Source organism: Paenimyroides ummariense, from assembly GCF_900115115.1.
Classification (GTDB): Bacteria; Bacteroidota; Bacteroidia; order Flavobacteriales; family Flavobacteriaceae; genus Flavobacterium; species Flavobacterium ummariense.
Map to the genome: position 1 here is coordinate 1 of NZ_FOVI01000023.1, position 44,878 is coordinate 44,878.

At 35.5% G+C, this 44,878-nt stretch carries 48 protein-coding genes; 18 read left to right on the forward strand and 30 right to left on the reverse strand.

Annotated features, from left to right (window positions below; translation table 11 throughout):
• Nucleotides 1–804, forward strand: an 804-nt coding sequence (locus tag BM253_RS13560; RefSeq protein ID WP_317040966.1) for a LexA family transcriptional regulator, incomplete at its 5' end; no start/stop codon positions are given.
• 56 nt (nucleotides 805–860) lie between these two features.
• Here the strand turns inward: BM253_RS13560 and BM253_RS13565 are convergent.
• The 5 genes from BM253_RS13565 to BM253_RS13585 all read right to left on the reverse strand — a co-directional run bounded on the left by BM253_RS13565 (nucleotide 861) and on the right by BM253_RS13585 (nucleotide 3,841).
• Nucleotides 861–1,208, reverse strand: a complete 348-nt coding sequence (locus BM253_RS13565; protein WP_091525380.1) for an SdpI family protein — start codon at nucleotides 1,206–1,208, stop codon at nucleotides 861–863.
• 76 nt (nucleotides 1,209–1,284) lie between these two features.
• Nucleotides 1,285–1,746 carry a hypothetical protein gene (locus tag BM253_RS13570; protein WP_091525382.1) on the reverse strand — a complete coding sequence of 154 codons (462 nt, stop codon included), beginning with the start codon at nucleotides 1,744–1,746 and terminating at the stop codon, nucleotides 1,285–1,287.
• A complete protein-coding gene (locus tag BM253_RS13575) occupies nucleotides 1,743–2,981 on the reverse strand; it encodes an alpha/beta hydrolase (RefSeq protein WP_177205791.1) in 1,239 nt (412 codons plus the stop codon). The genes BM253_RS13570 and BM253_RS13575 overlap by 4 nt, the downstream gene beginning before the upstream one ends.
• A 5-nt stretch (nucleotides 2,982–2,986) precedes the next feature.
• Complete coding sequence (locus tag BM253_RS13580; protein ID WP_091525386.1) at nucleotides 2,987–3,565, reverse strand: YIP1 family protein; 579 nt, start codon at nucleotides 3,563–3,565, stop codon at nucleotides 2,987–2,989.
• 3 nt (nucleotides 3,566–3,568) lie between these two features.
• Complete coding sequence (locus BM253_RS13585) at nucleotides 3,569–3,841, reverse strand: DUF2089 family protein (protein ID WP_091521699.1); 273 nt, start codon at nucleotides 3,839–3,841, stop codon at nucleotides 3,569–3,571.
• A 233-nt stretch (nucleotides 3,842–4,074) separates the two neighbouring features.
• Between BM253_RS13585 and BM253_RS13590 the strand changes: the two genes are divergently transcribed.
• Complete coding sequence (locus BM253_RS13590; RefSeq protein ID WP_450088499.1) at nucleotides 4,075–4,449, forward strand: transposase; 375 nt, start codon at nucleotides 4,075–4,077, stop codon at nucleotides 4,447–4,449.
• A gap of 106 nt (nucleotides 4,450–4,555) precedes the next feature.
• Here the strand turns inward: BM253_RS13590 and arsB are convergent, their stop codons facing one another.
• The 11 genes from arsB to BM253_RS13645 form a co-directional block, all read right to left on the reverse strand.
• Nucleotides 4,556–5,587: an ACR3 family arsenite efflux transporter gene (gene arsB / locus BM253_RS13595; protein WP_091525388.1), complete on the reverse strand. Its 1,032-nt coding sequence runs from the start codon at nucleotides 5,585–5,587 to the stop codon at nucleotides 4,556–4,558.
• Between the two features lie 3 nt (nucleotides 5,588–5,590).
• Nucleotides 5,591–6,205, reverse strand: coding sequence for an arsenate-mycothiol transferase ArsC (locus BM253_RS13600; protein WP_091525390.1), 615 nt, complete (start codon nucleotides 6,203–6,205; stop codon nucleotides 5,591–5,593).
• 18 nt (nucleotides 6,206–6,223) lie between these two features.
• Nucleotides 6,224–6,697, reverse strand: a complete 474-nt coding sequence (locus tag BM253_RS13605; RefSeq protein ID WP_091525392.1) for a DUF6428 family protein — start codon at nucleotides 6,695–6,697, stop codon at nucleotides 6,224–6,226.
• Nucleotides 6,698–6,785: 88 nt separating this feature from the next.
• Entirely contained in the window at nucleotides 6,786–7,115 is a 330-nt protein-coding gene (locus BM253_RS13610) for an ArsR/SmtB family transcription factor (protein ID WP_091525394.1), read from the reverse strand.
• A 359-nt stretch (nucleotides 7,116–7,474) separates the two neighbouring features.
• Nucleotides 7,475–8,281, reverse strand: a complete 807-nt coding sequence (locus BM253_RS13615) for a PRTRC system ThiF family protein (protein ID WP_091525396.1) — start codon at nucleotides 8,279–8,281, stop codon at nucleotides 7,475–7,477.
• Nucleotides 8,281–9,006, reverse strand: coding sequence for a PRTRC system protein B (locus BM253_RS13620; RefSeq protein WP_177205792.1), 726 nt, complete (start codon nucleotides 9,004–9,006; stop codon nucleotides 8,281–8,283). The genes BM253_RS13615 and BM253_RS13620 overlap by 1 nt, the downstream gene beginning before the upstream one ends.
• A gap of 11 nt (nucleotides 9,007–9,017) precedes the next feature.
• Nucleotides 9,018–10,172, reverse strand: coding sequence for a hypothetical protein (locus BM253_RS13625; RefSeq protein ID WP_091525398.1), 1,155 nt, complete (start codon nucleotides 10,170–10,172; stop codon nucleotides 9,018–9,020).
• 17 nt (nucleotides 10,173–10,189) lie between these two features.
• Complete coding sequence (locus BM253_RS13630; protein WP_091525401.1) at nucleotides 10,190–10,408, reverse strand: PRTRC system protein C; 219 nt, start codon at nucleotides 10,406–10,408, stop codon at nucleotides 10,190–10,192.
• Between the two features lie 17 nt (nucleotides 10,409–10,425).
• The gene (locus BM253_RS13635; RefSeq protein ID WP_091525403.1) at nucleotides 10,426–11,037 is read right to left on the reverse strand and encodes a PRTRC system protein E; all 612 of its coding nucleotides are present in this window, start codon (nucleotides 11,035–11,037) and stop codon (nucleotides 10,426–10,428) included.
• Between the two features lie 12 nt (nucleotides 11,038–11,049).
• A complete protein-coding gene (locus BM253_RS13640; RefSeq protein ID WP_091525405.1) occupies nucleotides 11,050–11,256 on the reverse strand; it encodes a hypothetical protein in 207 nt (68 codons plus the stop codon).
• Nucleotides 11,240–11,629, reverse strand: a complete 390-nt coding sequence (locus BM253_RS13645) for a single-stranded DNA-binding protein (RefSeq protein WP_091525407.1) — start codon at nucleotides 11,627–11,629, stop codon at nucleotides 11,240–11,242. Before BM253_RS13645 ends, BM253_RS13640 begins: the two co-directional genes overlap by 17 nt.
• Nucleotides 11,630–12,225: 596 nt before the next feature.
• Between BM253_RS13645 and BM253_RS13650 the strand changes: the two genes are divergently transcribed.
• Nucleotides 12,226–12,762, forward strand: a complete 537-nt coding sequence (locus BM253_RS13650; RefSeq protein ID WP_177205793.1) for a GNAT family N-acetyltransferase — start codon at nucleotides 12,226–12,228, stop codon at nucleotides 12,760–12,762.
• A gap of 122 nt (nucleotides 12,763–12,884) precedes the next feature.
• Here BM253_RS13650 and BM253_RS13655 read toward each other — a convergent pair whose 3' ends face one another.
• A complete protein-coding gene (locus BM253_RS13655; RefSeq protein ID WP_091525409.1) occupies nucleotides 12,885–13,517 on the reverse strand; it encodes a hypothetical protein in 633 nt (210 codons plus the stop codon).
• A gap of 365 nt (nucleotides 13,518–13,882) precedes the next feature.
• On the opposite strand from BM253_RS13655, the gene BM253_RS13660 reads away from it, so the two are divergent.
• The 8 genes from BM253_RS13660 (at nucleotide 13,883) to BM253_RS13695 (ending at nucleotide 22,285) form a co-directional block, all read left to right on the forward strand.
• Nucleotides 13,883–14,155, forward strand: a complete 273-nt coding sequence (locus tag BM253_RS13660; protein WP_091525411.1) for a helix-turn-helix domain-containing protein — start codon at nucleotides 13,883–13,885, stop codon at nucleotides 14,153–14,155.
• A 1,058-nt stretch (nucleotides 14,156–15,213) separates the two neighbouring features.
• Complete coding sequence (locus tag BM253_RS13670) at nucleotides 15,214–16,620, forward strand: site-specific integrase (RefSeq protein ID WP_091525415.1); 1,407 nt, start codon at nucleotides 15,214–15,216, stop codon at nucleotides 16,618–16,620.
• Between the two features lie 492 nt (nucleotides 16,621–17,112).
• Nucleotides 17,113–17,340 (forward strand): DUF2243 domain-containing protein, encoded by a 228-nt coding sequence (locus tag BM253_RS17710; RefSeq protein WP_397334432.1) that lies wholly within the window; start codon nucleotides 17,113–17,115, stop codon nucleotides 17,338–17,340.
• Nucleotides 17,341–17,433: 93 nt separating this feature from the next.
• Entirely contained in the window at nucleotides 17,434–17,610 is a 177-nt protein-coding gene (locus tag BM253_RS17370) for a hypothetical protein (RefSeq protein ID WP_177205794.1), read from the forward strand.
• A gap of 42 nt (nucleotides 17,611–17,652) precedes the next feature.
• The gene (locus tag BM253_RS13680; RefSeq protein WP_091525419.1) at nucleotides 17,653–18,711 is read left to right on the forward strand and encodes an ATP-grasp domain-containing protein; all 1,059 of its coding nucleotides are present in this window, start codon (nucleotides 17,653–17,655) and stop codon (nucleotides 18,709–18,711) included.
• Nucleotides 18,712–19,092: 381 nt separating this feature from the next.
• The gene (locus tag BM253_RS13685; RefSeq protein WP_091525421.1) at nucleotides 19,093–20,334 is read left to right on the forward strand and encodes an MFS transporter; all 1,242 of its coding nucleotides are present in this window, start codon (nucleotides 19,093–19,095) and stop codon (nucleotides 20,332–20,334) included.
• Nucleotides 20,335–20,404: 70 nt separating this feature from the next.
• A complete protein-coding gene (locus tag BM253_RS13690) occupies nucleotides 20,405–21,532 on the forward strand; it encodes a sensor histidine kinase (RefSeq protein WP_091525423.1) in 1,128 nt (375 codons plus the stop codon).
• 3 nt (nucleotides 21,533–21,535) lie between these two features.
• Nucleotides 21,536–22,285, forward strand: a complete 750-nt coding sequence (locus tag BM253_RS13695) for a LytR/AlgR family response regulator transcription factor (protein ID WP_091525425.1) — start codon at nucleotides 21,536–21,538, stop codon at nucleotides 22,283–22,285.
• A 121-nt stretch (nucleotides 22,286–22,406) separates the two neighbouring features.
• On the opposite strand, the gene BM253_RS13700 is transcribed toward BM253_RS13695, so the two are convergent.
• The gene (locus BM253_RS13700) at nucleotides 22,407–22,982 is read right to left on the reverse strand and encodes a porin family protein (protein WP_177205795.1); all 576 of its coding nucleotides are present in this window, start codon (nucleotides 22,980–22,982) and stop codon (nucleotides 22,407–22,409) included.
• A gap of 437 nt (nucleotides 22,983–23,419) precedes the next feature.
• Here BM253_RS13700 and BM253_RS13705 point away from each other — a divergent pair, with 437 nt between their 5' ends.
• The 4 genes from BM253_RS13705 (at nucleotide 23,420) to BM253_RS13720 (ending at nucleotide 30,048) form a co-directional block, all read left to right on the forward strand.
• The gene (locus BM253_RS13705; RefSeq protein ID WP_091525428.1) at nucleotides 23,420–24,559 is read left to right on the forward strand and encodes an efflux RND transporter periplasmic adaptor subunit; all 1,140 of its coding nucleotides are present in this window, start codon (nucleotides 23,420–23,422) and stop codon (nucleotides 24,557–24,559) included.
• 22 nt (nucleotides 24,560–24,581) lie between these two features.
• Complete coding sequence (locus tag BM253_RS13710) at nucleotides 24,582–27,740, forward strand: efflux RND transporter permease subunit (protein ID WP_091525430.1); 3,159 nt, start codon at nucleotides 24,582–24,584, stop codon at nucleotides 27,738–27,740.
• Complete coding sequence (locus BM253_RS13715; RefSeq protein WP_091525433.1) at nucleotides 27,730–29,148, forward strand: efflux transporter outer membrane subunit; 1,419 nt, start codon at nucleotides 27,730–27,732, stop codon at nucleotides 29,146–29,148. Before BM253_RS13710 ends, BM253_RS13715 begins: the two co-directional genes overlap by 11 nt.
• A gap of 288 nt (nucleotides 29,149–29,436) precedes the next feature.
• A complete protein-coding gene (locus tag BM253_RS13720) occupies nucleotides 29,437–30,048 on the forward strand; it encodes a GNAT family N-acetyltransferase (protein ID WP_143095665.1) in 612 nt (203 codons plus the stop codon).
• 75 nt (nucleotides 30,049–30,123) lie between these two features.
• Here BM253_RS13720 and BM253_RS13725 read toward each other — a convergent pair whose 3' ends face one another.
• Together BM253_RS13725 and BM253_RS13730 are read right to left on the reverse strand one after the other, a co-directional pair.
• Complete coding sequence (locus BM253_RS13725; protein ID WP_091525437.1) at nucleotides 30,124–30,711, reverse strand: HD domain-containing protein; 588 nt, start codon at nucleotides 30,709–30,711, stop codon at nucleotides 30,124–30,126.
• Nucleotides 30,712–31,034: 323 nt separating this feature from the next.
• Nucleotides 31,035–31,691 (reverse strand): hypothetical protein, encoded by a 657-nt coding sequence (locus tag BM253_RS13730; protein ID WP_143095666.1) that lies wholly within the window; start codon nucleotides 31,689–31,691, stop codon nucleotides 31,035–31,037.
• A gap of 489 nt (nucleotides 31,692–32,180) precedes the next feature.
• On the opposite strand from BM253_RS13730, the gene BM253_RS13735 reads away from it, so the two are divergent.
• Together BM253_RS13735 and BM253_RS13740 are read left to right on the forward strand one after the other, a co-directional pair.
• The gene (locus BM253_RS13735) at nucleotides 32,181–32,747 is read left to right on the forward strand and encodes a porin family protein (protein WP_091525441.1); all 567 of its coding nucleotides are present in this window, start codon (nucleotides 32,181–32,183) and stop codon (nucleotides 32,745–32,747) included.
• An 85-nt stretch (nucleotides 32,748–32,832) separates the two neighbouring features.
• Complete coding sequence (locus BM253_RS13740) at nucleotides 32,833–33,609, forward strand: hypothetical protein (protein WP_091525443.1); 777 nt, start codon at nucleotides 32,833–32,835, stop codon at nucleotides 33,607–33,609.
• A gap of 305 nt (nucleotides 33,610–33,914) precedes the next feature.
• Here BM253_RS13740 and BM253_RS13745 read toward each other — a convergent pair whose 3' ends face one another.
• From BM253_RS13745 to BM253_RS17715, 5 genes are all read right to left on the reverse strand, one after another.
• Entirely contained in the window at nucleotides 33,915–34,112 is a 198-nt protein-coding gene (locus BM253_RS13745; protein WP_091525445.1) for a hypothetical protein, read from the reverse strand.
• 305 nt (nucleotides 34,113–34,417) lie between these two features.
• On the reverse strand, nucleotides 34,418–36,508 hold the full coding sequence (locus BM253_RS13750; RefSeq protein ID WP_091525447.1) for a type IA DNA topoisomerase: 2,091 nt from the start codon (nucleotides 36,506–36,508) through the stop codon (nucleotides 34,418–34,420).
• 3 nt (nucleotides 36,509–36,511) lie between these two features.
• Nucleotides 36,512–37,954, reverse strand: a complete 1,443-nt coding sequence (locus tag BM253_RS13755) for a DUF3945 domain-containing protein (RefSeq protein WP_091525449.1) — start codon at nucleotides 37,952–37,954, stop codon at nucleotides 36,512–36,514.
• A gap of 73 nt (nucleotides 37,955–38,027) precedes the next feature.
• Nucleotides 38,028–38,342: a helix-turn-helix domain-containing protein gene (locus BM253_RS13760; protein ID WP_091525451.1), complete on the reverse strand. Its 315-nt coding sequence runs from the start codon at nucleotides 38,340–38,342 to the stop codon at nucleotides 38,028–38,030.
• Between the two features lie 235 nt (nucleotides 38,343–38,577).
• Nucleotides 38,578–38,694, reverse strand: a complete 117-nt coding sequence (locus tag BM253_RS17715) for an RteC domain-containing protein (protein WP_397334436.1) — start codon at nucleotides 38,692–38,694, stop codon at nucleotides 38,578–38,580.
• A 118-nt stretch (nucleotides 38,695–38,812) separates the two neighbouring features.
• On the opposite strand from BM253_RS17715, the gene BM253_RS13770 reads away from it, so the two are divergent.
• Nucleotides 38,813–39,250, forward strand: coding sequence for a hypothetical protein (locus BM253_RS13770; RefSeq protein ID WP_091525455.1), 438 nt, complete (start codon nucleotides 38,813–38,815; stop codon nucleotides 39,248–39,250).
• Between the two features lie 133 nt (nucleotides 39,251–39,383).
• Here the strand turns inward: BM253_RS13770 and BM253_RS13775 are convergent, their stop codons facing one another.
• The 5 genes from BM253_RS13775 to BM253_RS13795 all read right to left on the reverse strand — a co-directional run bounded on the left by BM253_RS13775 (nucleotide 39,384) and on the right by BM253_RS13795 (nucleotide 44,810).
• On the reverse strand, nucleotides 39,384–40,082 hold the full coding sequence (locus tag BM253_RS13775) for a TetR/AcrR family transcriptional regulator (protein WP_091525458.1): 699 nt from the start codon (nucleotides 40,080–40,082) through the stop codon (nucleotides 39,384–39,386).
• A 2-nt stretch (nucleotides 40,083–40,084) separates the two neighbouring features.
• On the reverse strand, nucleotides 40,085–41,365 hold the full coding sequence (locus tag BM253_RS13780) for an aminotransferase class I/II-fold pyridoxal phosphate-dependent enzyme (RefSeq protein WP_091525459.1): 1,281 nt from the start codon (nucleotides 41,363–41,365) through the stop codon (nucleotides 40,085–40,087).
• 324 nt (nucleotides 41,366–41,689) lie between these two features.
• The gene (locus BM253_RS13785) at nucleotides 41,690–42,301 is read right to left on the reverse strand and encodes an outer membrane beta-barrel protein (protein WP_143095667.1); all 612 of its coding nucleotides are present in this window, start codon (nucleotides 42,299–42,301) and stop codon (nucleotides 41,690–41,692) included.
• 5 nt (nucleotides 42,302–42,306) lie between these two features.
• A complete protein-coding gene (locus tag BM253_RS13790; protein ID WP_091525464.1) occupies nucleotides 42,307–42,939 on the reverse strand; it encodes a hypothetical protein in 633 nt (210 codons plus the stop codon).
• A 1,016-nt stretch (nucleotides 42,940–43,955) separates the two neighbouring features.
• Nucleotides 43,956–44,810 (reverse strand): RteC domain-containing protein, encoded by an 855-nt coding sequence (locus BM253_RS13795; RefSeq protein WP_091525466.1) that lies wholly within the window; start codon nucleotides 44,808–44,810, stop codon nucleotides 43,956–43,958.
• Nucleotides 44,811–44,878: the final 68 nt, after the last annotated feature.

Below are 44,878 nucleotides of genomic sequence, written 5' to 3' on the forward strand. Positions count from 1 at the left end.
ATTGTATCAATGTCTATTTTATCAGAAAACATAAGGTATCTGCGTGCCCAACTTGGGGTCTCTCAAAAAAAGGTTGCAGATGATTTAATTATTACACGCGTAAGGTATGCGAAATACGAAGACGCAACATCGGAACCACCCGTGGAGCTGCTTATAAGAATGTCCAGATACTTCCACATAAGCATCGACCTGATGGTTTCTGCCGACCTGCGTAAAATTCCGCTGAAGGAAATTATGGAACTGCCTGACAACCGTATACTGCTGCCTGTTAAGGTGGATCATAATGGAGAAAATACTATTGAGATCATTCCTCATAAAGCATCAATGGGATACTTGAGCGGTTATGCAGATCCCGAATATATTGAAAACCTACAAACCATTTCCCTACCATTTCTTGGAGCGGGTACCTATCGTGCTTTTCCCGTTGAAGGAGATTCGATGCCACCGTACAAGGATGGAGCATTTATTATTGGAAAATATCTTGAAAAAGCAACCGAACTGAAAAAAGGAAAAAGCTATCTGTTTGTTACCCGAAGCGAAGGTATTACCTATAAAAGATTGGTAAAAGCAGAAGAAGAAACCATTACCGTAGCCGCAGACAATACTTTTTACGATCCTTACAGCATACCGCTTGCAGATATTTTTGAGATATGGGAATATGCCTGCAGCATTTCGACAGAAGAGTTCACAAAAGATGATTTTAACATGGATCAGCAACAGATTATAGAGCTGCTTAAGGAACTGAAAACACAGGTAAAGGAATTGAAGAAAAAACCTGTAAGTATTTTCTATGAATCAAATTAATCAGTTTAAAATCAGAAACAATTATACTAAGTCTTTTCAAGGAGTTGCTACATTTTTTACTTTATTTTTCTTAAAGCCTTTTCAACAACCACTATCATTAAAATACTGCCAACAATCATACAAAACATACCAATTGCTAAATCTATGCTGTCGTTTGTTTTAAACAATCCTTTTGAGGGAGCAATCAATGTAAAAATCAAACCAGTAAGCATCATTATTTTGGCACTGTATGTTTGGGCAAAATTCCATTTTTGCTGACTTTGCATTGATGTCTGTGTTCGGTATCCATACAAACCATTAATTTTTTTCGGTGGAAATATATACATGACTGAACCGGCAAGTATAAAAACAATACCCACACAAAGCAGCATTTGGTTGCAGTATTCTAAAATAGTATTTATCATAAGTTATGAGATGTTAGGTTAGTTTAAATACTTGCAAAAAAGTAAAGAATAAAAGCAATTATAAAACCTGCGTACATTATTTGGTATTTAATAGTTCCACTACTTTTTCTAATTCCTGTGGTTTTTGCGTACCAATAACCAATTGTTTTCCGTTTTTAAGTTTTATGTGTAAACCTTTGTTGCCGCGTACATTGTAAACTGTTCCGTAGCTTGTCCACAGCCGAATTCCCCAACCGCCAACAAAACCGTAGTTGATTACTTTCATTGTTTCGATATTTGATAAACTAATGGTTTTCCAAACAAATGGAAAGTGTGTCAGTCTAATGTTTTCTTTGGTAACAACTGTCTTCATTCGTAAAACTGCAAAAAGTATAATTACCAAAAATATTATAATCAACGCCCATAAATTATTAGATGATACCGCACCATTAGTATATTCTTTATACATAATAATTATGGGTGTTGCCGCACTTGCTACAAGTAATAACCAAAGCCACCATTGGTTAAAGCGTTGATTTTCTGTGAATAGTGGTTTCATAGATTGTTTTGTTTTAAGAAACTTACGATTGTTGGCACTAAATCTTTATGTATTGGTAATTCTGGTTTATTGTACGATTCCATATTTTGCTGGTCATTTTCTACTTCTTTAAAAACATGATTCATTTTATCAATAATTACCATTGAAGATTTCGGATTAGCTTTATGTAATAACTCCGCTTCTTTTTGACCTACTTGCAGATCTTTTGTACCATTAATAATTAAAATTGGAATGTTTAATTTTGCAATTTCAATTTGCGGATTTCTACTGATCCAGTCAATTAAAAAAGGTTGGTTCTGCTCTCCGAATAATGATTGAAGCATTGGATTAATATCCTTCACTATTTTTCCCTCTTTTAATTGAGTTAAAATATTATTTATATCATTACCTAACATTGGAGCCTGCTTGTTTAATTGTTCTTTAAGTATAACATCAATTGAATTTCCAGCGCCTGCAAGTGATATAAAAGCAGAAACTTCCTTTTTAGATGCACTCATACCGACTAAAGAACCTTCGCTATGTCCGGCAACAATAATGTTTTTATAACCCAAAGTATTCTTTAAATATTGAACAATGTTTTGCACATCATCAATTCCATGTTGAAAATCAAATGACGGTATTTCTTCTTGGTTTTTAATAGAATAAACAACACGTTTGTCATATGTAAAAACATTGTAATTTTTTTCTGCTAAACCTTCAGCTAAATATTTAAAAGAATTACTTCCTGCTGTTCCTAAGGTATTTCCGTTTCGATCTGTTGGTCCTGATCCTGCAATTAATAAAATAACAGTTTCATTATTGGTAGTTTTATAAAGATCACCATCAAGTTTTTCTGAAACTTTTAATTCTTTTACTTTAAAATTTTGTGCTTCTGAAGAATTACTTTTTTTAGCTTCTGCTTTTGTTAGGTTTAAAGTGAACGAATAATCCCCTTGCTTAAATGTTCCTTTAATATTTTGATCATCAATAAGTTTGCCTTCATATATCATCATTGTTTGATCTTGCTTTAAATAAAGCATATTGTTTTCAAAGCGAACTTCGTTTACTTCTATTCCAAAAGCACCTTGAGAAGGAGCGTCAGAAGTTGCTTTGTATTGACCGTTTTCTTTTGTTACATGTAAGACAAAAGGTAGTTTTTGATTAGGAATTTCAATGTTTCCGTTCCAAGTTCCTTCTATTTGAGCAAATGAAGTAAAGCTGAATAATAATGTAATAAGTAAGATAAAGTTTTTCATAAAAGTTAAATTGAGTTGATTAAACCAGAAGTTAAAATATCTGTAATAATAAGAAGAACGAAAAATAGCGTATAGTGCCATATTTTCTTTGAGTTTGTTGCTGTCTTAAAACCGATAAATAGTAAATAAATATAGTATATGAAAAATACAAGACCAGTAAGTCCTACAAAAATGAATAATATAGGTGGTGATTGTGTATAAATACTCCCGTCTTTTAAAGCGTTAAGCATTTTTGAAGTTTCTTCGGTTAGAAAATTATTGAAATTTTGGAAAAATGTAATATAAATGGGGATTAATGCGATGAGAACGGTATTTAAAATATCGATAAATCTAGTTTTTTTATTAATTATTTTTCCTAAAATCAAAAAGACAATCGTTAATGAAACAACAATTATTACATGCGATATAATGACTTGTTTTAAATTAGGTGTTTCTGATATATTTAACCTTAAGATCTGTTGCTGTAATTGAAAATAATAAGCTAAGAAAATACCTACGATAAAAGTAGAGATTCCCACAAGGAACAATTTCTTATCTTCAACAAGGGCAAAAGGATTTTTTAGGAGTTGTAGTAATTTCTTCATAAGTTAAATATTAAGGTCTTTAATGTGCTGAATCATATCGTCTAACTGGTTACGAACCGTTGGGTAGCTTATTCCCAACTGTGCTGCCATTTCTTTTAAACTGCCGCTTGTTAAAAAAAACTGCAAAATAAATTCCTGTTCTTTAGGTGACAGTTGAAGGAATATTGGCAACGGATAATTTCCTTGAACCACAGTTTGACAACTTTCGCAGGTTAATTGCGTTACACTTAATAAGGTCTCGCAACTAGGGCATTGAGTTGGTAATTTTGCTTTCATTTGAATAAAATTAAAATGTAGTTTAATTTTGTTTATTCAAAAGTAAATAAAATTTAATTAATAAGCAATAAAAATTCATCAGTATTACTTTTATGAATTTCATTAAACCTTTTGGATGCTTTTATTAAAAGTGAAATATATTACAACGTCTGCAGAAAATAAAAAATTATTACAATTATCAAAGGAGATAAAATTCTACTAAAAAAGTTGAAAATAGCATATTCAATCCGAGAATTGGAAATCTGACCGCTGTAACCATTATCGCAGAAACCAATGGATTTGAGTTAATAAAGAATAAAAGACAATTGGTGAGTTATGCAGGATTAGATGTAAGGGAAAAGACATCTGGAACCTCAGTGAAATCCAAACCCCAAATATCAAAGCGAGGTAATCGGAATTTAAGAAAGGTAATGCACTTTCCGACACTAGCTGCAATAAGGACTGATGAGAGGTTCAGAGATATTTTCTTAAGATTAGTTTCAAGGCATGGTATTAAAATGAAGGCTATAGTTGCTATTCAAAGAAAATTATTAGAATTAACTTTTATCTTTTGGAAAAACAATTCTTATTATAACGCAGAACATGAGTATTATATTATTTCGTCCTAGGACATATTAAGGAATGAAAAAAGGGAAACTTTACGTGGCTCCACTAATAATCTATTTAGGAGGTTTAGCTTTTAGCTATAAACCCGGAACTTCTTTTGCCTTTTATTTAGTTATAATATTTCTTTTTAAGCCACAAACTTATCTTTACTAATAATATCAGAACGGGAACTTCTACCAATGGTCCTACTACTCCCACAAATGCTTGTGGTGAATGGATTCCGAATACAGCTATTGCTACCGCAATAGCTAGTTCAAAATTGTTTCCTGTGGCGGTAAATGCAATTGCCGCATTTTTATCGTAAGGAACTTTCAACCATGTATTGATAAAGAAGCTTACAAAAAACATCAGCACAAAATAGACCACTAACGGTATAGCGACCTTAATGACATCCATTGGCAACTGTACTATTTTATCGCCTTTTAAACTGAACATTAATACGATTGTAAATAATAAAGCATATAATGTAATGGGCGATATTCTGGGTACAAATTTTCTATTATACCACTCTATACCTTTTGATTTTACCAATGCGTAACGACTTAAAAAACCTGTCAAAAACGGAATTCCTAAGTATATCGATACGCTTTCTGTTACGTCTTTCATAGATACACTTACGTTGAAATTGGCTAAACCTAATTTTGATGGTAATACATTGATGAACAGCCAAACCAAAAAACTGTAACTCAATATCTGAAAGATACTATTTAAAGCAACCAACATAGCTGTATATTCTCTGTTGGCTTTTGCCAAATCACTCCATACAATAACCATGGCGATGCACCTTGCTAAGCCTATCATTATTAAGCCTGTCATATAATCGGGGTCGTTGCGTAAAAACAAAACAGCTAATCCGAACATTAATACTGTGCCGATTACCCAATTCAACAATAAGGATATACCGATTACTTTTTTGTCCTTAAAGGCTTTAGGTAGCAATGAATAATCCACTTTTGCCAATGGTGGGTACATCATTAATATTAATCCTATTGCTAAGGGAATATTGGTAGTACCTACTGACAAGCTGTTTGTAACATTGGAAATTGTGGGAAAGAAATAACCCAATCCTACACCTAATGCCATGGCAAGGAATATCCATAAGGTCAGATAGCGGTCAAGGAATTTTAGTTTTGGTTGCATAGGTTATCGGCTGATTTTTGAAAAGACGTAAAACATTTCGCTTGCTATCTGTAAACTCCTTTCTGAATATATCCTTGTCTGTTCGGAAGTGTTATCTGAAATTTTAGGATCTTCAAATGTAATGGGAATCCTTTTTTCAGCACCAGCGATAAAGGGACATCCTCCGTCAGCTTGCGAGCAAGTCATTATAGCCGCAAAAGCAGATACTGGATTAAAAGGATTGTCATACTTTTTAGAAAATCCAATTATAGGTTGGGAATTATCACTATATTTTATAGCATAAACAGGATTAGTGCCATCATTTATTTTGAAAATATTAAATCCCTGATCGGATAATGTTTCTGCTACTTTTGGAAATAATGCGGTTTCTTCAGTACCTCCTGAATAGCAATTTACGTTCTCAATACCGAAATGAGAGGCTGCTACTTGTGCCCAAACCTGTGATAAATGACTCCTGCGCGAATTATGGGTACAAATGAAATTTATATTTATTTGCTGCTTGCTATTTATTTTTAATTGAATAAAATCAATCAACGGCTGTAAAGTACTTTTACGCTCATCGTTATTGATTTTCTCCCATTCTAATTGTTGAATTGTCTCTAACAATGGTGGATACATGGATATTAGATTTAGGGTTTAGCAGCATCCTGAATTGGGAGTGCATGAATTTGATTGATTTACTGTTAATTCGGAAAGACTTTTGTTTTGTTTTTCAGAAGGAATTCCGCAAGCATCCTCAGCCAAGCAAGCAGTCGCTTTGTTTTTCAGTACAAATGTATTTCCATTGAAATCCAAATCGTACTTACCAATAGTATCGCTTTGATATTCCACTTCTATCTCCGCATCTTCAATTCCTAATTTATCTTCTGAAAGTTTAATTATACTTAATAGCTTTCCTGGTTTCAATCTATGCTCATAATCATTGGCATTCCACAATTGAAAATTGACTGCTTTTTCCTTGCGTATTACACCGCCACAATCAATAAATTTTTTGATGATTTGTCCGACTTCGGTAACATGAAAGTGTTCAGGAACAAATGTTCCATTTTCTAATTGAAATTCAACATTTTCTAATGCTGGTAAAATTTCTTTAATTTCAGATAACTTCATAATTCTAATAATTAAAATGATAAAATAGATAATTAGATAAATAAACGTTATATAGCAATATAACGATGTTAAAATATAAAAAAATGCTTTAACAGCACTGCTTTACGTTTACATCCTGATTAAAAAAGCCATTAAATTCCTCTTGAAATTGTTTCCATACCTTTTCGTCAATACAATAACAAACTGATTTTCCTTCAATTGAACCTTGAATAATCCCTATGGTTTTTAATTCTTTTAAATGTTGTGAAATAGTTGCTTGCGCTAAACCTAACTCCTCAACCAAATCATTACAAATACATGCTTTTTGGTTGATAATATATTGCAGGATTGCTATTCTGGCTGGATGCCCTAAAACTTTAAGAAGCGATGCAAGTTTATTTTGCTCGTCTTTATATATTTCTGTTTTTGTAAGTCCCATTTCTAAATTTATTTACATCGCAATATTACGGTATTAAATTTAAATACAAGAAATTTTCATTTATTATTTTTGAAAACTCATTATTAACTTTAAAAATCAACAAAAAAAATATAAAAAAACTTGGATCATAACACAGAATCTTTTCTTTGGTCGCTGTGTCGTAAGAAAAGAAGTCTGCTAAAACAATAAAAGGGATAACGAATATCCCGTGCAAAAATATTGCAACCTGTTTGGTAAAATGTAAGAAGTGGAATTTGTGTAGCGGTACATTTTGGCAAAGGGATTGCACCGATTTTAAATGCGAAAAGGCGGTTCCGACCAACGGAAGGATGCGTCTTTTCGCCGCCCGATTTTGGCTGTCAGGCGACTTTCAGGGGTTGGGTTTGAAAGTTCTTCAGATTAAGGAAAAAGCCCCTGTTTTCGGTCATTCCATAGCGGAACATAGACCATAATAAGGAACAACCCATTTGAGCCAATGTTGCATTGATATACAAATCCTGTTTTTCCAATGCTTCGGCTAAACTGCAACTTGGCGTATCATCCAATTGTTCGGACTGTTTCAGTAGTTCGCCAAATTCATCTGTAACCATTGGCAGGCTTGCCACTGTTTCGTATTTTTCGGATTGGGGTTGTTTGATTTCTCCGATAGTAGATAGTATAACTTGTCCTGTCTGTTGGCTGTTCCCAAAATCCAACCAATACTTGGGTTCGTCACGGTTCATTCTGCGTTTGCTCATCGCTTTGAGCATTTCTGCAATATCAAATCTTGCCTGTACATTATCCACACAAGTAATGTAAATCGTTGCTTTTGAATTTTCGGGCAATCCACCCAACACATTGCGTTCAAACTTTTGGGTTTCGGCTTTCCAATTCGTACCCATGAACCGATTGACACGGTTTATCAACGCTAACGATTTGTACAGTTCTGTTTCACTTGGTGCAAACCGCTGTCTGCCCAGATTGGCTTCTGTGATAATGTCATCGTCCCATAAACGTACCTGCAATCCTGCGTGTCCCAATTCTGTTAAACTGTGGCTCATTTCCATTAAGGCGGTCAGCACCTTCGAGCCTGTGCCACCTGCACCAATCAGACTAATTTCAATCGGGTTGGTAGGGCTTATCAAATAGTTGTCTGTAAAATGAACGACTGTTTTTACTGTTTCCATTACAATAGATTTTTTAGGGTTTTCTTGTTCGGTTTCAATACTTCTTTTGGAAAGTATTTTTCCGTGTTTACAAGGTCTTTCCATAGGTTTACGCAATTGCCTTTTATCGGGTTATGATTGCCTAACAAATGGCTGAAATAGGAATTGAAAAAATAATACTCCCAAGCCTGTATAAATTCTTCTACCGAAGCCGATTTTTTAATATCAACGCTTACCGTTCCCATACAGACTTTACCGTCTTCATAGATGTTGAAATAAGGTGTATGATACAACTCTGTTTTTTCTGTTGGTCTTCTGTCGCTTGCAAGGGCAAACACCCTCAAACCGTTTTTACTCGCTTTCCAAAGCATTGGCGGTACTTGTGCTGTTCCGTTTGGAATTTGCAGACTATCCACAAAATACATCTGCCGTTGCTGTGCTTTGGTGTACCAAATTACCGCTCCCTTATCTGCATTGGGATTGATGTGCAGGATGTTGGTCGGCAAAATTCCGTTTGATTTCAGAAAAGCTTTGTTCTTTTCCTGTTCGGTATTGAGTGCCTTTGCCAATACGTTGGCTTCCTTTACTGTCAAAGGGTGGGCGTTTATCGGATTACCGTTTTTATCCATATCAAAATGCTCTACATATACATCGGTGTTGCTTCCTTTGGTTTCATAGAATACCAAAGCGGATTTTGGGTGGTATAATGTGCCAAAGTCCTGTGTTATATCGTTAATTGTTTCCATAATTTCCAACTTTAAAAGGTGTGTAAAATGTCGCTTAAACTGTGCAATAGTTCAAACAATCGGTTTTCATAGCAAAGGTTGTTGGCGGTTATATCCCTGCCGTCAAATTGTTTTAGGATAATGGGTTCTTCCATTTGTCCGCACTCCTGCATTTCGGTGTTGACGGATTCTATAAGGGTTTCATTCAGCCAACCTTTGTGGTCTGCATAGAATGAAATATACTTTTCCATACCAATTATGTTTTCCATATCTTCCTCCGATGCTTCTCCGTTAGGTTTGGCATTGCGGAACACATTCTCATTCGGATAGGTTTGATAAAGGGAAAAGGCTCCTTTTGCTACGGTCAAACATTCGGTATCAAAATCATCTTTGGCATTAAAGCTGTTGATACGCTGTTCAAATACGGTCAGATTGGTACGGTTATTAATCCGCTGTTCCATATAATCCCCAATGTATTCAGCTTGTTTGATTTCGGCAAGATAAACGGCTGTTTGCTCGGTTTGGTCATCCATTTCCACCCAATCGTTCATCATTTCATACATCCAATACAGATAACTTGCTTCCTGCCTGTAATACGGAATGTCGGCTATGTGATAGAGATAGGTACAAACTGATAACAATAAATGAGCATTTCTTTTCCGCTTACGATTGTGCAACATTCGGTACATTGAAGCAATGGGAATATAAAAAAGTGTTGAGCCTGTATTGTAGCGTTCCTCACTTACGAAATAGGTTTTCTTACTGTCCTGTACCAAACGTATTTCTTGCCAATCCAAAACCTTTAACTTTAGTTTTTCTTCCATATCTGACATTGCCAATGCCATATTATAAGGATAAGGAAATTGTTTGCCCTGCATCGGTTCAATTTGGTAATGCTCTGCTAATTTGGAAAGGGACTGAACAAAATCCCTTTCCGTTTTATCTGATTTCCTGCAAGCCTTTAAGGTTTTTGTTTCTTTCAGTTTAGGCAGAAACGTACACTTTAGAAAACCATTGGCAACATTTCTGTCGGTACTGATTTGCGTTTGTCTTTGCGTACTTCGTTTGCATCCTTTGGCTTTTGCATCCAATTGGCGAACTCGTTTAATTGGCGGTGCAACTGTCGTTGTCGTTGCTGTTCGGGTATTTTGATAGTTCCCGATAGGATATGTTTGTGCATAATTCATTGCTTTAAATATTTGGTTTAACCTTTCGTTCCCATTACGCTCTCAAATTTGTACTCTAGCGCATCATCTTTGATTTGCGGTGCAGATGCTTTCGCAGTTGTGAGTATCGGATACATATTGGCGTAAAAATTCATTACGGCTTCCACGCTCCAACGTGGTTCGGGGTCGGTAAGTCTTACTTCCTGTCCTTTATCTTTGAGTATAAACACCCGTTCTAATTGCGTTGCTAATAACATAATGTTCGTTTTAATCGTTAATACTCTGTTTCTTCTTCGTCCGTTTCATCTATGGGATAATCGGCTGTAACTTCTTCCGTTTTTGGCGGTTCGGGTGTGGTTTCTTCCATTGCTCCGAAAAGGTTTGGTGTATCGAATTTTGCAGACAATGCCGTTTTGCGTTTGCGTATCTCATCTGCTTTTTCGGGAAACTCGGTTATATCGGGAACTTTCATCCACGCTTCACGGAATTTTCCCTCTTTTTCGAGTTCGTCAGCCTTTGCCATTCCGTCTTTAAATTTCTTGTCTTTGGCTTCTTTTTCCTTTTTGGATTTCTCGGTCTTTTCTTTCTCCATTGCCGATTGCTGTTTGACAATTTCCATTTGTTTTAGGAATTTTTCCATATCCACCATTACACCCGAAACGGTCTGTATAGGCGTGGTTATCTGCTCAAAAAATCCTTCGTCAAAATCCTGTGGCGTGGCGTTAAAAGTCAATGGGGGAATTAGATTTTTGGCACTATCTCCGCATTGCTCGTTATTGAGTAGTACCGATACTATAAGGTTGTTTTCTGCTCCTTTGGAAATGTTCAGTTGTAATACACCTGTAAAGTCCAAAGCTTGTATCTGATTGAAAAAATTGGTATTCATCGTTCTGAAATTTTAATTGTGATCTGTTCGTTTTTTGATTGCTGTAAGTTTCTCGTGTATGTCTGTCCAATAGGCTTTTTGTCTTTTGTCGAACTCTGAAAAACTCTTGTCCTCGTGGTGGTATCCCGTATTGCGTTTGGCTATCTTGATAGCTTCTTTTAGATTGGTTATTTCAATTTCGCAACCGTTCAAATCCGTTACTTTAAAAAGGCAGGTCATCTTCTTTTACTTGCAGGTTTATATTCTTGTTTTCATCTATAGCAGATGGTTGGCTATTCATATTTCTACTACTACCGTGAAGCTTAATGTTAGATGTATGGAAATTTAAGCCTGCTTTCGGTTCTCCATCCTTCCCTATCCATGCTCTTGTACTTACCCTACCTAAAAGTTCCACCAAAGTTCCTTTTGTAAGTAAGCTTACAACTTTTGTTGATATCCAATAAGAACAGTCAAAATAGATTGTCTGCTCAACTCGTTCCCCTTGTTTGTTTTTAAAATTTTCGTTTGTAGCAATTGAAAAATTCACTACCTGTCTTTCGTTCGACAATGTGCGGACTTCCGCATCCCTTGTCACTCTTCCAATAATGTTCATAATAGAATTATTTAAATGATTAAAACTCTTTACTTCCACTTTCTCTTCTTTTTTCTGAGAAATATTTCCAAAAGAAAAACGGAAAAAAGAAAGCAGATAAACAAAGTGGTCTATGGAGAAAACAAAAAGGAAACGGAATAATTGGAGGGTACCTTTTAGGGAGGAAGCCGTTTATGCCGTAGTCTTTTGGTTGGGAAGATGCCACGGGAAGACCACTATAAATTAGCTGCCTTTTTACCGGTTGACTATGGAAGATTAAGCTTGAGCTCTTATAGAAAATGTCATGGATTCAGAGTCCGTGAATAAAAGTTTAAAAAAGAAGTTTGGAAGTATTGAAAAACTCTTTTTTAATGTTTTATCAAATTAAAACCTAAAGCTCTTTTACAGAATGATCTTGAGAGTGATGGTAAATGTGCTGTGGTTTTTAAAACATATCAAGTCAAATTTATTTTATTGGTAAATAGCTAAAAATTAGAATATCAATATCATGGAATAAGAATTACAATGAAAAACGGTAGTATATCTCGCACTTATAATTTCATAATATCGATTAAATATAAAATCTACTCAAAGTATATTTTTTAATTTTACAGATTATGAATATAAAGATAAGAAAAGAAGAAAAGGAAGATTTCAAAACAGTTTTTGAACTTATTCGATTGGCTTTTGAAAATGTAGAATTGAGTGATCATAAAGAGCAGTTTTTAGTGGAAAGACTGCGCAGATCTGATGCATTTATTCCCGAGTTGTCACTTGTTGCTGAAGCAGATAATCGAATTATCGGATACATACTGCTTACTAAAATTAACATTGAAGACGCCGATAAAAATACTTATCCCTCACTTGCATTAGCTCCCGTTGCTGTATTGCCGGACTATCAAGGAAAAGGCATTGGTGGAAAACTTATAAAAACTGCCCACGACATAGCAAAAAAATTGGGATTTGGTTCAGTAGTGTTGTTAGGACACGAAGATTACTACCCGAAGTTTGGATATAAACTAACCAAGGAGTTTGGGATAAAGCTACCCTTTGATGTTCCAGAAAATAACTGTATGGCAATAGAACTATCGCAAAATGCGTTGCAAAATGTAAAAGGTGTTGTTAGATATCCGAAAGCGTTTGAAGTTGAATAAATCACTGATACTTTTTACTTCTTTTCTTTAAATATCAAAAGAATCTACAAATCATTCTCTGTTTGTTCTTTTTATTACATGCGTTTATCCCGAAAACGGTTAAACAAACTGCTATATTAACTTCAATTAATCCCCTCTTTAGCCTCCTTTAATATATTTTCGGCTCTCATCTTTATGGCTTTAGGCAATAACCTAAAATTATCATCCATCTCTTCACGGTATTTATCCTCAGGCTGAAATGGAAGCCATGCTGTAATTTTAGATTTCGAAAAAGTTTTACTATTATTTTTTGTGTAAACAATAACCTTCAGTGGTTTTACATCTAATCCATCAGATTCTTCAAAATATGTAAGATAAAACTCAGGAAATCCGTTATTATCGGCATCTGCTATTTCACAATAGTTAATAAGATATCGGGGTTGGGATAATCCTTTTGCGAAATCCTTAAATGTCATTACTAGTACTATTCCTCCATGATCTTCAAGATAAATTCCTGAATGCAGATCTTTTGGGATATCGTCTAAAAGCGCTGTGTTTTTTGCTTTACTTTCGTTTAAATACCATATATAACTTCCATGTTTGGGTACAAACGTCTTTACAATCATTACAGGATTACCTTCTAAAGGATTTCCCAGATCTTCAATAATATCTACAAATTTTCTATCGTTAGAAAAGTACACACCTGTTTCTATCTGAGCATTTACAGACAAACTAACTATACTTGCAGTAAGCACTAGTATATTTTTTAAATTCATTTTAAGTGATTTAAATGAGTTTAGAGTTTATATTTTGTATTAAACAATTATTGATGATTCAATCAATTTTTCTCTTAATATCTTTTAGCAATAATCTCAAAAATTTCTAATATTATTTCGCAATGCAATATAGCCTTTTAATCTTTTATGGAATTTAATTCTTTAAAATAGGATCCCTATCAAGTAAACAGATCATTAAAAAAGCTATCTGGTAATTTTCGTGCTTAATAGAATTCTATTTTCTTCAAGAATACATCTGTTATTTAGATTACATGAGACATAAAAAGTAAAAAACAGCACGCTACTTCCACTTGCCTACTTTCACCACCCCACTGCTATAAATTGCATTGTAAAATAGATCTACAATGGAAAACCAGATAACAAAAGAAGATTTAAGACAGTTTCGTTTACTCTTGCTGAACGATATAGAGAATCTGATTGCGAATAAAAAGAAAGGATATACAACCAAGATAACGGAAGACCCAGAATGGATACGCAGTAAATCAATCCGCCAAATTTTGAATATATCTCCGGCAACTTTACAAAACCTGAGAATCAGTGGAAAAATAGAATATAGGAAAGTTTTGGGTTCCTACTATTATAAAAAGGAGGATTTGCTTAAGCTTTTTAATAAGTAAGGACATGATCGTAAAAAATTACAATCATATTTTTGAAACTATGGAGAAAGATATTAGGATTAATGTTTGGCATCTCGCATTAATTCTTGCGATATTGCGTCTAGCAGATTTACAAAATAATTTTAGTACCATTCGGGTAAGCAGATCTGTGCTTATGAAATTGTCGCACATTCGGACATTCCCTACTTATCACAAATATTTTAAAGAACTACAGGAATTCGGATACATTACCTACTCCCCTTCCTACCACCCAGGATTCAAAAGCACTATTACACTAAACATTGTAAAATAAACAATCTACTTAATTTAAGTGGGAGAATAAATAAATCTTGTTCTTCATCCACATATATTAATTGCTTTTGAAATAAAAAAGCAATTTAAAGATAATAACAGTAAAAAAAACTTCAATTTCAACTATCTGATTATTAAATAAAAGAAAAAAAACTTAACTTTTTTTCAAAAAAAACGTTCTAAAAGCTTGGTTGGTTTTAAAAAGCCTCCTATATTTGCACCGTTGAAAATAACAAAAGCATAAGCTCTAAAGGTTCAACAAAAAGTAATTAATTAAGAATTAAAATACAATATCTTAATTATAAGTTCTAAAATATTTTGCAGACATTAAATAGAAATTTTCAAATCTATTCCGTATGCAAAAATATAAATGATATTTCGGATTTTAAAGTATAAATTATTTTGTGGCAAGTTCGTGGCAATCTTAATTTAAAAACTTCAAAACCCTTACAATATATAATACTAAAGGAGTGAGTTCAAATACCTCTTTCTCCGCCAAATATAATCAGTATTATTATTGATTTGTGCTAAAAGGCCTATAAAACCTGCAATCGTTTAAGATGTGCAGGTTTTTTTATGACCATGAGAATCACCAAAATTTATAAAAACGCCCAAAATTCTGTGGCAAAATCGTGGCAATTTTTACTGTAAAAAAATATTGCCACAAAACACCACTTAAACAACTGATTTTCAACATGTAAATAATTTTAACGACTTGAATTTAAAGTATTGTAATTCGATATTTATCAATATTTAAATTTTCATATATGTTAGAAGCAAGCTACGGGTTAAATTTTTTCCTAAAAACTCATCATAAAGGATCCGATTTAAGGTATATATACTTAAGGATTACCGTTGACGGAATAAAAAAAGAAGCATCTACCAAAAGGAAATGGGACGCAGCCCGTTGGAATCAGAAAATCGAAAAAGCTACCGGAACAAAAGAAGATGCTAAGTCTTTAAATTTCTTTTTAGAGTCAATTAAAAGAAAGATTGAAAATTATAAAATTCAGCTCATCAATAGAAATACTCCCATAACTTCTCAAAACCTTATAGATTTTGTTTTAGGGAATACTGAAGGAAATACTAAAGTATTGGAGGAGTTTCAAAAGCACAATGACGAGATCTTCGCCTTAGTTTCTAAAGGAGAATACAGTAAGGGTACTCACGAACGATATGTAACAGCCAGATCCCATGTTGAACAGTTTATAAAACTCAAGTATAAAGTAGACGATTTAGAGTTCAGACAACTAAACCATGAGTTCATTCAAGATTATGACTTTTTTTTACGTACAGTCAGAAATTGTCAGAACAACAGTACCGTAAAGTATATAGCAAATTTCAAAAAGATTATTTTCAGAGCGATTTCAAAAGAGATTATAGCATCTGACCCTTTTAAATCATTTAAAAACAAAAAAACTGCAGTTAGGAAAACACCTTTAAGTTCCCAAGAATTGTATACATTAGAGAACAAAGTGTTCGATTCTGAAAGATTGAATGAAGTCCGTGATATATTTATTTTTCAATGTTATACAGGATTAGCATACATAGACGTTAAGCAATTGAATAAGGAAGAAATCAGAACAGGAATAGATGGCAAACAGTGGATAATTTCCAACAGACAGAAAACAGGTTCATCCACTACTATTCCCCTACTTGCAAAAGCAATCGAAATTCTTGAAAAATATAAAGAACATTCTTTTTGTAAAAAAAACAATGTATTGCTTCCCGTCAAATCCAACCAAAAGATGAACGAATACTTAAAGGAGATTGCAACATTATGTGGTATTGATGACCTACTTACTACACACAAAGCAAGGCGAACTTTTGGTAGTACTGTTACTTTAAACAATGGAGTACCTATGCACGTTGTAAAAGAAATGCTGGGACACCAATCAATAAGACAAACAGAGGAATACGCATTGACGGAACAAGCTACTATTGGAAAAGAAATGAGTATACTTGAAACAAAGATATCTACCAGATTAAAGAAAGAATCTTCAAATGCTTTAGACTTATTAAAAAATATAGAAAGTGAAATATATACTTTATCAAAGAATATGGAGGTCCAAGAAGAAATTTTAGCCAACTGGGGAATTACAACAATAAGTTACAACGATATGGAACCAGGCGAAGCTTTGGAATTGTTTTTAAAAGAGCTTACCGGAATTTAATATTTAATGAACAAATTAAAATTATGAAAACCTTACTTTTTACCACTTCAGATTGCATTTCGTGTAATACAGAGCTATAGAACACATTATACAATAATGAACTTCTGCCAAACCTGGTTAAAATGATATCCGGATTTTTAATTCTAGCGTTATCGTCGCGATGGTGAGTTATTTTTCGTTGAAGAAATATCGTAAAAACCGACGAACAGTAATGCAAAAATATGTACCGAACCCGGTACCACTTTCGATTACAGCGCTAATCTTAGGGATAGGTATCGGTGGATTTATCGATAGTGTACTTATGCAACAGCTTTTGTAGTGGCATAGCATGTTTACCAACAAACTACCGGCTGACAAGGTGATTGGAAAATCGGTAAATATGTTCTAGGGCGGTATTTTCCATCTGCTTACACTAACTTCAGTTATAATTGGCATAATGTCACTAATTCGCTTAATGAGAATGCATAACGTAAGCTCTTCTCCAAAGCTTGTTTGGGGCAGATTTTTTGCAGGATGGTTTTTTTTAACTTTGTGGAAGGACTGCTTCATCACCATATTCTTGAATTTCATAATGTACATGAACTTTCACAACAGCAAGTTTTATGGAACTACGGTTTTTTGTTGAGCGGTCCGTTGTTTATGGTAATAGGATTTTACATTATTTATCATAGAAATTATTATCCGAAAAGACTGGAGCAATTAGGTATTAGTTGTGCGTAGATACATTTCACTACACAAATTAAAAAAAGATGGGTTTTTTGACCGGGGAACAATAATTAACTGTTTAAAGCTTTAAAGTTTAAAGCAACGACAATGGCAAAACCAAGTATTGCAGCGCCGAAAACAACAAATTCACTGTTTATTTTTACGAATCTGCAAACTGTAAAAAATATTTACAATGGTTATCGAAATTGTTTTCCAGTCGGTGATCGTTTATTTTTACCACAAAAAAGCCATGCTTTAAAGTATAACAAAACTTTACACTTATAAAATTTACGTATATTTAAGTACGTATTGCAAAGAATTATTAAAATGAAATTTAGCGAAAAGGTAGCAATATTATATCAGGCGGGAGCAGCTCCAGAGCGAAACGGAATAATCAAACCCATGAAAACAGGTGGATATGCCGATAGCGGTGCAGATATTGCCTACTCACTTACTAACCAAGAAATAAAAGTTGTAACCCCGACAAATCAACCTTCGGCAGACAATGATTTTGAGTGGGTTTTTCGCGATACTGCAGAGGGAATTCAAAACGCGCTGAACGGGGGTGCAACCGTTCTGTGGCTCAATACAGTACTATATGAAGGGCATCCGATTGAGGAATTTATTTCTAAAGGTATTGCAGTTGTGGGACAGAATCCCAAGTTCGTAGAAATATATGACGATAAAGTGGCGGCAAACGAATTTCTTAAAAGGTACCACCTGCCCGTTCCAAAATCCACTATCATAACAAAAGGACGTATCGAGATGGATGACTTTAACCTAAATTTTCCTGCCGTCATAAAGCCGATCCGTGGTAGAGGAAGTCAGGGTGTTTCCTTTGTCAGTTCTAAAGAAGACCTCAAGAGTGCAGCACGGAAAAAGTTTGAAGCAAATGACTTTGGAGATGCGGTCTATGCAGAGGAATTTTTGACCGGTGAAGAATTGACAGTAACCGTTATGCCGCCGGGGCAATATATACTAAATAATATATGTACTACGAAAAACTTATATTGGACGTTACCTCCCGTTGTAAGGTTTAATCATGAAAATGGAATTGCACCTTATAGCGGAACCGTCGCTGTAATGAAGAATAGTAAAGTGATTTCTGATAAGCGATTATCAGACGAAAACATATTGAAGTTATGTTCAAATTGTGAAGTTGCAGCGGAAATGGTAGGTGCAAGAGCACCTATCAGGATTGATTGCCGTGCAGATAAAGAAGGTAATTATTTCCTATTTGACCTGAATATGAAGCCTAATATGACGGGAGGAAATCGTCCGCATCGGAAAGAGCAGGATAGCTTGACAGCTTTGGCAGCGAGGAGAATCGGTTGGAACTTTGATGAGTTAATATTTAATATTTTATTACAGAACTGGATAAACTAACAAAGCTACTACTCTTCAGTTTCTTAATTTGATTCTTTTTATTTATTTACAGATATCGTTCATTTTATCTGTTTTTAAACAAAGTGTTGCCAATACTTGCAATTTTCTGTTTGTAGGAATTAACATTAAAAGTTCTTAAATCAAGTACATTATAAACTTTTTGAAAAATCAGCCATTGTCTAAATAAAACCAAAGTGAAATTCCCAGAAAAGAATTGAAATCTTCAATCGCAAATGAACAAAAAATTTCAGTCAGTTTAAATACCGTTTCAGTATTCATTTTCTGCAGTTGGGGTATGTACGATAGTAAATGACCTTCTTTTATTTCTTCTTTTGTAAAATGTTAGTATCCTTAAAAAAAGAATGCTAGAATATATTACTGATGGAAAGAAATTGGATACATAATTTTACGCTAATTTGGAGCGGGCAGTTAATCTCTTTAATAAGCAGCTCCGCTGTTAATTTTGCAGTGATAATCTGGCTGAGCCTAGAAACCAGATCCGCAGAAGTTCTTGCCTACGCGGCGATTGCCGGACTACTTCCGCAGGCTGTACTCGGTTTTATTGCAGGTGTATATGTTGACCGTTGGAACAAGAAAAAAACGATGATCATCTCGGATCTGGTTGTTTCAGCATTTACGCTGTTGCTGGCTGGTGCCCTATTCCTTGGCGATCCTAATCTGATTCTGATTTACTGCGCACTGGGATTGCGCTCTGCAGGCTCTGCTTTCCATATGCCGGCTATGCAGGCAACAATACCTGTTTTGGCACCTAGGGATAAATTGGTACGTATTGCAGGTATAAACCAACTTCTTCAGTCAATTACCGTGATTGCCAGCCCTGCATTGGGAGCATTGCTTATTGGAAGTTTTAAAATTGAATATGTACTTCTTTTTGATGTCGCCGGCGCCGTGATTGCAATTACAGCTTTACTTTTTGTTAAGATCCCTCAAAGGGATCGGGTACTACAAGAAAATGATGATAAATCAGGAGCTATTAAATCATTCGTAAGTGATTTTCGTATTGGAATTACTGCTGTTAAAAAGATCAAAGGGCTATCGTCATTATTCGCAGTATCTTTAGGTGCCGCATTCTTCATGATTCCTATCGGACCTTTACTGCCCCTTATGACATTGGAACATTTTGCTGGCGGAAAGTATGAAATTAGTCTGGTTGAGATTGTTTGGGGGGTTGGGATGTTACTGGGCAGCCTTATGGTTACTGTTTTTAAGCCAAGAAAAAATAAAATAGTAGGTATCAACCTTTGTAATCTCAGTGCGGGAATTTTACTGTTTGGGGCAGGATTACTATCCGGATCCTACTTTGCCGTATTCGTAATTTTCATGGGTATATGCGGAATAACATACTCAATTGAAAGTTCTTTATTTAACACACTACTTCAAGAACATGTAGATGAGCATGCTTTGGGAAGGGTGTACTCTATATATTACAGTATCATAGTGTTGCCATCCGTATTAGGACTGCTCTTGACTGGAAATCTTTCAGGTTGGTTAGGTATCAACGAAATATTTATGGCCTTAGGTCTGTTGGTGGTACTAATTGGAGGTGTATCTTTCTTTATACCTGCTCTTATGAATTTAGAAAATCAAGAAATAAAACACTGATTCACTACTGAATTATAGAAAATCTAATAATATATCCTTAATTTTAGCAAATAACGTGAATGTTGCGGAAATGAAAGGAAACCAAGACTTACTTAAAGTATTCAAACAAATGCAAAAAAGCGGAGAAACATTTTTATCCACCAGACAGCAGCGAATAATCATCGTTACTGTAGCTTTAGTATTACTGTACCTAGTTTCCTACATGATGAACCCGTATGCAGAATATTGGAAAACATACTTTCAGAGATCGGTACCGGATATCTTTTTGGAGTGGTTGTCGTCTTTTGTTTTCTGTTTCTGCGTTTCCGAATTTAGTCTTTTTTTAGGTCATAAGCTAAACAAAAGAATCAAATGGACAGAAAAACCTATCAAACGTTTTTTTGTGGAAAGCAGTCTGAATTTTGTTGCAGTGCTATTTTTCCTGGTTATGGCCAGCATCGTGCATATTTTTCCCGACAGCAGTGATGAAATGGGTATTACGAACACACAGATAACGATAGAAGAAAAAGTAGATATAATGCAATGGATATTGGTAAGTTTCCTGATAGCTTTTGCGATAATTGCACTGAATACCGGTAATTATCTGCTAGAAAGCTGGAAGAATGCTGCCATTGACGCTGCAGAATTGAGGCAAAGTGCAACTGAGGCCGAACTGCATGCTCTTAGACTTCAGATAGATCCACATTTTGTTTTCAACAACCTGAGCGTACTTTCCGAGCTCATACTTAAAGATCAAAATACAGGTCATTTGTACGCGGAAAATTTTGCGAAGATTTACAGATATCTCCTGGTGCATGCCAGCAGGGACTTCATTTCACTGGATGAGGAGATAAAGTTTCTGAGATCATATATTTACCTGCTAGAGCAGAGAATTGGAGAAGGCGTTATATTTTACGTAAATATATATCCTTCACATGGTGCCTTAAAACTTCCTCCCCTGACATTGCAGATGCTGGTGGAAAACGCATTAAAACATAATAAAACCATCAAAAGCAATCCGCTAAAAATATCTGTCAGATCTAGTGCTAATCAAGAAATAATTGTTGAGAATAATTTAAACCCCGTAGGGACACAAGTACCTTCATCCGGTATAGGGCTTAAAAATATTATTTCACGATACAGGCTTCTGCAGGATCGATTACCTACAGTTGATGCGCAGGACGGGATATTTAAAGTTGTTGTACCTTTAGTAAATTAGAGTATGGAAATATTAATAATTGAAGACGAAAAACCAAACGCTGACAGGCTTACAAGGCTTATATTAGGAATTCTTCCGCAGGCCAATATTGTTGCTGTGTTAGATTCTGTAGCTGATAGCGTATCGTACTTAAAAGACAAACCGGTGTTAGATGTAATTATGATGGATATCCACCTGTCCGACGGAATAAGTTTTGAAATTTTTGAAAATGTTAAGGTAGACATTCCGATTATTTTTACAACAGCATATGACAGTTATGCGATAAATGCATTTAAACAGAACAGCATTGATTATCTGCTAAAACCGATCGAAGCTGAAGAATTGGAGGTTTCCTTCAGTAAATTGCAGTACGTAAGTGAAGTTACAAGTGCCCAATCGATTGAAAAATTGCTTAATGATTATCGCCCAAAGCAATACAGGAGCCGATTCCTTATACCTTTCCGTGACGGATTTAAAACCCTGCTTGTCAGCGATATCATCTTGTTTTATTCCGTATCAAGGGTAACGTACGCAAGACTTGGAAGCGGTATTGAGCATATTGTTCCAAAAACCTTGGACGAATTAGAGCAGGAACTTGATCCCAAAATATACTTCAGGGCTAACAGGCAGTTTATCATACATATCGACTGGATAGATAAGGTCCACAATTACTTTAATTCAAAGCTCAAGGTAGTCATTAAAAAGTTTCCAGAGACAGAAATTTTAATCAGCAGGGAAAAAGCACCTATTTTTAAAAACTGGCTTGGGTATTAAGTAACTATTTTTTAAGGTAACCACAAAAAATTTTCATTACGCAATAAGATGAAGATTTCTTTTGTAACAATTTAAAAAATCCCTGCTCAACTAGAACAGGGATTTTAATACAAGTATATCTTTATCTGCCAAGCGGCACAGCATAGCCTACCGTTGTAATTATTCCGCGGGTTTTGATTTCCGCGCCTTCGAATTCGGAAATATTCATTAATCCGTGGTAGTAGCGCACGTCCACTATAAATTTACCCATGCCGACAGGAATAGCGAGCCCGCCTCCAAACTGCATTCCAAAATCTATTTTCTTCAAACTTCCGAATTCAGCTACAGGATATTTTTGGTTACCCAGCTTCAGTGCAATTGATGGTCCCGCATTGATGTATGCCAGACCCAGATTAAATTTCAAAAGAACAGGAAGTTCCAGGTAATTGATGTTGAATTCTTCCGTAGTTATCCCGTCTACTATGTAGTATGCCATTCCTTTATTTGTAAAATTTATTTCAGGTTGTACTGAAAAGCGACTGGTTCCAACTGCTATATTGAGCGCAACTCCACCCTGAAATCCCCCTTTAAATTTTTCTCCATCATAACCTTTTATATTTATTTTGCTCAAACTGTTACCCGCTTTAGGAATGATCTGGAGACTTTGAGCATTTAGAGTGAATGCTCCGAAGAACATTGCTACCGTAAGGGTTGTCATAATTTTTCGCATCTGTATTTTAATTATGAATTATTTAATCTTCAAATGTAGCCCCTTCGTGGTCACAAAAGTTTCACAATTAACCCCAAACGTGAATACTAACAACCAAAACACCTTATATACCAACTGAAAAGTAATTCTAACTCTTTCTCAACTATTTTAAACAAAATCCATAGCACCATCCGATAATTGCGTACACACTTTAAGTTATTTGTGGTAAGCTCATTTAAACTACATATTAAGAAAACGCTTGTACAAGGCACCCTAAACAAATTATATTACAACAACGCACAAAAAAATTAAAACTACAAGCTTCCTTTCAGTTACTAAAATTGACTCTTCAGCTATACGTTTGTACGCTTCGGTAATTCTTTGGAAATAATTATCTGTAATCCTTTCTTTCTTTGCATTAAAATCAGACATAAAAATGTAAACTAATGAATACCAGATTTAATTATTATGCTTTACTGCTTTTTACCGCAGTATTCTTTTCATCTTGTGGAACAGGAAATGGAGAAGGAAAAACAGATGGTGCACCCCAAACAGCACCCGTGGAAACAGACTTTATTCAACTGCGCTCTACAAGCGGTGAGAGTGAATTAAGTTATCCCGGATCGATAGAAGGCTCTGTCAATGTTGAAATAAAACCGCAAGTAACAGGTTATCTTCAAGAAGTTTTAGTTCAAGAGGGCGACTATGTACGAAAAGGTCAGCCATTGTTTAAAATTCGCCCAGAAGTTTTTAACGCACAAGTGGGTAGCACCCGCGCTTCTTTAAAGGCAGCGCTTGCTAATCAGGCTTCCGCAAAAATTGAAGTTGACAAGATAAAACCTCTGGTAGCCGGAAAAGTAGTGACTGAAATGCAGTTGAAAACTGCCGAGTCGGCATATCAGGCTGCTACTGCACAGGTAGAGGAAGCAAGGGCTGCATTACTGTCATCAGAACTTAATGCTGATTTTACAATTATTAAGGCACCTGTAAGCGGTTACATTGGCCGTATTCCAAGTCGTGTAGGAAATTTAGTTTCACCTTCCGATGCAACTCCACTAACAATGTTATCTGAGATTGATCAGGTCTTCGTCTATTTTTCGATGAGTGAGGCAGATTTCTTAAGTTACAGCAAAACGGTCAATAATAAAGAAGGCAGGACAGCGGCGTCACTTAAATTAGCTGACGGAACAACTTATGAGCATAAAGGCTACATAGAGTTTGCCAGCGGTAACATTGACCGGGCTACCGGCAGCATGGTTATGAAGGCGGTATTTGAGAATCCAAAAAAATTACTGCGTTCCGGGGGTACCGCAAAAGTAGTAATTAACAACACGGTCGACGGAGTGGTAAAAATACCGAAAGTTGCAGTAAAGGACATACAGGATCTATATTTTGTATACAAGTTGGGAGACAGTACGAATGTAGAAATGGTTCCGATCGAAATTGCCGGTGGGACCCATAACGTATACTTCGTAAAATCGGGCGTGAAGCAAGGTGATAAAATTGCAGTTAACCGTTTGGATATGCTTCAGATGGGCGTTCCCATCTCGCCGAAAGTAGTTTCTGCGGATTCTCTTCTAAATTAATTAAAATCTAAAGCTTTGTATTATGCTTAAAAAAATAATAGACAGGCCTGTAACGGCCACTGTAATATCACTTATCATCGTCATATTGGGTGTAATGGGTCTTATGAACCTTCCGGTTACAAGATTTCCAGATATCGCCCCTCCAACTGTTATGGTTTCCGGATCTTACCCCGGGGGTAACAGCGAGTCCGTAATACGTTCTGTTGTTACACCGTTGGAGGAGCAGATAAATGGTGTTGAAAATATGCAGTACATAAAATCAACAGCCAGTAACGACGGATCCTTTTCCGTATCTGTAATATTCAAGCAAGGTACGGATCCTGACCAGGCAGCCGTTAACGTACAAAACCGTGTGCAGCAGGCAACCCCAGTGTTGCCAGAAGAAGTTATACGGATGGGATTAACCACGTCAAAGCAGCAAAACAGCATGATTATGATCTTCAACCTGTATGCTGAAAAGGGGCAGTATGATGAGAAGTTCCTTCAGAATTATGCAAATATAAACCTTATACCTTCTATAAAGCGTGTCCCTGGAGTTGGTCAGGCGATGGTTTTCGGTGCGAAAGACTACTCTATGCGCGTCTGGCTTGATCCTAAAAAGATGGCTACTTACGGACTGGAACCGGCAGATGTAAATAACGCCATCGCAGATCAAAGTTTGGAATCAGCACCGGGAAAGCTCGGAGAAGAATCTAAAGCATCACTTGAATACATTATACGTTATAAGGGTAAAAAAAATCAGCCGGAGGATTTTGAAAATATCGTCATCAAAGGTGAAGGTGCAAACATTATTCGTCTGAAAGATGTTGCGCGCGTCGAGTTAGGTTCGATCAGCTACAGCGGTGACAACTTATCTAGTGGAAGAAAGGCCGTAACGATTGCGATCATGCAGACTTCGGGTTCAAATGCCAATGATATAGAGATCGGTGTTAACGAACAGATTGAATCCTTGTCAAAGTCATTTCCTTCAGGAATCAAATATTACAAGCTTATGAGTACGAAAGATAGGCTTGATGAAGCTACTGGTCAGGTGAAAAGCACGTTGATCGAAGCATTTATCCTTGTTTTTATAGTTGTATTCATATTTCTTCAAGACCTTAGATCTACGATTATCCCAGCTATTGCAGTTCCGGTAGCAATTGTGGGGACATTCTTCTTTCTTATGATCCTGGGATTCACCATAAACATCCTCACACTATTCGCACTCGTACTGGCCATAGGTATCGTCGTGGATGATGCGATTGTCGTCGTGGAAGCTGTCCACAGTAAGATGGAAGGCACCGATCTGACTGCGAAGGAAGCTACCCATAGCGCCATGGGTGAGATTACCGGTGCGGTAATATCAATTACCCTTGTAATGTCTGCAGTATTTATACCGATAGGCTTCATGACAGGCTCTGCAGGAATGTTTTATAAGCAGTTCGCCTATACCCTGGCAATAGCTATCCTTATTTCTGCAGTAAATGCTTTGACACTGACGCCGGCGCTCTGTGCCCTTTTCCTTAAAAACACACATGGGTCTCATGCGGATGGAACTGAAAAGAAATCATTTACAAAACGTTTCGCTACCGCTTTTAACGCAGGTTTCAACAATTTTACAAACAGATATATCAGAGGGGTTAAGCTTTTAATTAAGAAAAAATGGCTGGCTGCGATGTTCATTCTTACAACATTTTTAGCGGCGGGGTGGATGCTTTTCAGCACTCCGAAAAGCTTTATACCGATGGAAGATGACGGTTTCTTTATGTACTCTCTGACAATGCCGCCCGGAACCGGACTTACACCAACAACGGAGGCTGCAGCGAAGATTAACAAGGCTCTTAGTGAAATAGAAGCTATAGAGGAAAATACATCGATAACAGGATTCAATATGCTTAGCAACAGTGCGAGTTCTGCATACGGAACCGGTTTCGTCAAATTAAAACCGAGAGACCAGCGCGGTGATGTTAAAGATATTAATGAAATAACAAAACTTGTTGATGCTAAACTTTCAGAGATCAAAGAAGGTATGGTCTTTACATTCCGAATGCCACCGGTTGAAGGTTACGGAGTTAGTAATGGTGCTGAAATAGTGCTGCAGGACAGGTTGTCACGCAGTCCGGAGATCCTTACACAACAGGCGGACTCACTTATTTACAAGATGATGGGAATTCCTGGTGTGGAAACGGCTTACACGACATTTCGCGCCGATTATCCCCAGTTGGAGCTTGAAGTTGATGAAGATAAGGCAAAGACGATGGGTGTGAGCGTTTCGGGACTGTTAAATACGATCCAAACCTATTTCGCTGGTGATCAATCGCAGAATTTTACCCGTTTCGGAAAATTCTACAGAGTTAGCGTTAAAGCTGACGGAGTATTTAGGATGGACGAACAGGCATTCAAAGATATTTTTGTTAAAAATTCAGGAGGTGAAATGGTACCTGTCAGCACATTAGTCCAACTAAAAAAAGTTTATGGACCTGAGGTTGTCAACAGACATAATTTATTTAATTCTTTAACCATCAACGTGACACCGCAACCGGGAGTGAGTAACGGCCAGCTAATGGAAGGCTTGGAATATGTACTTAGCGATCTGCCATCTGACTTCAGTTACGAGTGGTCAGGATTAAGTCTTGAAGAACAATCGGCCGGAAATCAAACAGCCATAATTCTAAGTTTGTGCGTACTTTTCGTCTACTTACTTTTAGCTGCACAATATGAAAGTTACCTGCTTCCACTAGCAGTACTACTTTCTATTCCTACCGGTCTTCTTGGAGCCTTTATAGGAACTAAACTTATAGGTTTTGACAATAACGTCTACGTTCAGGTCGGAATGATTATGCTTATAGGTCTGCTCGCCAAAAATGCTATACTTATCGTTGAATTTGCGGTTCAGCGACGAAAAGCGGGGCTAACTATTGTTGATTCGGCGATTGAAGCTTCAAAATCCAGATTGAGACCTATTATCATGACCTCATTAGCTTTCATTGCAGGTATGATTCCCCTTATGATCTCTACAGGAGGGACTGCCGCAGGTAACCAGTCGATAAGTGTAAGTACAGCAACAGGCATGTTCACAGGTGTAGTTTTGGGAGTTTTCGCAATACCTATACTGTACATACTGTTTCAATACCTTCAGGAAAAGCTTTCAGGTAATAAAGAAGTTTCACATGAACTAAAAACTAACGAAAATGAAGAGTAACATATTAAGCAATTTAATAATAGCCACCTTTCTTGCAGCTTTTTTTTCCGCATGTGCCGTTAGAAAGCCATATGCAAGACCCGAACTCGAGATGCCTGCAAAATATCGTACCGAAGTTAATGTGACAGCAGACACAATTCTTCTTCCATGGAAAGATTTCTTTAAAGATCCCAAGCTGGTGCACCTTATAGATAAAGCACTTGAGAAGAATGCCGACGTAACTATTGCATTGAAAACTATTGAACAGATGGAGCTGCAGTATAAGCAGGCAAAGCTTTCATTGCTGCCTACCCTTGATTCCTCTTTAGGCGTTAACAGGAGCTACCCTTCAAAAAACAGCTTAAACGGATCTTTAGCGGAACAGTTCACCGGAACCAAATACATAGACGATTTCAACGCCGGTCTTTCGCTGTCTTGGGAAGCAGACATATGGGGTAAAGCAAGGATGCAGCAGCAAAAGGCCAAAGCAGAATTTTTTGCTCAAAAGTATAATTATCAAGCCTTAAAAACCAGGCTGATCACTGAGGTAGCCTCTGCGTATTTTAATTTAATAAATTTGGATCAACAACTGGAGATTGCAAAGGAGAATGCAGCACTGAGCGAAAGAACACTTCAAATGATCTCATTGCAATATGAATCAGGACTTGTAACCTCTTTAGGTATTGAGCAAGCAACTGCACAGAAAAAGACTGCAGAACTGATCATACCTTTGGCTGAACAAAATATTTTAATACAGGAAAACGCTTTAAGTATTCTTTGTGGCGAATATCCAACTGCAATTGAAAGAAAGGTCGGAATGGATCAGATCGTTCCCGACGACCTTTTTGTCAGCGGGGTCCCTGCTTCTTTACTTAGCCGAAGACCCGATGTGCAGGCTGCAGAATATAACCTAATATCTTTTAATGCGCAGGCAGGACTGGCAAAAGCTGCCATGTATCCTTCCTTCAGCCTGACAGCCCAAGCAGGTACGAACTCTTTCAAGTTCAATACGTGGTTCGACCTTCCTGGCTCGTTAACTAAAAACCTTGCTGCAAATCTGGCCCAGCCAATCTTCCAGCAAGGTCAACTGAAAACAGCTTATCGTTCATCATTGCTGGAGCAAGAAAAAGCATCCATACAATTTAGACAAACCGTAATGACGGCTGTGAGCGAAGTTTCTGATGCACTCGGCCGATTAGAAGGTGTGGATAAGCGACTTGTTCTGACTCAAGAGCAGTCAACCTCGCTTAAAAAAGCGACGGCAGATGCAACGCTCCTTTATCAGAACGGAACGGCATCGTACCTTGAAGTTATTACTGCGCAAAACAGCAAACTTCAAAATGATCTTGAACTTATAAATCTGAACATGGAAAAGCTCAACAATATCGTTGAACTATACAAAGCTCTGGGTGGAGGAACCGATAAATAAGAGTTGAACATAAATGACTTCCGGATAAACAGGAAGTCAAGCTGATTGTTGTTGTCAGAGATACCTCCCCCGGGAGGTATCATCTTTTAACAAACCAAAATAAACCAAAGGAAAATGAATCTAAAAACAGATTAAGAAAGGGCTTCAATCACCATCGTAGTCCGTATAAAGAATTAGTTACGTAGACCTTAGGAAATCATTTACCTAACAGTCAAAAGGTTGATCTTATTTTTCGTAAATCTAATTGCAAGGAAATACTCAAAAAATCAAAATAATCAAGTAAAACGTATGGACATCCGTATAGAAAAATTAAGTTATAAAAATTTGGGTAAAATCAAGGATTTTATCGGTAAGGAAAATATTTTTACAAAGTTTTCCAGAAATAAATTGGAGTTCTATATTTATAGTAGATATTATATCAACGGTGAAATATCGAAAACTACACATACTTATGCCGCCTATTTAGATAAGCAGTTAGCTGGCTTTTTGCTTGCAACAATTGACAACAAACCAAAGCAATACAATTCAAAGCTGAGAAAGATATATACTGTCCTGTTGAAATTGACTGTAAGACTATTGAATGCAGAGGGATTAAGCGTGTACCATAATAACAGGAAGTTAATGCTATCAGAGCTAAAAAAGAATTATAAAACAGAAGGGGAACTTAACTTGCTGGCGATTGAACCCTTGATGCAAGGTACGGGTATCGGCACTGCACTGCTTAACAAGTTTCAGGAAGACCAAAAAGAAAAAAATATATTCCTGTTCACAGATTCAGGTCCGCAATATAAATTCTATATAAAGGAAGGGTTTGAACAGGGAAGCAACAGACTTATTTTTCTTGAAAATTATAGTAAGAAAATAGCTTTAACCTATTTTATATGTACCAAGAAACTGTAAAGTTAAAACAAATTTTGAATTTAATTTTACAGTATCGGCAAAAAGCCAATAATATCAAGGCACTTTTTCGAAAATTCAATCTTGAGATAAATTTATAGATTTCAAATTATTGATTTTTAACTTATTAAGTGCTTTCACGCCGTATCCTGTGTAATAAATATGATTTTCTAACAACTGAATTTTTTTTAATCTCCACTCTTGATCTGAATAACTTTGACCTAGGTACTCCCCTTCTTCGTAACGGAGTAAAGTTAGATACTTGCGAAAGTTACAACTGCTAAGGAAGCACATATCGGCATCGCGTAGAATCATTTCGAACATATTTACAGGAACTGAACTTTTTTTGGTAGCTCCAATACACGTACGCACAGCTTGTATGAACTCATCATTGCAATCCATTTTTTTTAGAAATTCAGCTGCAATTTTTTTGCTTTCTTCCTCATGATCCAAATATTTCTTAATATAGCCCGTATCCTGAAACCATGCTGCTACTATCAGTATTTCAGTTTCAACATTATTTAATTCACAGTATTCTGCAATTTCCTTAACTGATGAAACCACGTCAAAGGTCCTATGCAGGCTATGAAAGTGCAGCTTATGTGAAAGTTTTTCGGAAAGTAACCAAATCACATAATTTTTAGTTTTTGCTATAATGTTATTCATTTTATAAACTGATAAATCTATTTATCCTACATTTTATATTTAATAGATCCGTCTTTAGATCCCTTATCCCAATGTCCAAAGATTTAACTTTCCTGTTAAGTTCTCGCAATGATCTCTAAAACCGTACAAATTACATGATTTATATACTATGAGACGCGATAGAAAATAATCCTTCACCCGCAAATCTTATCAATATTGATTCCCCGTGAAAAAATTCCTCTATGTAATCGAGCGTTTTATTATTACAACTCTATAAATTTCCAGTACATTACCTTACTTTATTTTAAGTTTAGTAAGAGAAATTGTATAATTTTTTTTATCACCTACATGTAAAGATCCCTATCTGCATCCCAATTTTTAGATAATGCTTCTGAATATTCTTTTTCTATCATTTCAATTTTACTGTACACGTTAAAGCTCACTTTTTCAGGAAAAGTATTAAGCTTCCTCATCTTAAAGAACAAACCAAACTTAAAGAGAAAAGCAATAAAAAAGAGTAAGCCTAAATAAGGATTTGCTATGTTGTCCGGTTCCAAGCGCAAAAAAAGTATCAGAATCATGGTTAAGCACAAATAGCACAAAAAAATCGCGCTACGCCAGTTGATCTTTCCATAGCCCTGAAAGTATTTAATTGTTGCCAGGTTTTGTGTAAACAAAAAAGTGCAAGATACAATCAGAAGATATGTTTCAATCACTAAATTGTTGGTAGTCATTAGAAGTACGCCAACAATTAAATTTAATATTGAAAAGTTTATAAGTAAATCGAAGAGGCTGGTATTCTGCTTATTTTTAAAAGTGAAGAAAAAATCCAGATAACTAATAACCAATATAAGCAGAGCCGTGATTTTGTGCATAGGAAAGGTCAGATCCAGCATAGGACCGAAAAAAGTCCAAACTGACATTAAAAGTAGTGCTGTACCTTCCATCATATATATGGAAGTATAAAGGATTTTTTGCTTAAAGAATTTTAAAGTACTCATAAAACTGAACATTTATGTTTATTAAAAATCGCAATTATTAACCAAAACGCTTAAACATATTACGGAAAATCAAAATTTCCACATTTCTTCCATTAGGCAGACAGCTGTAATATCCTGCATTATCTTTTTGAACATGTTACTATTTGTAAAGTAGCCTGTAATGTGTAATCTCAGGTCAATAATTATGATATTTGAATACAAATAACTACAGATATTCGAAGGAAAAGAGCTTAAATCTAACTGAAGCGTATAAAATCGTTACTGAAGCGAAAATACTGATTTGCAGAAGTATTATACCCTATTTTTACTATATTAAAACTGACAATAAATCTTATAGAGAACGATACAAAACGATGATCTAAATGTGTGCTTCAGTAACTAAACGTAATCGCTTCAGTAGTTATTTTATCCCTTTCAGTAATCTTTCACCCAACCTGCGATCGATAGCGATATACTTTTGTAACATAATAATTATTAAAATTTATTGAAATGAAAAAACTGATTTTTACAGGACTATTGTTAGTTATAACAACCTTAACGGTTAAAGCACAAAGTATTGAGCTGATTCCCAAAGCAGGTATTAATCTGTCCAACCAAAAAATAGAACACTTTAACGGTGAGAAAAATAAACTAAATTTCCAGGGCGGTCTGGGAGTAAATATCCCAACAGGTATTAAAAACTTTTCTATTCAGCCGGAAATAAACTTCGTAGGTAAAGGGACGAAATTTAAATATTTAAACCACAGCAGTGAAATTAATCTAAACTATCTGGAAGCGCCGGTGCTGGCAAAGTATTCATACGGTGTCGGATATGTAAACGCAGGACCTGCGGTGGGATTTCTAATAGATAAAGATTCCAAAATTCCAAACTACGCGGGAAAATTAAACCGTGTAGAGTTCAGCATTCATATGGGTGCAGGTGTGGCTATACCGCTAGGACCCGGTAAAGTCATAGTTGACGGCAGATATGTGCTCGGGTTGAACAGTTTAAGTAAATCCACAGAAATTAAAAATACAGGTATTATAATATCGGCAGGATATGCCTTCGCATTGTAATCTAAAAACGTATTTAATAAGGAAACACGCATTGTACAGCAATGCGGTGTTTCCAACTTTAGTAACCCACAGAAAATAGTTAAATATGAAAACAATCATAATTACCACAGATTTTTCCAATGTTGCAGATAATGCAATGATTTGTACATTAAATGCTATAAGTGAGAAGGACTATAAAGTTGTACTATTTTATCACGATATATCTTATAATGATGTACTTAATGCGACACTTAAAAGTAATAATATTAATACTATATCGCCCGATCAAAAAGATCAGATTTCCGAGCTTTGTAGTTCTCTGAAGGAAATATTTGAAGTTGAAGTAATTCCATACATAGCAGCGGGTGATTTTCACGAACAGATGTTGATATGCTGTCACAATTTTTGTGCAGATTTAATAGTTATGGGAGTAGAAGATAAATTTTTTAGTCAATTTTTTCGCGATAATACATATCGTTTAATAAATTCTGTAAAATTACCAGTGTTAATCATACCATCAAATGCTAAATTCAAGCAGCTTAAAAACATTTTTATAGCAGTTGATATAACGAGGGCTGACTATAGATCAATACGTGAAAATGCAAATCTCTTTATACAGCACTTTAATACGCAAGTAGAAGTTTTACATGTCAACAGCAGCATTTCTTTGCCTCAAGAAAAATTGCCGCGCTACGATGAAGGATTTTCACTAACAGAAATTGAACTTTTTTATCAAAATACTACTTCGGATAATGATGGGTATGGAGAAATAGATGAAATTATCAATTCGCATCGCGATTTGCTGTTAATACTTCCATCTGGAGAAAGTTTCCACGATTCATCAGCAAAAAATAATAATCCTGATTTGAGCTTTGGTAACTAATCAATGTTTATGGTTTGTATTTAAAATATTGATGATTAATATTATAAGTTATGTTAATTCAGAGCATCGAGAAATAGAAGTTTTAATTTTCTCGATGCTTTTTCTTTAAACGAAGAGCAGCAAGTTTAGATATTTCTCTTTGAAGCATTTTCTACTGAAATAGTTGAATAACGGATAGTGCAAAAAAATACTAAAAGTACAAAACTGTAAAATAAATTCGTCCGTTATTACCGCAGGCAAATAAAAAAAACAAAAGCTCTAATGGGAGCTTTTATAAGATAAATATGATAGCTAAAGCAATGCAATTAACTCTTTTGATGAATCATCCCTTCAACTTTGTTCTTCAACAATTCAAATCCTCCGGGATTGATTTTTCTGAGAATTTCCATACGTAATTTATCATCAGAACATAAATCATCGTAGGATTTGTAATTAGCAATATTCTCAGATATTTTGCCTAATAATTCTGTCTGGATAAATTTCTTTTCTTCTTCGGTAAACATATCAAATCTTTCTTTTTTTTTACAAAGTTAAGAATTGAAATAATTTAATTATCTTGAATTTTAATTAAATTAATAGTTAATATATATAATCGCGTCACTTAAAGTGTACAGGTGCGTACTAGATGCTATTTAGACACAATATGAATTTGCCACCGTTGGTTTTACTGTACACCAAATGACCAAAAGGGTTCTCCATATAACACCCTTCTTTTAAATTTTAGTGCTGATAATTACAAAAACCGTCATCATTTGGAAGACGGTTTTTGTATTTTTTAATTCATTCCATCTGAACATCTTAAAAGGTACTATTTATCTTTCACCTTAAACTCAAAACTACTTTTCCCGTCTTCATCCAAAACAATAAAAGCATCAAAATTTTTACCTGATTTACTTTTCATTCCCTTAATTAAATCCGTTCTTCCGTAATTAACTAATTTCTCAATTTCGCACAAACTTAACTGTATGCCACAGATCATCCGGAACTGAATCCAACCACAATTTTCACCTTTACATTTAACAAATTTTTCCTTAACTGATAAATAATTTTCTTTACACCTAGGACACAAAATATCAGGTTGTTTATTCAACTCCGATTGAAGTAATTCTTTAGTAATAACTGTAGAATATTCTTCCAAATCTTTCTGAAACAATGCGGCATCTAAATTACCCAATTCTATGTTTCTCAATGCCAATTCCCATTGAGCCGTCATAGCAACATCGGCAATATTAAAATCCTTAACCAGCTCATAAACCTGTAATCCCTTATCTGTAGGAACCAATGATTTTTTATTGCGAACAATATATTCGCGATTAAAAAGTGTTTCAATAATGGCCGCCCTTGTTGCCGGAGTTCCAATACCGATGCCTTTTAACACGCCTCGAGCATCTTTATCCTCAATATCATTACCAGCCTGCTCCATGGCACCCAATAAAGAGGCTTCTGTAAAAAGTGATGGTGGTCTTGTCTGCTTTTCTAAAATAGTTCCGGATTTAATTTTAAGGATGTCCCCTGCCTTCAATTCAGGCAGCTCCACTATTACTGAATTTATTTCTACATCTAAACTAGAATCCTTATTATTGAAGTCTCCTTTAACAGCACGCCATCCCGGTTCAACCACGGATGAACCTTTAATGTAAAAATCATGATGCAGCACCTGAAGCTCTGCAGTTGTAACATTTTTTATACATACTTCGGAAACAGCTTCCAATAACCTGAAAGCAATAAGATCGTAAATCGCACTTTCCTTTGCTGATAACGAAGAGGGCACCTTTTCCGTTACCAGCAATCCATGATGGTCTGTTACCCTTAAGTCATTTAAAATCCGCTTATTCAATCCACCCGATTTTAAAACCAATTCTGCGCAATGATATTTCTCACGAACTTTAAGTCCGTTAATCAATTTTGGAATATCAGCCCAAACATCCTCCGGTATGTAGCGGCTTCCTGTTCGCGGATAGGTAATGAACTGTTTCTCATAGAGCAATTGCGCTATTTTCAAGGTTTCATCAGCAGACAGGTTCAGCAATTTATTTGCTTCCTTCTGTAAGCCCGTAAGGTCAAACAGCAGCGGCGGTTGTTCGGTAACAGTTTTTGTATCAACAGACACTACTTCAGCGGAACCGTTTCTTTCAATTGAGTTCCACACCTGCTGCGCTTCCCGTCTGGTTTCCCATCTGTTTTTAGATCTGCTAGTGAACGAAACAAACTGTTTATTGTGCTGCAATTCAATCTGAAAATAAGGTTTTACCACAAATGCCTTATTTTCTAAAAACCGTCTGCAGATCATTGCCAAGGTCGGAGTCTGAACCCTGCCAAGAGAGTAGATACCTTGACCGGCAGCTACGTTCAATGCCTGTGAAGCATTGATACCGACCAACCAATCCGCTCTGCTACGTGCCCTAGCCGCATGATAAAGTCCTTCAAATTCACTTCCCTCTTTCAGGTTTTCAAAACCAGTGCATATTGCTTTTTCTGTAAGCGAACTGATCCACAAACGTTTCAAAGGCTTTTCAATACCGAGATATTCATAAATATATCTAAAAATAAGCTCTCCTTCCCTACCTGCGTCCGTTGCAATGATTATTTCCGTACTATTTTTAAACAGCCGTTCTATAACTTTCAACTGCCTTACCGCATTCTTATCGTCTATGTATTTACCTTCCAGTTTAATTTTCCGAACAGTGAGGACAAACGGATTTGGTATAATTGGCAAATACTCCACTCCAAATCCTGAGATTCCGTAATCCGAAGGCATCCCCAAAGCGATCAGATGACCGAAAGCCCAGGTTACAAAATAGCCGTTCCCCGAATAGTAACCGTCGCTTTTATCAACGGCTCCTAAAAGTGCAGCAATCTCCCTTGCCACACTTGGTTTTTCTGCAATAACCGTCTTCATAAACTAAATTTTTCTTCGTTTACTTTTAACAGCATCCTGTTGTTTTTTCTGCTTTTGATCTTTAGGTTTATCCTGCGCCGGTTTCAAAGGCTCTGTAATCTTCTTGGTCTTCTCGTTGGTCTTCCCTTCTGAGTTAACATCAACCTGTGTTTTAAAATCCTCTGCGGGCTTCGCTTTTTCCTTGAGTTGTGCCGGAAAAGCAAAATCAGTTTTACCGGTATCTGCATTAAAAGTAATATACCCCTGGTAGCTTTGTCCTTTTTTATCAACCAGTCCATCAATATAGACCGACTGTCCCGCTGCAAACTTATCATACTGCTGATCCGTCAATTCCTTTCCTCGAAATACCCTTGGAGCTTCTTTCGATCCATCGTTATTCGAAACCTGTTCTGCGACCGTCTCCTTATTGGAAACACTTCGATCAAACAAAAATTCGACATATTTTTTATCCGCATTAAACTGCATGGTGGCATCAAAAGCCGTTCCTTTGTTTGAAATCATTCCTTCTAAATATAGCGGTTTACCTTCCTGCAAAGTCTGTTTTTGCGCATCATCCAGTTTCACTCCCTTAATCTCATCTGGAATCTTCATTCTGTCTGCCGCCATCGCCACAAGCTCATTGGTCAGCCGGTCTACGCTAATGATTGAAGGTATTGTTTCACCAGACTTGGGGTTTACCAAATCAACTACCCTACCCATATTGCCTGTCTGCTGCAGGTTCTTCTTATCCTCCTCACTGAATTCGTGACCAAAGAGTGGATATTTCAGGTTAGGTTCCTTTCTGATACCATGAATGGCAATCACCACATCTCCTACTTCGTTCGTTTTAAGCGATAAACGGGCATCCATTCTGGCTTCTGCAGGACCGATTCGAAGTACCAGAGGTACCAGCTCATTTGTTTTATAGCCTTTCAATAAGGGCTCCATCATGTTCCTTTCGATCAACTCCCTTTCGCTAAGTCCGATATCGGACATCATTTCCCAATCAATCTTCTTTGGGTCGTAACGGTACTGCGTATCCGTACCGGTTTCCTGTGTTTTTTGTGTATTATCCATAGTACTTGATTTTTCATTTGTTAAATCCGGTTGTAGTGTAACCGCGTATTTTTTTAATTCTTCCAGAGCGGAAGTCTGTCCAGAACCCAGCGAATTATTTGCTCTTTTTGCCAAATCAATAGATTTATCTGCTGGTACTTTAAAGAAGTCAAAAGAACTGGGATTTCGTAACTGACTTAAAAAATTTGAAAAGAAGTTTGAGAAAAAGTCTCCGTGTTTGTCGACTCTCATAAATTGGTTCTGATTACTCTTACTGGGATTAACGGTATGCATATTACCACTATCGTCAATACCCTTAACCGCTTTTACTTTTTTGTCATCTTTAGAATGTGCCAACATTACCTCTTCCGACTGTTGAACCTTTTCTTCATTAGCTGTTTTATCATCCATGATTAAAAATTTAAAATTTACCTCAAGCTAAAACAAGCCATCCGAACGAACTATAATCTGGCAGTTTCAGTCTTTAAGCAGCCTTCTTTTTCTTTCGTTCAGCAACTGATTTGGCGTAACTGTCCTTGACTAATTGTTCCACATCGGAACGTTTATAGTAGATTTTACCGCTGATACGGTAGTAGGCAAGCATTCCGTTAGTTCGGTATCGCTGCAAAGTCCTAGGGCTGATCTTTAGAAGTAGCAGTATATCCTGGTTATCCAGTAACTCTTCACCATCTACTCCCTCCAAACTGTTGCTTTTTGTCTTAACCAGTTCATCCAATAAATCAAAGCGCTGTATGATACGGTTCATCCAGCTAATAAATTCCATTCTGTCTAAATTCATAATAGTAGGTTTAAAAAACCGGCTCCCAATAGTTCACAAGACAAAGCCAAAGGAGCCGGTAACGTTGCACAGGACAAAATTGCGTCAACAAATGCCCTCAAATCGCCAAGGTAGCGCCAAGACCTACCCATGAAAATCAAAATAATTTGCTTTTTTTTAAAGAAAATAAAACAAAGAATGCCCATAAACAGCAGATAAAAGCTGCTGTTTATGGGCATTCTCTTGGTATGAATATTCAATCCAGATCCTTTTGCATATAGTTCTCCAGATTGGTTGTAAGCTGATCCAAAAAGTAGGTTTTGCTTTCCGAACGATCTTTCATCCTGTGGTATATTAGATATGCAACTTTGATTTAATTAGCTCATAATTAAAATAAAAGAACAAATAATTCGTTAAACTTATAATATCTTCAATTTAGAAAATATTCAAACAATATAATCTCCACTTGACGCAGGAAAAGAGTACATAAAATGAGAAAAACACTTATAATCTTTACTTTAAATTTACTTTCACTAAGCCTTATAAGCTGTGAAGAAGAAAACTGCTATACACCACCTGAACCCACTGTTTTTGAATTTGTAAATGCGCAAGGACAAAATTTAATCGCTAGTGGGATATTAACCAAAGCTGAAATTGTTATTTATGAAGATTTGGGCAATGGAAACAGTTTAGGAATTAATGTACAAATAACAAAAGATAATAAAGCATTACTGGAAAATGTTGGCTGGTACGATGGGAACAAAAACTACATCGTTTATATCATTCTAGATTCTTTGAAGACCTTTAATTTCACAGTCAGATCATCTAAAATAAAAAATAGTTGCAGTGGCTATAAAATTGATAATGTAAATTTTGACAATATTGATTCAATCAAAAAGGATGGCTACTACATGCTAACAATTGAATAGAAATTATATACTTCATCTATTATTAATTCAGGTAATAAATATAACCAATTAGCTGTTATACTCTTTTTATAAAATAGAGGAGGACAAACAAAATAAAGCTAAAAAAACTGTAAAAATTACAGTTTTTTTAGCTTTATTTACTTACACCGGCTCTCTCATAAGCTTCAAAGACAAGATCCTGAATAGCTTTTTCAATCCGCCTTCTGCCATCGTCTTCATTAATATCAATTCCACAAACTAAACTTCCATTAGATTTTGAATGTAAGGAAAGATAATAAATACCTCCCACTATTAAGGCTAATTTTGCCCGAAGATCAACGTTTGTTGTTTCAAAATCTGGCATAATTACGGAAAATAATTGTTCTCCGATCTCTTCTCTTCGATCAGCAACCTTTCTCAACATTTTATTTTTCTCCCCTAGTTCCCAATGAATTATTTTCTGTAAAGCCTTGTCTTTCTGCAATACTTCAAACTGACTTTGTAGTATTAAAGATATTTCCTTTTTACCAATAACAGACGCATTTTTTAATAGATCTTCTATATGCTTTTTGGCTTCAAACTTCCAAAAATCCTTCTGACGAATATATTCTTCAATCAGGTTATCAATACTTCCAAAATAAGTCCACACCAATTTTTTGTCCACTCCCGCGGCAACAGCGATGTTCGGAGCCGTGAGCCCCGGATAACCTTTTTTTTGTATTACCTTCCCTACGGCTGCCACCATTCGGGCCATTGTACGGGATTTATCCCTTAAAGGTCCTGATAAAACTTTTCTTTCTTTAGGTGCAGGTTCCTTACTGATTTCCGTTTCAGATTTTTTCTTTCTTCCCATTCTTATTGCAAATTATGCACAGACTCTGCAATTTGCAACTTTTTACTGACATATTCAAATACATTGAGTGCTTTATCAAGATGGTCTTTTGTATGTGTAGCCATCAGACTCATTCTTATGCGAGAATCTTTTAGTGATACCGCAGGATACATTATAGGATTGGTATAAACACCGTTTTCAAGCAAAATTTTTCCTGCCTTACTATTTTTGTAAACGTCACCAATTTTCACAGGAATGATTGCTGAATCCGTATCTCCAATATCCAAACCAATATCTATTAAGCCTTTTTTATAGTATTCAACATTTTTCCACAATTGTACCTTCCAGTGTGGCTCTTCATCAATAAGGTCAATAGCACGGCTCACTCCTACTATTGCAGGAGTTGAGGCAGCAGAAAACGCATATTGTCTTGACTGGAAGTGAAGATATGAAATCAATTCAGGATTTTTGGCAACAAGGTAGCCACCTACGTTAGCAAAAGTTTTACTGAACGTTCCTGTAATGATGTCCACCTGATCCAATACATCAAAATACTCCATAGCCCCGCGTCCGGTGTTTCCAATAACACCAATGCCATGCGCATCATCTACTAAAAGGACACCACCATATTTGTGTGTGACTTCAAGTATTTCTCTCAATTTCGCAATATCACCGTCTTGAGAGTAAACCCCGTCAACAATAACCATTTTTGTTCTGTAGACATCTTTTGATGCTGCAAGGATGCGTTCAAGATTTTCCACATTATTGTGAAGAAAACGCTTTACGGTAGATCCGGTAATCCCTTCATAAACACTGGCGTGCACTGCCATATCTACGATAGCAATGTCTTCCTTTTTAAGAAGACAAAGCAGAGATGCGCTGTTTGATGTATAGCCCGTAGTATAGACGATTGAAGAACCTTTAGGACGCTTAAAGAAAGTTGAAATTTTGTCTTCCAATTCCTTATGGTAATCTAAGTAACCACCGATAAGTGGTGATGCCCCCGCACCTGTTCCGTACTTCTCCACTCCAGCTATTACTGCGTTTTTAACTTCGGGATGTTGCGTAAAACCGAGATAGTCATTACAAACAAAACTGATGTAATTTCCCTTCTTGATATAGCCTTGTTCTGCAAGACCTATTTCAGGACCGCAACCCGAAGTAGCTAGTAGACGGTAGTTCATAAATTCATTTTCACGCAGGTAGTTCAAATATCCCTGATGTGCTTTAGCTCTTTTGAAGATATCGTGATTAGGAATGTTTTCAAAGTCTTTAAAACTAGCTTTAGAAAAGTCAATATTCATACATAAATGTTATAAAAGTTATACGCTATAAATTTATAATATTTTCACTTAACGGGGAAATAATATAAATTTATAGTTTAAACATTATCAATATTACAAGCAATTGAACCATTATAAATATTATATATTTATATAATTTTTCCCCAATCAAAGTATTATTATTATAATACTCTATAGTATATTGGATTGTCAATAAAATTTATGGGGTTCATATTTAAATAAACAACAAAGGAATAAGATTATTTAGAAAATCCTTTATTTTCGAACAAATAATAAAAGGGTATGATTATACATACCCTCTTTTTGTTTTAAACAATTAGCTACCTACAAAGAATATCCTAAAGTAAGATTTATTGCAATCGGATTAATTCTTAATCTGTTAAACTCTGTCTTTGAGTTAGGTGTTATACTATAGGAATAAGATCCTACAATACCAACTTTATACCTTTCAAAAATTCTTTGAACATATCCTAATTCTGTCAATACCCCAAAAGTATAGTTTTTCATAACATATGTATCTTCATACAATGTTTGTGAAAACTTATTTGAATCAATGATGAAATTGATTTTAGGTCCTGCACCGATAAATAAATACTTACTTTCATCAAAATTAATCTTATAACGCAAAGATGATGAGAGTGAAAGATATCCCCACTTTTTTGAATAATCATCGTATGGAGCTTCTAAAAAAATATTTTTTTCTTTTCCCCCAAGCATACTAAAATTAATCTCATTTGATAGATAATAGTTTTCTTTTTCAAACAAATCAACACCAATACCTACATTAGTCGTATTTATAGTCTTGTTTAAAATATCTAAATCGGCGTGACTGCTCTTAACAGAGGAAATAGTTCTGCCAAAATTCAGCTTCACTGTTTGAGCAACTGAGATGTTACAGCATAAAAGAAGAACGGTATATAAAAAATATTTTTTCATTTTGATTAAGGTGTGATATATGAGTATGATACGCTCTTAGCGCCAAAGCCATAGCTTGGTACATTTGCATTTATGGCTTGCCCTGCCATATTCCATCTGATCTTCATAGTATAAGTTCTGACATTCAGATAATTCTTTCCGTTGATGATAACATTTGAAAAAGAATAACCTTGGGTTTGAGCACCATAATCATTATATCCCTGATTCGTCATCGAATTAACAAATCCGAATGCACCGTCCGGTAATAATATATTGACAGAGTGTGTATTTACATCCGCTACATACGCAGCCGCAGCAGGGTATTCATATCCTTTCCATATTATTTTTTGATTAGGAAGTACACCAGCAGGTGTTGCAGAAATAGTGGTAGTGTAAGGACCGTGTATAGGCGTATTGTTAGCCTTAATCGAATTAACAATATTATTAGATTTTTCAGGATTAACAACAACATAATTGTTATCCCTAAAAAATTCTTCTTCCATTTCTTGTGTAGTTTTTTCAGTAGCATTTGAAATAATATTCATTATTTCAGCTTTTGCAGCCTCATCATTTTTTTGCTGTACTTGAACTTCATCTTCATTTGAACAAGAAAATAAAGCAAATGACAAAATAGATAATGTTAAAAGTTTGTTTTTCATGATTTTAATATTTAATAATTATTTCTACTCTCTTAAGGATTTTCGAATAACTCCTATACGCGCGTAATATTTTTATTTGATACTGTATACTTTTTCTTGTAAATATTTTAATTCATATTAAACATAATATTGCTACTTGAAAAGCAATATAACATCAATACTGAGGGCTATCTTTCTTGTTACCTCCCTACAGATTTGAATCTCTGTACACAATGCAGCCATACTAAAAAGAAGCTTTAAATACAGAAAAAACAATATTATTATTTGTGAAATATTATATTTTTTTTTCTCTATTCAAAGAAAACAATTTATAATTAATTACACAAACATTTATCATTTTTAAATTTTAAGCTTTTAGACAATAACCTTATATAGGGCTTTTTTATTGTGTATTCTAAATAAATATTTTATAAATAAAATTAAATCGAACTATATAATTTGAAAATTTGCCAATAATTAAACAAATTTATATCTTCAACCAAAGAAAATTTAAATTAAAAACAAATAAGTAAATAAAGTATCTAATGTTTTCAAAAACCATTTAAATGATCCTGGATTGATGATGGTAAATTTTAAGAAGATTCACTAAAGCAACTGAACGAACAAGAACAAATTATTCGATTCCAGTCATGGTTAACTGGTGTTAAAGATGAACGTCATACTTTAAAAAAGAAGATGAGAATATTCTACGTAATAAAGACCTGTAGCTATTTAATATTCAATACAAAATATTGTCATTACTATAGTATTGCAGCTAATAAATTCCATTCTCCTATATTCATACAGTAGGTTTAAAAAGCATACCTAAAGTAGTTCCGAAGAGAAAAACAAACAGGAATTTCCAATGTTGCGCAAGACAAATTGTACTATATAATGAACTCTAATAGTCTAGCAGTATCCAAGACCTACCCATGAAAATCAAAAATAATTTGATTTTTTAAAAGAAAATAAAACAAAAATGCCCATAAACAGCAGCTTTTACGTGCTATTTATGGGCATAATCTTGGTATAAGGATTCAATCCAGATCCTTGTGCATATACTTTTCCAGATTGGTTGTCAGTTGATCAAGAAAATAGGTTTTACTACCTGAACGATCCTTCATCCTATGAAACGAATGATGAAGGTCACCAAGCTTGATGCTGAAAGCCATTTCAAAAATCATTGCCAGTTTCGAAATCCCAACCCTACCATTGGAAACAGCACCGGTAGCATGAAGCGCATAAACCAGCTCGATCAATGCATTTTTAGAATGCGTCCAATAAATATCTTTCAAGTACGCTTGTGCTGCTATTTCAGAAACTGCCTCCGATTCGTCAGGATCCATACGACGAAGCAGGTAATGATACAGTAGATCATCAGAAATGATTCTAGAAACTTTGTAATCGTAGTATGTAGAGAACTGGGGATCCATTTCAAATGCCACGCTGTTGAGTCCGCTGTAAAATTCTATGTTTCCCAAACGGAAAAACCGGTTGTCCATATCTGTTCGGTTAGATCGGTAGTACCTGTAGAAATCTGAAGAAACCGTGTGCTCTTTGAATGTTTTTTTCAGTTGTTCCAGTTTAGAAGAAAAATATTGCATCAACAGCTTGCCGTCTGGTACGGGACAAGCAATTTCCATACGGTATACCTTATTGTAGAAAATCAGTTTACCAAGTATCTGGGGCTTGATGTTCTTAAAGAAATCTATTTCCTGTAGTTCGTTATCAAAACCTGAGTTAATTACAAATTCCTTTAGTTCCATTAACAAGTCTTTAAGCAATAAAGTCATCGAATATGATTCTTCAATAATTTTGGATGGTTTCATAGTAAGCCTCTCTTCCTTTCTACTCACTTTAGAGAGTGCCTCATGAAAAAAACGATGTTTCATAAGTATTGAGTTTAATTAAGTTGCAGGGGGTCCTTATTAAAAAAATACATGAATGCAATGATTGGATG

Excerpts from the sequence above, each read along its gene's own strand:
- BM253_RS17370 (WP_177205794.1), top strand. The coding sequence starts at position 17,434 with ATGGCAAAACCAAGTATTGCAGCGCCGAAAACAACAAATTCACTGTTT.
- BM253_RS13655 (WP_091525409.1), bottom strand. The coding sequence starts at position 13,517 with ATGAATTTAAAAAATATACTAGTGCTTACTGCAAGTATAGTTAGTTTG.
- BM253_RS13625 (WP_091525398.1), bottom strand. The coding sequence starts at position 10,172 with ATGAATTATGCACAAACATATCCTATCGGGAACTATCAAAATACCCGA.
- BM253_RS13610 (WP_091525394.1), bottom strand. The coding sequence starts at position 7,115 with ATGGGACTTACAAAAACAGAAATATATAAAGACGAGCAAAATAAACTT.
- BM253_RS13755 (WP_091525449.1), bottom strand. The coding sequence starts at position 37,954 with ATGGATGATAAAACAGCTAATGAAGAAAAGGTTCAACAGTCGGAAGAG.
- BM253_RS13700 (WP_177205795.1), bottom strand. The coding sequence starts at position 22,982 with ATGACAACCCTTACGGTAGCAATGTTCTTCGGAGCATTCACTCTAAAT.
- BM253_RS13720 (WP_143095665.1), top strand. The coding sequence starts at position 29,437 with ATGGACATCCGTATAGAAAAATTAAGTTATAAAAATTTGGGTAAAATC.
- BM253_RS13565 (WP_091525380.1), bottom strand. The coding sequence starts at position 1,208 with ATGATAAATACTATTTTAGAATACTGCAACCAAATGCTGCTTTGTGTG.
- BM253_RS13775 (WP_091525458.1), bottom strand. The coding sequence starts at position 40,082 with ATGGGAAGAAAGAAAAAATCTGAAACGGAAATCAGTAAGGAACCTGCA.
- BM253_RS13760 (WP_091525451.1), bottom strand. The coding sequence starts at position 38,342 with ATGAATTTAGACAGAATGGAATTTATTAGCTGGATGAACCGTATCATA.
- BM253_RS13795 (WP_091525466.1), bottom strand. The coding sequence starts at position 44,810 with ATGAAACATCGTTTTTTTCATGAGGCACTCTCTAAAGTGAGTAGAAAG.
- BM253_RS13635 (WP_091525403.1), bottom strand. The coding sequence starts at position 11,037 with ATGAATACCAATTTTTTCAATCAGATACAAGCTTTGGACTTTACAGGT.
- BM253_RS13685 (WP_091525421.1), top strand. The coding sequence starts at position 19,093 with ATGGAAAGAAATTGGATACATAATTTTACGCTAATTTGGAGCGGGCAG.
- BM253_RS13695 (WP_091525425.1), top strand. The coding sequence starts at position 21,536 with ATGGAAATATTAATAATTGAAGACGAAAAACCAAACGCTGACAGGCTT.
- BM253_RS13680 (WP_091525419.1), top strand. The coding sequence starts at position 17,653 with ATGAAATTTAGCGAAAAGGTAGCAATATTATATCAGGCGGGAGCAGCT.
- BM253_RS13570 (WP_091525382.1), bottom strand. The coding sequence starts at position 1,746 with ATGAAACCACTATTCACAGAAAATCAACGCTTTAACCAATGGTGGCTT.
- BM253_RS13575 (WP_177205791.1), bottom strand. The coding sequence starts at position 2,981 with ATGAAAAACTTTATCTTACTTATTACATTATTATTCAGCTTTACTTCA.
- BM253_RS13670 (WP_091525415.1), top strand. The coding sequence starts at position 15,214 with ATGTTAGAAGCAAGCTACGGGTTAAATTTTTTCCTAAAAACTCATCAT.
- BM253_RS13630 (WP_091525401.1), bottom strand. The coding sequence starts at position 10,408 with ATGTTATTAGCAACGCAATTAGAACGGGTGTTTATACTCAAAGATAAA.
- BM253_RS13745 (WP_091525445.1), bottom strand. The coding sequence starts at position 34,112 with ATGTTTACCGAAGAAGAAAAGAAATTTATCCAGACAGAATTATTAGGC.
- BM253_RS13780 (WP_091525459.1), bottom strand. The coding sequence starts at position 41,365 with ATGAATATTGACTTTTCTAAAGCTAGTTTTAAAGACTTTGAAAACATT.
- BM253_RS13690 (WP_091525423.1), top strand. The coding sequence starts at position 20,405 with ATGAAAGGAAACCAAGACTTACTTAAAGTATTCAAACAAATGCAAAAA.
- BM253_RS13715 (WP_091525433.1), top strand. The coding sequence starts at position 27,730 with ATGAAGAGTAACATATTAAGCAATTTAATAATAGCCACCTTTCTTGCA.
- BM253_RS13580 (WP_091525386.1), bottom strand. The coding sequence starts at position 3,565 with ATGAAGAAATTACTACAACTCCTAAAAAATCCTTTTGCCCTTGTTGAA.
- BM253_RS13740 (WP_091525443.1), top strand. The coding sequence starts at position 32,833 with ATGAAAACAATCATAATTACCACAGATTTTTCCAATGTTGCAGATAAT.
- BM253_RS13735 (WP_091525441.1), top strand. The coding sequence starts at position 32,181 with ATGAAAAAACTGATTTTTACAGGACTATTGTTAGTTATAACAACCTTA.
- BM253_RS13785 (WP_143095667.1), bottom strand. The coding sequence starts at position 42,301 with ATGAAAAAATATTTTTTATATACCGTTCTTCTTTTATGCTGTAACATC.
- BM253_RS13645 (WP_091525407.1), bottom strand. The coding sequence starts at position 11,629 with ATGAACATTATTGGAAGAGTGACAAGGGATGCGGAAGTCCGCACATTG.
- BM253_RS13585 (WP_091521699.1), bottom strand. The coding sequence starts at position 3,841 with ATGAAAGCAAAATTACCAACTCAATGCCCTAGTTGCGAGACCTTATTA.
- BM253_RS13750 (WP_091525447.1), bottom strand. The coding sequence starts at position 36,508 with ATGAAGACGGTTATTGCAGAAAAACCAAGTGTGGCAAGGGAGATTGCT.
- BM253_RS13705 (WP_091525428.1), top strand. The coding sequence starts at position 23,420 with ATGAATACCAGATTTAATTATTATGCTTTACTGCTTTTTACCGCAGTA.
- BM253_RS13605 (WP_091525392.1), bottom strand. The coding sequence starts at position 6,697 with ATGAAGTTATCTGAAATTAAAGAAATTTTACCAGCATTAGAAAATGTT.
- BM253_RS13660 (WP_091525411.1), top strand. The coding sequence starts at position 13,883 with ATGGAAAACCAGATAACAAAAGAAGATTTAAGACAGTTTCGTTTACTC.
- BM253_RS13730 (WP_143095666.1), bottom strand. The coding sequence starts at position 31,691 with ATGAGTACTTTAAAATTCTTTAAGCAAAAAATCCTTTATACTTCCATA.
- arsB (WP_091525388.1), bottom strand. The coding sequence starts at position 5,587 with ATGCAACCAAAACTAAAATTCCTTGACCGCTATCTGACCTTATGGATA.
- BM253_RS13640 (WP_091525405.1), bottom strand. The coding sequence starts at position 11,256 with ATGACCTGCCTTTTTAAAGTAACGGATTTGAACGGTTGCGAAATTGAA.
- BM253_RS13600 (WP_091525390.1), bottom strand. The coding sequence starts at position 6,205 with ATGTATCCACCATTGTTAGAGACAATTCAACAATTAGAATGGGAGAAA.
- BM253_RS13770 (WP_091525455.1), top strand. The coding sequence starts at position 38,813 with ATGAGAAAAACACTTATAATCTTTACTTTAAATTTACTTTCACTAAGC.
- BM253_RS13725 (WP_091525437.1), bottom strand. The coding sequence starts at position 30,711 with ATGAATAACATTATAGCAAAAACTAAAAATTATGTGATTTGGTTACTT.
- BM253_RS13710 (WP_091525430.1), top strand. The coding sequence starts at position 24,582 with ATGCTTAAAAAAATAATAGACAGGCCTGTAACGGCCACTGTAATATCA.
- BM253_RS13615 (WP_091525396.1), bottom strand. The coding sequence starts at position 8,281 with ATGGAAACAGTAAAAACAGTCGTTCATTTTACAGACAACTATTTGATA.
- BM253_RS13790 (WP_091525464.1), bottom strand. The coding sequence starts at position 42,939 with ATGAAAAACAAACTTTTAACATTATCTATTTTGTCATTTGCTTTATTT.
- BM253_RS13650 (WP_177205793.1), top strand. The coding sequence starts at position 12,226 with ATGAATATAAAGATAAGAAAAGAAGAAAAGGAAGATTTCAAAACAGTT.
- BM253_RS13620 (WP_177205792.1), bottom strand. The coding sequence starts at position 9,006 with ATGGAAACAATTAACGATATAACACAGGACTTTGGCACATTATACCAC.